The 56,001-nt window shown below is 63.1% G+C and carries 55 protein-coding genes and 1 tRNA gene (1 of these 56 running past the window's edge); 21 read left to right on the top strand and 35 right to left on the bottom strand.

The window, feature by feature from the left end:
* The 5 genes from leuA to CTR53_RS08195 all read left to right on the top strand — a co-directional run.
* Positions 1–1,417: the 3' portion of a 2-isopropylmalate synthase gene (gene leuA / locus CTR53_RS08215; RefSeq protein WP_290811140.1), read on the top strand. 293 nt of this gene lie to the left of the window's left edge; only the last 1,417 of its 1,710 coding nucleotides appear in the window; the start codon falls outside the window, past its left edge; it ends in the stop codon at positions 1,415–1,417.
* Between the two features lie 158 nt (positions 1,418–1,575).
* A complete protein-coding gene (locus CTR53_RS08210) occupies positions 1,576–2,115 on the top strand; it encodes an SCP2 sterol-binding domain-containing protein (RefSeq protein WP_290811137.1) in 540 nt (179 codons plus the stop codon).
* Positions 2,112–3,122, top strand: a complete 1,011-nt coding sequence (locus CTR53_RS08205; protein WP_290811134.1) for a peptidase U32 family protein — start codon at positions 2,112–2,114, stop codon at positions 3,120–3,122. The genes CTR53_RS08210 and CTR53_RS08205 overlap by 4 nt, the downstream gene beginning before the upstream one ends.
* Positions 3,119–4,072 (top strand): U32 family peptidase, encoded by a 954-nt coding sequence (locus CTR53_RS08200; protein WP_290811131.1) that lies wholly within the window; start codon positions 3,119–3,121, stop codon positions 4,070–4,072. Before CTR53_RS08205 ends, CTR53_RS08200 begins: the two co-directional genes overlap by 4 nt.
* Before the next feature lie 194 nt (positions 4,073–4,266).
* Positions 4,267–4,605, top strand: coding sequence for a P-II family nitrogen regulator (locus tag CTR53_RS08195; RefSeq protein WP_290811128.1), 339 nt, complete (start codon positions 4,267–4,269; stop codon positions 4,603–4,605).
* 193 nt (positions 4,606–4,798) lie between these two features.
* On the opposite strand, the gene CTR53_RS08190 is transcribed toward CTR53_RS08195, so the two are convergent.
* The 5 genes from CTR53_RS08190 to CTR53_RS08170 form a co-directional block, all read right to left on the bottom strand.
* Positions 4,799–4,951 carry a hypothetical protein gene (locus tag CTR53_RS08190; protein WP_290811125.1) on the bottom strand — a complete coding sequence of 51 codons (153 nt, stop codon included), beginning with the start codon at positions 4,949–4,951 and terminating at the stop codon, positions 4,799–4,801.
* A 232-nt stretch (positions 4,952–5,183) separates the two neighbouring features.
* On the bottom strand, positions 5,184–6,113 hold the full coding sequence (locus CTR53_RS08185; RefSeq protein WP_290811121.1) for a zinc ABC transporter substrate-binding protein: 930 nt from the start codon (positions 6,111–6,113) through the stop codon (positions 5,184–5,186).
* A gap of 1 nt (position 6,114) precedes the next feature.
* A complete protein-coding gene (locus CTR53_RS08180) occupies positions 6,115–6,990 on the bottom strand; it encodes a metal ABC transporter permease (protein ID WP_290811118.1) in 876 nt (291 codons plus the stop codon).
* A 5-nt stretch (positions 6,991–6,995) separates the two neighbouring features.
* Positions 6,996–7,817: an ABC transporter ATP-binding protein gene (locus tag CTR53_RS08175; protein WP_290811115.1), complete on the bottom strand. Its 822-nt coding sequence runs from the start codon at positions 7,815–7,817 to the stop codon at positions 6,996–6,998.
* Positions 7,814–7,966: a hypothetical protein gene (locus tag CTR53_RS08170; RefSeq protein WP_290811112.1), complete on the bottom strand. Its 153-nt coding sequence runs from the start codon at positions 7,964–7,966 to the stop codon at positions 7,814–7,816. Before CTR53_RS08170 ends, CTR53_RS08175 begins: the two co-directional genes overlap by 4 nt.
* Positions 7,967–8,110: 144 nt before the next feature.
* Here CTR53_RS08170 and CTR53_RS08165 point away from each other — a divergent pair, with 144 nt between their 5' ends.
* Both CTR53_RS08165 and CTR53_RS08160 read left to right on the top strand, forming a co-directional pair.
* The gene (locus CTR53_RS08165; protein WP_290811109.1) at positions 8,111–10,237 is read left to right on the top strand and encodes a transglycosylase domain-containing protein; all 2,127 of its coding nucleotides are present in this window, start codon (positions 8,111–8,113) and stop codon (positions 10,235–10,237) included.
* Between the two features lie 10 nt (positions 10,238–10,247).
* A complete protein-coding gene (locus tag CTR53_RS08160; RefSeq protein WP_290811106.1) occupies positions 10,248–11,279 on the top strand; it encodes an alpha/beta fold hydrolase in 1,032 nt (343 codons plus the stop codon).
* 5 nt (positions 11,280–11,284) lie between these two features.
* On the opposite strand, the gene CTR53_RS08155 is transcribed toward CTR53_RS08160, so the two are convergent.
* On the bottom strand, positions 11,285–12,502 hold the full coding sequence (locus CTR53_RS08155; protein WP_290811103.1) for a multidrug effflux MFS transporter: 1,218 nt from the start codon (positions 12,500–12,502) through the stop codon (positions 11,285–11,287).
* 6 nt (positions 12,503–12,508) lie between these two features.
* Positions 12,509–13,135 carry a M48 family metallopeptidase gene (locus CTR53_RS08150; protein WP_290811100.1) on the bottom strand — a complete coding sequence of 209 codons (627 nt, stop codon included), beginning with the start codon at positions 13,133–13,135 and terminating at the stop codon, positions 12,509–12,511.
* Between the two features lie 232 nt (positions 13,136–13,367).
* Between CTR53_RS08150 and ugpB the strand changes: the two genes are divergently transcribed.
* From ugpB to CTR53_RS08130, 4 genes are all read left to right on the top strand, one after another.
* Positions 13,368–14,711 (top strand): sn-glycerol-3-phosphate ABC transporter substrate-binding protein UgpB, encoded by a 1,344-nt coding sequence (gene ugpB / locus CTR53_RS08145; protein WP_290811097.1) that lies wholly within the window; start codon positions 13,368–13,370, stop codon positions 14,709–14,711.
* Positions 14,712–14,782: 71 nt separating this feature from the next.
* Positions 14,783–15,664 carry a sn-glycerol-3-phosphate ABC transporter permease UgpA gene (ugpA, locus tag CTR53_RS08140; protein WP_290811094.1) on the top strand — a complete coding sequence of 294 codons (882 nt, stop codon included), beginning with the start codon at positions 14,783–14,785 and terminating at the stop codon, positions 15,662–15,664.
* A gap of 460 nt (positions 15,665–16,124) precedes the next feature.
* Positions 16,125–16,472 (top strand): ABC transporter permease subunit, encoded by a 348-nt coding sequence (locus CTR53_RS21245; RefSeq protein ID WP_367158947.1) that lies wholly within the window; start codon positions 16,125–16,127, stop codon positions 16,470–16,472.
* 9 nt (positions 16,473–16,481) lie between these two features.
* On the top strand, positions 16,482–17,549 hold the full coding sequence (locus CTR53_RS08130; protein WP_290811091.1) for a sn-glycerol-3-phosphate import ATP-binding protein UgpC: 1,068 nt from the start codon (positions 16,482–16,484) through the stop codon (positions 17,547–17,549).
* Between the two features lie 29 nt (positions 17,550–17,578).
* Here the strand turns inward: CTR53_RS08130 and CTR53_RS08125 are convergent, their stop codons facing one another.
* Entirely contained in the window at positions 17,579–17,992 is a 414-nt protein-coding gene (locus CTR53_RS08125; RefSeq protein ID WP_290811088.1) for a hypothetical protein, read from the bottom strand.
* 117 nt (positions 17,993–18,109) lie between these two features.
* On the opposite strand from CTR53_RS08125, the gene CTR53_RS08120 reads away from it, so the two are divergent.
* Together CTR53_RS08120 and CTR53_RS08115 are read left to right on the top strand one after the other, a co-directional pair.
* Positions 18,110–19,084: an NAD(P)-dependent oxidoreductase gene (locus CTR53_RS08120; RefSeq protein WP_290811085.1), complete on the top strand. Its 975-nt coding sequence runs from the start codon at positions 18,110–18,112 to the stop codon at positions 19,082–19,084.
* A gap of 10 nt (positions 19,085–19,094) precedes the next feature.
* Complete coding sequence (locus CTR53_RS08115) at positions 19,095–20,213, top strand: DegT/DnrJ/EryC1/StrS aminotransferase family protein (protein WP_290811082.1); 1,119 nt, start codon at positions 19,095–19,097, stop codon at positions 20,211–20,213.
* On the opposite strand, the gene CTR53_RS08110 is transcribed toward CTR53_RS08115, so the two are convergent.
* From CTR53_RS08110 to CTR53_RS08100, 3 genes are read right to left on the bottom strand one after another with little or no spacing between them, the layout of a single operon-like run.
* Positions 20,214–20,519: an EamA family transporter gene (locus CTR53_RS08110; protein ID WP_290811079.1), complete on the bottom strand. Its 306-nt coding sequence runs from the start codon at positions 20,517–20,519 to the stop codon at positions 20,214–20,216. It abuts the gene before it with no gap.
* On the bottom strand, positions 20,485–21,498 hold the full coding sequence (locus CTR53_RS08105) for a glycosyltransferase family 2 protein (protein ID WP_290811076.1): 1,014 nt from the start codon (positions 21,496–21,498) through the stop codon (positions 20,485–20,487). The genes CTR53_RS08110 and CTR53_RS08105 overlap by 35 nt, the downstream gene beginning before the upstream one ends.
* Positions 21,495–22,214, bottom strand: a complete 720-nt coding sequence (locus tag CTR53_RS08100; protein ID WP_290811073.1) for a class I SAM-dependent methyltransferase — start codon at positions 22,212–22,214, stop codon at positions 21,495–21,497. Before CTR53_RS08100 ends, CTR53_RS08105 begins: the two co-directional genes overlap by 4 nt.
* Before the next feature lie 101 nt (positions 22,215–22,315).
* Here CTR53_RS08100 and CTR53_RS08095 point away from each other — a divergent pair, with 101 nt between their 5' ends.
* Entirely contained in the window at positions 22,316–23,920 is a 1,605-nt protein-coding gene (locus CTR53_RS08095; RefSeq protein WP_290811070.1) for a hypothetical protein, read from the top strand.
* On the opposite strand, the gene CTR53_RS08090 is transcribed toward CTR53_RS08095, so the two are convergent.
* The 7 genes from CTR53_RS08090 to CTR53_RS08060 are packed head-to-tail and all read right to left on the bottom strand — an operon-like array spanning position 23,921 to position 29,933.
* Positions 23,921–24,274 carry an iron-sulfur cluster assembly accessory protein gene (locus CTR53_RS08090; RefSeq protein WP_290811067.1) on the bottom strand — a complete coding sequence of 118 codons (354 nt, stop codon included), beginning with the start codon at positions 24,272–24,274 and terminating at the stop codon, positions 23,921–23,923.
* A gap of 7 nt (positions 24,275–24,281) precedes the next feature.
* Positions 24,282–24,641, bottom strand: a complete 360-nt coding sequence (locus tag CTR53_RS08085) for an SUF system Fe-S cluster assembly protein (RefSeq protein ID WP_290811066.1) — start codon at positions 24,639–24,641, stop codon at positions 24,282–24,284.
* The gene (locus CTR53_RS08080; RefSeq protein ID WP_290811063.1) at positions 24,641–25,888 is read right to left on the bottom strand and encodes a cysteine desulfurase; all 1,248 of its coding nucleotides are present in this window, start codon (positions 25,886–25,888) and stop codon (positions 24,641–24,643) included. Before CTR53_RS08080 ends, CTR53_RS08085 begins: the two co-directional genes overlap by 1 nt.
* Positions 25,885–27,201 (bottom strand): Fe-S cluster assembly protein SufD, encoded by a 1,317-nt coding sequence (gene sufD / locus CTR53_RS08075; protein ID WP_290811058.1) that lies wholly within the window; start codon positions 27,199–27,201, stop codon positions 25,885–25,887. The genes CTR53_RS08080 and sufD overlap by 4 nt, the downstream gene beginning before the upstream one ends.
* 13 nt (positions 27,202–27,214) lie before the next feature.
* Entirely contained in the window at positions 27,215–27,964 is a 750-nt protein-coding gene (sufC, locus tag CTR53_RS08070; protein ID WP_290811055.1) for a Fe-S cluster assembly ATPase SufC, read from the bottom strand.
* 23 nt (positions 27,965–27,987) lie between these two features.
* A complete protein-coding gene (gene sufB, locus CTR53_RS08065) occupies positions 27,988–29,448 on the bottom strand; it encodes a Fe-S cluster assembly protein SufB (protein ID WP_290811052.1) in 1,461 nt (486 codons plus the stop codon).
* A gap of 20 nt (positions 29,449–29,468) precedes the next feature.
* Complete coding sequence (locus CTR53_RS08060) at positions 29,469–29,933, bottom strand: SUF system Fe-S cluster assembly regulator (RefSeq protein WP_290811049.1); 465 nt, start codon at positions 29,931–29,933, stop codon at positions 29,469–29,471.
* Positions 29,934–30,190: 257 nt separating this feature from the next.
* Here CTR53_RS08060 and CTR53_RS08055 point away from each other — a divergent pair, with 257 nt between their 5' ends.
* Complete coding sequence (locus CTR53_RS08055; RefSeq protein WP_290811047.1) at positions 30,191–31,822, top strand: tetratricopeptide repeat protein; 1,632 nt, start codon at positions 30,191–30,193, stop codon at positions 31,820–31,822.
* A 14-nt stretch (positions 31,823–31,836) separates the two neighbouring features.
* Positions 31,837–32,334, top strand: a complete 498-nt coding sequence (locus CTR53_RS08050; protein ID WP_290811044.1) for a flavin reductase family protein — start codon at positions 31,837–31,839, stop codon at positions 32,332–32,334.
* A gap of 13 nt (positions 32,335–32,347) precedes the next feature.
* On the opposite strand, the gene CTR53_RS08045 is transcribed toward CTR53_RS08050, so the two are convergent.
* The 7 genes from CTR53_RS08045 to CTR53_RS08015 all read right to left on the bottom strand — a co-directional run bounded on the left by CTR53_RS08045 (position 32,348) and on the right by CTR53_RS08015 (position 41,706).
* Positions 32,348–33,049: a hypothetical protein gene (locus CTR53_RS08045; protein WP_290811041.1), complete on the bottom strand. Its 702-nt coding sequence runs from the start codon at positions 33,047–33,049 to the stop codon at positions 32,348–32,350.
* Between the two features lie 66 nt (positions 33,050–33,115).
* On the bottom strand, positions 33,116–35,350 hold the full coding sequence (locus CTR53_RS08040) for a hypothetical protein (protein ID WP_290811038.1): 2,235 nt from the start codon (positions 35,348–35,350) through the stop codon (positions 33,116–33,118).
* Between the two features lie 92 nt (positions 35,351–35,442).
* Positions 35,443–37,257 carry an SLC13 family permease gene (locus CTR53_RS08035; protein ID WP_290811035.1) on the bottom strand — a complete coding sequence of 605 codons (1,815 nt, stop codon included), beginning with the start codon at positions 37,255–37,257 and terminating at the stop codon, positions 35,443–35,445.
* A gap of 155 nt (positions 37,258–37,412) precedes the next feature.
* Positions 37,413–38,609, bottom strand: coding sequence for an ABC transporter substrate-binding protein (locus CTR53_RS08030; RefSeq protein ID WP_290811032.1), 1,197 nt, complete (start codon positions 38,607–38,609; stop codon positions 37,413–37,415).
* 142 nt (positions 38,610–38,751) lie between these two features.
* The gene (locus tag CTR53_RS08025) at positions 38,752–39,711 is read right to left on the bottom strand and encodes a hypothetical protein (RefSeq protein ID WP_290811029.1); all 960 of its coding nucleotides are present in this window, start codon (positions 39,709–39,711) and stop codon (positions 38,752–38,754) included.
* A 14-nt stretch (positions 39,712–39,725) separates the two neighbouring features.
* Complete coding sequence (locus CTR53_RS08020) at positions 39,726–40,718, bottom strand: zinc-dependent alcohol dehydrogenase family protein (RefSeq protein WP_290811026.1); 993 nt, start codon at positions 40,716–40,718, stop codon at positions 39,726–39,728.
* A gap of 7 nt (positions 40,719–40,725) precedes the next feature.
* A complete protein-coding gene (locus CTR53_RS08015; RefSeq protein WP_290811023.1) occupies positions 40,726–41,706 on the bottom strand; it encodes a tripartite tricarboxylate transporter substrate binding protein in 981 nt (326 codons plus the stop codon).
* Between the two features lie 139 nt (positions 41,707–41,845).
* Here CTR53_RS08015 and CTR53_RS08010 point away from each other — a divergent pair, with 139 nt between their 5' ends.
* Genes CTR53_RS08010 through CTR53_RS08000 form a run of 3 tightly spaced genes read left to right on the top strand, consistent with a single transcriptional unit; the run spans position 41,846 to position 44,055 of the window.
* Complete coding sequence (locus CTR53_RS08010; RefSeq protein WP_290811020.1) at positions 41,846–42,568, top strand: GntR family transcriptional regulator; 723 nt, start codon at positions 41,846–41,848, stop codon at positions 42,566–42,568.
* Between the two features lie 37 nt (positions 42,569–42,605).
* Positions 42,606–43,472 carry a fumarylacetoacetate hydrolase family protein gene (locus tag CTR53_RS08005; RefSeq protein WP_290811017.1) on the top strand — a complete coding sequence of 289 codons (867 nt, stop codon included), beginning with the start codon at positions 42,606–42,608 and terminating at the stop codon, positions 43,470–43,472.
* Between the two features lie 4 nt (positions 43,473–43,476).
* Positions 43,477–44,055 (top strand): amino acid synthesis family protein, encoded by a 579-nt coding sequence (locus tag CTR53_RS08000; RefSeq protein WP_290811014.1) that lies wholly within the window; start codon positions 43,477–43,479, stop codon positions 44,053–44,055.
* 66 nt (positions 44,056–44,121) lie between these two features.
* Here CTR53_RS08000 and CTR53_RS07995 read toward each other — a convergent pair.
* The 5 genes from CTR53_RS07995 to mreC form a co-directional block, all read right to left on the bottom strand.
* Positions 44,122–44,197: transfer RNA gene (locus CTR53_RS07995), tRNA-Lys, on the bottom strand.
* A gap of 120 nt (positions 44,198–44,317) precedes the next feature.
* Complete coding sequence (gene rodA, locus CTR53_RS07990) at positions 44,318–45,457, bottom strand: rod shape-determining protein RodA (protein WP_290811011.1); 1,140 nt, start codon at positions 45,455–45,457, stop codon at positions 44,318–44,320.
* 1 nt (position 45,458) lies between these two features.
* Complete coding sequence (gene mrdA, locus CTR53_RS07985) at positions 45,459–47,372, bottom strand: penicillin-binding protein 2 (RefSeq protein ID WP_290811009.1); 1,914 nt, start codon at positions 47,370–47,372, stop codon at positions 45,459–45,461.
* A gap of 7 nt (positions 47,373–47,379) precedes the next feature.
* Entirely contained in the window at positions 47,380–47,901 is a 522-nt protein-coding gene (gene mreD / locus CTR53_RS07980; protein WP_290811006.1) for a rod shape-determining protein MreD, read from the bottom strand.
* A gap of 11 nt (positions 47,902–47,912) precedes the next feature.
* Positions 47,913–48,464: a rod shape-determining protein MreC gene (mreC, locus tag CTR53_RS07975; protein ID WP_290811003.1), complete on the bottom strand. Its 552-nt coding sequence runs from the start codon at positions 48,462–48,464 to the stop codon at positions 47,913–47,915.
* 79 nt (positions 48,465–48,543) lie between these two features.
* On the opposite strand from mreC, the gene CTR53_RS07970 reads away from it, so the two are divergent.
* Positions 48,544–48,741, top strand: coding sequence for a hypothetical protein (locus CTR53_RS07970; protein ID WP_290811000.1), 198 nt, complete (start codon positions 48,544–48,546; stop codon positions 48,739–48,741).
* A gap of 92 nt (positions 48,742–48,833) precedes the next feature.
* Here the strand turns inward: CTR53_RS07970 and CTR53_RS07965 are convergent, their stop codons facing one another.
* The 3 genes from CTR53_RS07965 to CTR53_RS07955 form a co-directional block, all read right to left on the bottom strand.
* Positions 48,834–49,877 carry a rod shape-determining protein gene (locus CTR53_RS07965; RefSeq protein WP_144066920.1) on the bottom strand — a complete coding sequence of 348 codons (1,044 nt, stop codon included), beginning with the start codon at positions 49,875–49,877 and terminating at the stop codon, positions 48,834–48,836.
* 110 nt (positions 49,878–49,987) lie between these two features.
* Positions 49,988–51,562: a 2-isopropylmalate synthase gene (locus CTR53_RS07960; protein ID WP_290810993.1), complete on the bottom strand. Its 1,575-nt coding sequence runs from the start codon at positions 51,560–51,562 to the stop codon at positions 49,988–49,990.
* Between the two features lie 598 nt (positions 51,563–52,160).
* Entirely contained in the window at positions 52,161–53,342 is a 1,182-nt protein-coding gene (locus CTR53_RS07955) for a lipid-transfer protein (protein ID WP_290810990.1), read from the bottom strand.
* 124 nt (positions 53,343–53,466) lie between these two features.
* On the opposite strand from CTR53_RS07955, the gene CTR53_RS07950 reads away from it, so the two are divergent.
* Positions 53,467–54,000, top strand: a complete 534-nt coding sequence (locus tag CTR53_RS07950) for a methylated-DNA--[protein]-cysteine S-methyltransferase (RefSeq protein WP_290810987.1) — start codon at positions 53,467–53,469, stop codon at positions 53,998–54,000.
* Between the two features lie 37 nt (positions 54,001–54,037).
* Here CTR53_RS07950 and CTR53_RS07945 read toward each other — a convergent pair whose 3' ends face one another.
* Together CTR53_RS07945 and ilvC are read right to left on the bottom strand one after the other, a co-directional pair.
* Positions 54,038–54,910 (bottom strand): sterol desaturase family protein, encoded by an 873-nt coding sequence (locus tag CTR53_RS07945; RefSeq protein ID WP_290810984.1) that lies wholly within the window; start codon positions 54,908–54,910, stop codon positions 54,038–54,040.
* Positions 54,911–54,930: 20 nt separating this feature from the next.
* Positions 54,931–55,953: a ketol-acid reductoisomerase gene (gene ilvC, locus CTR53_RS07940; protein WP_290810982.1), complete on the bottom strand. Its 1,023-nt coding sequence runs from the start codon at positions 55,951–55,953 to the stop codon at positions 54,931–54,933.
* Between the last annotated feature and the right edge of the window lie 48 nt (positions 55,954–56,001).

Below are 56,001 nucleotides of genomic sequence, written 5' to 3'. Positions count from 1 at the left end.
CATCCAGGTGCTGACCCAGTGCCGGCCGGAACTGATCACCCGCACATTTGAGGCGCTGAAGGGCGCGCATCGCGCCATCGTGCATTTCTACAACTCGACCTCGACCCTGCAGCGCCGCGTGGTGTTCGGCCTCGACCAGGCCGGCATTACGAAAATCGCCACCGATGCCGCCGCCCTGGTGAAGGAACTGGCCGACAAGGCGCCGGAGACCGACTGGGTGTTCCAGTATTCGCCGGAAAGCTTCACCGGCACCGAGATCGATTACTCCATCGAGATCTGCGAAGCCGTGGCGGCGGTGATCAAGCCGACACCGCAAAAGCGCATGATCTTCAACCTGCCGGCCACGGTGGAGATGAGTACGGCGAATATCTACGCCGACCAGATCGAGTATTTCCTGCGCAAGGTGAAGAACCGCGATAGCATCATCCTCTCCCTGCATCCGCATAACGACCGCGGCACCGGCGTGGCAGCAGCCGAACTCGGCGTGATGGCCGGCGCCGACCGCGTGGAAGGCACCCTGTTCGGCAACGGCGAGCGCACCGGCAATGTCGATGTGGTGACGCTGGCAATGAACCTGTTCAGCCAGGGCGTCGATCCCGAACTGGATTTCACCGACATCACCTCGGCCGCCCGCACAGCCGAATACTGCAACCAGCTGCCGGTGCATCCGCGCCATCCCTATGTGGGCGAACTGGCCTTCACGGCCTTCTCCGGCTCGCACCAGGATGCGATCAAGAAAGGCATGACGGCACAGGGCCAGCGCAACGATGGCGTCTGGGAAGTGCCCTATCTGCCGATCGATCCGGCCGATGTCGGGCGCGCCTACGAGCCGGTGATCCGCATCAACAGCCAGTCCGGCAAGGGCGGCATCTCTTATGTGCTGGAAACCGATTACGGCCTCGAACTGCCGCGCCGGCTGCAGATCGAGTTCAGCCAGGTGATCCAGCGCATCGCCGACGGCACTGGCAAGGAGATCAGCCCGAAGTTGATCTGGGATACTTTCGAGAGCGAGTATCTGACCCAGCCGCAGGGCCGCTTCAATTTCGGCAGCCACCGTACCCTGCCCGATCCGCATCAGAGCGAACGCCGCAGCCTGACCGCCCAGTTGAAGGACGGCGGTAAGGCGATAGACCTGCAGGGCCAGGGCACCGGGCCGATCGACGCCTATATCGACGCGATCAATCGTCATGCCGGGATCCAGATCAACCTGATCGACTACCGCGAACATGCCATTGTGCCGACCGCCACCCCGTCTTCCGATGGCAAGGGGAGCGGCGCCTCCTCGGAAGCCGTGGCCTATGTGGAGATCAAGCGGGGCGACGGCACCACCCTGTTCGGCGTCGGCCGCGACCGGAATATCGTCGCCGCCTCGCTCAAGGCGGTCACCTCGGCAGCCAATCGCCTGCTCGCGAACTGATCGCGAGTCGCGATCAGCTATCTGCCGAAGATCTAAAGGGAGGCGGGCCTGCAGAGCCCGCCTCTTCACTTAGGTCGATCTTGTTTGACCCACGTCAACGACGGCGAGACGTCGCGATCCTAACCACGCTGGCAGTCGTGTCAGCACAGGAGCGCATCGTGAGTTTTGCCGAACGACCGGTGCGCCTGCTGCTACTGCCGGGTCCGCGCCATCTGGCAGAGGCCGTGCTCAACCGTCTGGCCAGCCTGCTGGCGCGGCGTCACGCCGGTATGCTGGACCGCCTCTCGAATTTCGCCGGCGCCACCTGCCTGATCGTACCGTGCGACCTGCCGGCGGCCTTCCTGCTGACGCTGCAACCGGCGCCACAACCGCCGCGGCTGGAGCTGGTCGATGCGGCAGCAACCGAAGCGCGGGCAACGATCCGCGCCGATCTCGCCACCCTGCTGCAGTTGCTGGAAGGCCGCATCGACGGCGATGCACTGTTCTTTTCCCGCGACCTGACCGTCGAAGGCGACATGGAAGTGGTGGTGGCCCTGCGCAATGCCGTGGACGATGCCAGGATCGACCTGATCGACGATGCTGCCGCCGCCTGCGGACCGCTTGCCACCCCTGTCGAGCGGCTCGGCCGGCGACTGAGCGGCACGGCGGCACGGCTGCACCACCATCTCTCTGCCGCGATCCTGGGGGCGCGCGCATGACCGCACCACTGGAACTGGTCTGCCCCGCCGGCACGCCGGCCGCTTTGCGCGACGCCATCGATGCCGGCGCCGATGTGGTCTATCTGGGTTTCCGCGACGAGACCAACGCGCGCAATTTCCCTGGCCTGAATTTTAGCCGGCCCGAGCTGCGCGACGGCATCGGCTATGCGCATCAGCGCAGTCGCGAGGTGTTCGTGGCCATCAATACCTATGCCGCCGCCGGCAACCAGGCACCCTGGCATCGCGCCATCGACGATGCCGCGGCCCTGGGCGCCGATGCTGTGATCGTCGCCGATATCGGCCTGCTGGATTATGCCGCAGCGAAACATCCCGGCTTACGCCTGCATCTGTCGGTGCAGGCCGCGGCCTCGCATGCCGAAGCGATCCGCTTCTACCACGAGGCCTTCGGCGTGCGCCGCGTGGTGCTGCCGCGCGTGCTGACCGTGGCCGAGATCGCGCAGCTGACCAAACAGATCCCGGTGGAGACTGAGGTATTCGCCTTCGGCGGCATGTGCCCGATGGCGGAGGGCCGCTGCTCGCTGTCATCGTATGTCACCGGCCAGTCGCCGAACCGTCAGGGCGTGTGTTCGCCGGCGAGCCACGTGCGGTATGAGCATCGCGGCGAGGATCTGGTTTCCAGTCTCGGCGGATCGACCATCAACATTTTCGACAAGACCGAAAAGGCCGGCTATCCGACGCTGTGCAAGGGACGGTTCGCGGTCGGCGGCACCTATGCCGACTACCTGTTCGAGGAACCGACCTCGCTCAGCACCGGGGAAATCCTGCACGACCTGGTCAGAGCCGGCGTGAAGGCGCTCAAAATCGAGGGCCGTCAGCGCGGTCGCGCGTATGTCGCAGAGGTGGTGTGCCAGTTCCGCAGCCTGGTGGATGCCATGGCGAGCGGCACGACCGCCAATGCCACGACTGCCAATGCCGTGGCGGCGCTGCGCCAGCTTGCGGAAGGCCAGCAGGAGACCTCCGGCGCCTACAGGAAAGGCTGGCGATGAGCATTCAGACGAATCCCGTACCGAAACTCACCCTGGGTCCGGTGCTGTTCCACTGGCCGGCGGAGCGGATGCAGGATTTCTACGCCCGCATCGCCGACGAGGCTCCGGTCGACATCGTCTATCTCGGCGAGATCGTCTGCTCGAAACGCGCGCCGTTCTTCGATCCCCTGCTGCCCGACATCATCGAGCGGCTGCAGCGCGGCGGGAAAGAGGTGGTGCTGTCGTCGCGCGCGCTGGTGATGACGGCCCGCGAGGCGCGCCTGGCGGCGCAGCAGATCGACGGCGCCGGCGAAACCGGCTTCGCCGTCGAAGCCAACGATCTGGGCGCGGTCCGCCAGCTGGCCGGACAGCCGCATGTGATCGGGCCCTATGTGAATGTCTACAACGAAGGCACGTTGAACTATCTGGTGCGACAGGGCGCGGTCAGGGTCTGCCTGCCGCCGGAACTGCCGGGCGAGACCGTCTCCGCACTGGCAGCCGCCGCGCCGGTACCGCTGGAAGTGCTGGCCTTTGGCCGTATGCCGCTGGCGATTTCAGCGCGCTGCTTCCACGCCCGGGCCGAAGGACTGCATAAGGATTCCTGCCGCTATGCCTGTGGCGCCGATTTGGACGGTCGTACCGTGCATACGCTCGACGGCGAAGCCTTCCTGGCGATCAATGGCACGCAGACCCTGTCGCAGACCTGCCTGAATCTGATCGGCGAGTTGCCCGGACTGATGGCGGCCGGCATCCGGCATTTCCGCCTGTCGCCGCAGGCTCTGGATATGGTGGCGGTCGGCCGGCTGTTCCGCGCCGTGCTGGATGGCGACATGCCAGTGGAGCAGGCCGAGGCCGGACTGGCCGCGCTGGCTGGCGATCTGCGCTTCTCGAACGGCTTCATTCATGGCCGCGAAGGACGGGCCCTGCTCACAGCCCGTCACGGTGGCGCAGCCTCGCAATCCGCTGCCTGATTTTTCAGCAAAGGGGCCGCGTTTCGGGCAGACTCCCGGAATGCGGCCTTTTCTGTCGCTGCCGACGATGGCTAAAGTGGGTCCGGACTCGGGGCCAGCCGACCGGCATGGTTCTTGAAAGGTAACACTGGCGACGCCGTGCCGTGCGGGCATCAGACCCGGCCAGCGGCCAACAACGCTGAGGAGTGAGACACATGAAACTGGTCATGGCAGTCATCAAGCCATTCAAGCTCGACGAAGTGCGCGAGGCGCTGACAAGCCTCGGCGTCGAGGGCCTGACCGTCACTGAGGTAAAGGGGTTCGGCCGGCAGAAGGGCCATACCGAAATCTATCGCGGCGCGGAATACGCCGTCAGCTTCCTGCCGAAGGTCAAGATCGAGGTGGCGGTGAAGTCCGCGCTGGCCGATCGCGTGATCGAGGCCATCCAGAATGCCGCCAAGACCGGCCAGATCGGCGACGGCAAGATCTTCGTGGTCGATCTGGAAAAGGCGCTGCGCATCCGCACCGGCGAGACCGACGACGACGCGCTGTAAGAGATTTCCGTTTTCAACACACGGCCCGGCGGTCGCAGGATCGCCGGGCCGTTCTGTTTTGGAACGAAGCCCCTCACCCTCCCGCTTCGCGGGTCCCTCCCTCTCCCGCTTGCGGGAGAGGCGCGTGGACTGCGAAAGCTCCAGTGGGGCTTTCGCGGGCGCCCACTGCGGGGTGAGGGTCTTTGCTTTCACATCAGCAGTTCGTGCCGCCGCCCGGGCAGGTCTTGTAATGACCCGGCTCGGTGGTTACCGGCACGCGCGGCGGCGGCGGTTCGCCCACATAGCAGGCCGTTAGCAGCGGCGCGGTCATCGAGAGCGTGAAGAGAACCAACATCGTGCGAAGCATGGGGAGGCATCCTTCTTGTTGCATCCTAGCTGAACCGCCATGACAGGCTCCGGTTCCCTGCTCTTACAACCCGACGCCGCCTTAATACTGCGAAAAACAAAGGCGTGGGTGGCCGGGACAAACCCGGCCATGACAATATAATTTTTCATCCAAAGCCCGTCATGCCCGGGCTTGTCCCGGGTATCCACGTCTTGAGTTCAGTCGGCACAGATCGGCTGCGAGTCATCGCGGCTCAGTCCCGCTTCATCGCCTCGACGAGGCGCGTGATGTTCAGGCGATACATCTTTACGAAGCTGTCGGCCTCACCGCCGGGCGGCGACAGCGCATCGGAATAGAGCCTGCCGCCGACCTTCACCTTGGCCTCGCGCGCGATCTGCTCGATCAGGCGCGGATTGGCGATATTCTCAAAGAACAGCGCCTGCACATTCTCGCGCCTGATCTGGCGGATCAGGCGGCCGACTGCTTCGGCCGAGGCCTCGGCTTCGGTGGTGATGCCCTGCGGCGCCATGAAGGCGATCCGGTAGCGCGCGGCGAGATAGCCGAAGGCATCATGCTGCGTGATCACCTTGCGCTGCGCCAACGGCAGCTTGCCGACTTCCGCCTCCGCCCAGGCATCGAGTGCGCGCAGTTCGGCGGCATAGGCAGCGCCACGCGCGCGATATCCCTCGGCATGGGCCGGATCGACCGCCGCCAGGCCCTGCGTGATATTGCCCACATAGGCCTGCATGCGGGTCAGGTCGTGCCACAGATGCGGATCGTCGATCCTGCCTTTGCCGGATTTGCCATGATCGTGCCCATGATCGTGATCGGCGCGCAATGCGAGGGGCGCAATGTCTTCGCTCGCCACGATGCGCCGGCCCCTGAAGCCGGACGCCGCCACCAGGCGGTCGAGCCAGGGTTCGAAATTCAGGCCGCTCGCCACCAGCACATCGGCATGGGCGACGGCGCGTGCATCGCTCGGCGTCGGCTGGAAGACATGCGCGTCCGCCATCGCCGGCACCAGCGTGACGACCGTGATCTGCTCGCCGCCGATCTGCGCGACCATATCGGACAGGATCGAGAAGCTGGCGATCACGCGCAGCTTTGGCTGTGCCCCAGGTTGCGCATGGGCGGGTGCTGCAATCAGGAATCCGAACAGACAGACCGCGATCAGACGCAGCATATCACGCTTCCAGATGGCGACCGCGATGCCAGAGCAGCACCAGGCCATGCCGGCCGAACACCAGCGACAGGACATAGGCCGCGCCGCCGAGCAGCACGACGGAAGGGCCGGACGGCAGATCGGCATGATACGACAGCAGCAGGCCGCAATAGGCCGACAGCATGGCGATCAGCACCGCCACCAGCATGCCGCTGACCAGCGAACGGCACCAGTAACGCGCCGCCAGTGCCGGCAGCATCATCAGGCCGACCGCCATCAGGCTGCCGAGTGCCTGGAAGGCCGCGACCAGATTGACCACGACGAGGCCGAGGAAGATGAAGTGATAGAGCGTGCCGCCGCCGCGCTGCACGCTGCGCAGGAATTCCGGGTCGAAACCGTCGGCCAGCAGCGGACGGTAGATGATCGCGAAAATCAGCAGGGTGAGACTGGCGACCGCGCCGAGCAGCAGCAGCGCCGGGTCATCGACTGCCAGCACCGAGCCGAACAGAATCTGCATCACATCGACCGCCGACCCGCGGGTGGAGATCAGCGTGACACCGAGCGCGAGTGCAATGAGATAGAAGGCCGCGAAACTGGCGTCTTCCCGTTGGTCAGTGGCGCGGGTGGCAGCGCCCGCCAGCAATGCCACGACCAGCCCGGCGATCACGCCGCCGATACTGATGGCGGGCAGCGAGAAGCCGGCGATCAGGAAGCCGACAGCTGCACCCGGCAGGATGGCATGGCTCATCGCCTCGCCGAACAGGCTCATGCGGCGCAGCATCAGCACCACGCCAATCGGCGCGCTGCCGAGCGCGAGCGCGCAGCAGGCCACCAGCGCGCGGCGCATGAAGGCGAATTCGGCAAAAGGCCCGAAGAGAAAGTCCGCGACAGCGGTCATGGATGTCAGGCCGCGTGGGTGTGGTCGTGATCGTGGCCGTGATGATGATGGCCATGATCCGACGATGGATGCTCATGGGGCAGGCAGAGCGCCGCATCCTCATCCCAGGATTCCGCCATCTGGCGCGCGGCCAGCTGGTTTTCCGGCGTCAGCACGTCATCGATCTTGCCCCAGGCGATCAGCCGGCGCGCCAGATAGACGGCGTCGGGGAAATGCTGCCGCACCATCTCGAAATCATGCAGCACAGCGATCACGGTGCGCTTCTCAGCATGCCAGCGGCGCAGCAGCGCCAGCAGGTCAGCAATCGTGCGGGCATCCAGCGCATTGAATGGTTCATCCAGCAGAATCACGCGGGCATCCTGCACCAGCACGCGGGCGAACAGCGCGCGCTGCGCCTGGCCGATAGACAGCGTGCCAAGCGGTCGCTGCTCGAAGCCTTCGAGGCCTACGGCACTGAGGGCTGCGCGGGCCGCTTCGACCCCCTGCTTGCCGATGCGGCCGAAAGCACCGGCACGCTGCCAGTGGCCAAGCAGCACCAGTTCCAGCACCGAAATCGGGAAACTGCGGTCGAGGCTCGACTGCTGCGGCAGGAAGGCGATGTCGCGCTGTCGGAGCGGGCCGCGTTCGATGCTGCCGGCGGACACCGGCAACTGGCCGACAATGGCTTTCAGCAGGGTGGATTTGCCGGCGCCATTCGGGCCGAGAATGGCAGTGAGCGAGCCGGGCGCGAAACGACCGCTGACATGATGCACCGCCGGATGGCGGTCATAGGCGACCGTCACATCCCGTAGAGCGATCTCGCCGGCGACGGCAGCGACGCGGGTCATGGCTCACCACTCCCAAAGGCCCACCAGATGGCGGCCCAGAGCAGCGCCAGCACCGGCAACAAGGCAGCCATGCGTAGACCGATGCCGGCGGTGAGGACGGCAATCGGCAGGTCGAAGGCGGGCTTTGGCTGGCGACTGGGCATGGGCATCGGTTTCGAGATGTTATCTTATAACATACAATCTTCACCTCCCGTCAACCCACCCTGCCCTAAACCGGTCACATTCCGCTGCCAAACCCGCGCCATCAGCCGGCAGGGCCGGAATTTTCGTGTGAAACCCGAGTTTGTACCGCCATGGCCCGTTCGCCACGCCGCAGCACTGCCCCGAAGAAATCCACCTCGTCCCGAGGCAAGGCCGCAACGCGAGGGGGCTGGCTGAGACGCCTGTTTCCGGTCCGCGGTTCGGGCAGCCTGCTTGGCCGCCTCGGCAGCCTGGCCGCCGTGATGGCGATCTGGGGCTTCGTGGTGATCGGCGCGCTGTTCGCCTGGTATGCCTACGACCTGCCGGATTTCGACGAGCTTTATATCGTCGAGCGCAAAAGCTCGGTGACGCTGAAGGCCGCCGACGGCACGGTGCTGGCCACCTATGGCGATCTCTATGGCGAGTGGCAGTCGCTGAAAAGCCTGCCGCCGCAGTTGCCGCAGGCGCTGATCGCCACCGAGGATCGCCGCTTCTATTCGCATTTCGGCATCGACCCGCTCGGCCTCGCCCGTGCCGCCTACGCCAACCTGCGCGCCGGCCGCACCGTGCAGGGCGGCTCGACGCTGACGCAGCAGCTCGCCAAGAACGTCTTCCTCAGCCCGAACCGCACGCTGAAACGCAAAGTGCAGGAGCTGATGCTCGCCTTCCGGCTCGAACATCGTTTCAGCAAGGACCAGATCCTGGAGATGTATCTGAACCGCGTCTATTTCGGCGCCGGCGCCTATGGCGTGGAAGCTGCCGCACAGCGCTTCTTCGACAAGCCGGCCAGCAAACTGTCGCTGGGCGAGTCCGCCATGCTGGTCGGCCTGCTGAAGGCACCGTCGAAACTGGCGCCAACCGGCAACATCAAGTCGGCGCAGCACCGCGCCGCCCAGGTGCTGCGCAACTTGGCCGAGGCCGGCTACATCACGCCGGAAACCGCCGAGACTGCGATCTCGAAACCGACACAGCTGGCACGCTCGCGCCTGCCGCTGCCCAATGCGCGCTACTTTGCCGACTGGGCGGTGGAAGAGGTCTATCAGCTGGTCGGCCGCGACCGGACCGACCTCACCGTCTACACCACGCTCGACAGCCGCCTGCAGGGCACGGCCGAACGCTCGGTCGATACCGTGCTGGATCGCGAGGGCGAGAAACAGGATGTCGGCCAGGCCGCCCTGGTGGCGCTGGCACCCGACGGTGCGGTACGCGCCATGGTCGGCGGCCGCGACTATCTCGACAGCAGCTTCAACCGCGCGACGCAGGCACGGCGGCAGCCCGGCTCGGCCTTCAAGCCGATCGTCTTCCTCACTGCACTGGAACAGGGCATCCGGCCGGATGATCAGTTCGTCGACGGACCGATTGAGATCGGCGGCTGGAAGCCGCGCAATTACGACGGCCAGTACCACGGCACCATGACGCTGCGCGAAGCAGCAGCGCGGTCGATCAACACCGTCGCTGTTCAAATCGATGAAAAGGTCGGCCGCGACAAGGTGATAGAGACCGCCCGTCGCCTGGGGATAACCAGCGACCTGAAGCCGCATCCCTCGCTGGCGCTTGGCTCTTTCGAGGTCGGCGTGCTGGAACTCACCGCGGCATATGCTGCTTTCGTGAACGGCGGTTATGCGGTACAGCCATACGGGGTGATCGAGATTCGCGATGCACAGAACAACGTTCTGTTCCGTCGCCAGAACGGGGGAGCTTACGCGCATATGGTCGGCGGCGAAGCGCTTGGCGATCTCAACGACCTGCTGCGCGGTGTGGTCGAAACCGGCACCGGCCGGGCCGCCCGCATCGGCCGCCCTGCGGCCGGCAAGACCGGTACGACCTCGGATTACCGCGATGCCTGGTTCGTCGGTTATACGCCCGACCTGATCTCCGCCGTCTGGGTCGGCAACGACGACAATTCGCCGACGAAAAAGGTCACCGGCTCCGGGCTGCCGGCGCAAATCTGGCGCGGTTTCATGACCGATGCCCTGAAGGGCCGTCCGGTCAGCGATCTGCCGCAGGCGCCGAGCCGCAATTTCTCCCTGCCGTCGCTGTGGGACCGCATTGTCGGTTCCTTCGGCGGCAGCACGCCGGCCCAGGCGCGGTCGTCCTCGCCGGTACCGCCGCCGCCACGCAGCCACATCGAACCGGCCACGCCGGCGGCGAACGAACCCGCAGCGCGGGTGACGCCGCAAGGCCAGAGCACCGAACCGCAGATGATCTGGCAGGTCGGTCCGCAGCCCGTACGTCAATGAGGCTGCGCCAGTGATACGACTTCGACTGGCCGGCCTGCTGCTCGCCCTGACACTCTGCATACCGAATGCGCATGCAGAGGGCGTGGTGAACCAGCAGATCAGCTTCACCTCGAACGATGGCGCCGTGCTGGCCGGCACGCTGACCATGCCGGGCGGCGTGGTGGAGAAAGTGCCCGCACTTGTGCTGCTGCAGGGCAGTGGCCCGACGGATCGCGACGGGAACCAACCGCCGGTGATGCGCACCGATCTTCTGCGCCAGATCGCCGAAGCACTGGCGCAGAAAGGCATCGCCTCGCTGCGTTACGACAAGCGCGGGATGCATGCCAATGCTGTCGGACTTCCCGCTGATCCGAAAGACTATGCCGCCTATTTCAACTGGCAGCATTTCGTCGACGACGCCTATGCCGCCTATGCCTTTCTGCGTTCACAGTCGAGCGTCGATCTCAACAAGGTCGGCCTCGCCGGCCATTCCGAAGGCGGCATGATCGCGCTCGATCTGGCGCATCGGCTGCAAGACAGGGAAAAGCCGGTTGCACTGCTGCTGCTTTCCACTGCCGGCCGGCCGCTCGACGTGATCGTGCGCGAACAGCTGGAACGCCAGCTCGGATCGCTCAAGCCGGCGCAGAGGCGCGCCTTCCTTGCCGAGAATGACCGCGTGGTGCGCGAAATCCGCGCGACCGGCAAGGTGCCGGAGAAACTGCCGCAGGCACTCAACGGTCTGTATCCTTCCTACAGCGGCCCGTTCTGGCAGGCGCAGCTCAGGCTCAATCCGGCCGAGCTGGCGCAGCGCTATACCGGCCCGGTGATGATCGTGCAGGGCGACGCCGATACGCAGATCTCGGCCGAACGCGATGCTCTGGCACTGGATCGCGCGCTGCAGACACGCAGCATGGACGATCACGCGCTGGTGCTGCTGCCGCGTACCAGTCACAACCTGAAACGCCTTCAGGACGACAAGGATCAGGGTTTCGAGGGCGAGATCGATCCGGCGCTGACCGACCGCATCGCCGTCTGGCTGCTCAGCAAGACCGTGACGCCCTAAAGCGACTAAGCGATCCGCCGCACGATCAGCAGATAACTGAGTAACGTCGCCAGTCCCATGCCGGCCAGCGCGTAACTGAGCGGCAGCGCCGTCTCGTTCAGCGCATGTCCCACACCAATGCCGCCGATGGCGGCGAGCGACATCTGCGTGAAGCCCATCAGCGCCGCCGCCGAACCGGCCATCTGCGGAAACGGTTGCAGCGCGCCGGCCTGGCCCTGCGGCATGGTCAGCCCGACACCCATGGCGAACACCATCATCGGCGCGATCAGGCTGAGCCAGTGCCATTGGGCCTGCAACATCCACATCATCGTCTGCAGCAGCGCTACTGACACGCCGCCGGCCGCACAGGCGGAGACGCCGATCAAAAGCATGCGGTCGATGCCGAGCTGGCGCGTCAGCCGAACACCGAGGAAGCCGCCGGCGATATAGCCGATCACGATCAGCATGAAGCAATAACCGAACACGTATTCATCGACGCCGAACACCGTGCGCAACGTGAAGGACGAGCCGGAGATGAAGGCGAACAATCCGCCATAGGCAAAGGCAACGCAGAGCGCATAGCCGCGGAAACCACGGTTGCGCAGCAGGATGCCGAAATTGCGCAGCATCGGGCCGACGCGAGTGGCGAGCGGATTGCGGTGCCGATTGCTTTCCGGCAGCAGGGTCAGCACGCAAAGCCCGAGCGCCAGACCAGCCGTCGCCATGGCGTAGAAGTTGGCCTGCCAGCCGAACCAGACATGCAGATAGCCGCCAATGATCGGCGCCACCGACGGCGTCAGGCCCAGCACCATCGCCATGATGGACAATGCATGCGCGGCTGCGGCGCCTTCATAGAGATCGCGGGCGATGGCGCGGCCCAGCACCACGCCGGCGCAGGCGCCCAGCGCCTGGATGAAACGCCACAGGATCAGCCATTCGATGCTGCCCGCAAAGGCGCAGCCGATCGAGGCGAGCGCGAATAATGCAATGCCGCCGAGCAGCACCGGACGGCGGCCGAAACGGTCCGACAGCGGACCGTAGACCAGCTGCATCACGGCAAAACCCGCCATGAAGGCACTAAGCGTGAGCTGCACGGTGGCCATGTCGCTGTCATACAGCGTGACCAGTGCCGGCAGCGACGGCAGATACATATCGGTGCTGAGCGGCCCGAGCGCGGTGGCGCAGCCGAGCAGGATCACTAGCGCAGTCGAGTCACGCGCCAGCGGCCGCTGCAGGTTTTTCATGGCCGGTCAGCCGTGCAGGTGCAGGGCGGCGCCATGACGGCGCAGCCAGGCGCGGGCGGTGCGCAGATCCTGCTCGCTGCCAAGCAGTCGCGCACAGAGAGACCAGAAGGAGTCGCTGTGATCCATATGCTTCAGATGCGCCACTTCATGCGCCACCAGATAGCGGCCGATGGCCGGCGGGGCCAGCAGCAGGCGCCAGGAGAAGGACAGGTTGCCATGCGCCGAGCAGCTGCCCCAGCGGCTCTGGGTATCGCGTACGGTGACGCGCCGTACCTCCACGCCGATACTGGCCGCCATATCGCGGGCGGTTGCGGCGAACTCCTCCCGGGCCCGGCGCTTCAGCCAGTCGCGCAGGCGGCGCGGCAGATGCTCGCTGCGGCCGGCGACATGGATTTCGTCCTGCTCAACCCAGACCCCGCCCCGGCCGGCCGGCCGGTGGCGGATGATGTGCGGCGCACCATACAGCGGCAGGACCGCACCATCCTGCCAAGGCTGGCTTTCCGGCCTTTCTTCCTGCCGGGCAAGAATCCAGTCGACCTGCTCGGTGACGAATTGCTGCCCGGACTTCAGGCTGGCCCGAGTCGGCAGCACCAGGATGACCGCACCATCCCTCGGCATTACACGCAACAGCATACGCCGCGCCCGGGAATCACGCTTCACTAGAAACGGAAAGCTCTGCGCGCCGACTTTCAGACTGTCAGAACCAATTTCCACAGCCGAAATGGCAGAATAAGGCTTGGTCAATACCCGCCCCTTGTCATATAACCGTAACAAATCTTACGTGCGAACGTCATCGTAGGAACCATAAAAACGTCGGCCACCCCCCGACTCTGGGCGGATTTTCTTTAGCACTGGAGACTGAACAATGAAATCGACAGGGAAACTCGCGCGTACTGCGCTCGCGCTATTGGGCGGCACTGCCGTAGCCATCAGCGCATCCGGCGCCTGGGCGCAGGACAATCGCATCGAGCTGCAGTGGTGGCATGCGATGAGCGGCGCCCTGAACGAGCGCGTGAATGAAATCGCCGAAGGCTTCAACAAAGGCCAGGACAAATACAAGATCATCGCGGTCAACAAGGGTAGCTATCCAGAAACCCTGACCGCCGCCATGGCCGCTTTCCGCGCCGGCAAGGGCCCGCATATCGTGCAGGTCTTCGAAGTCGGCACCGGCACGATGATGGCCTCGCGCGCCGCCATCAAGCCGGTCTACGAGATCATGTCGCAGAACGGCTTCAAGTTCGATCCAGGTTCGTATCTGAGCGCTGTAACCGGCTATTACAGCACCTCGGACGGCAAGATGCTGTCCTATCCGTTCAATTCCTCGACTCCGGTGATGTATTACAACAAGGACGCCTTCCAGAAGGCCGGCCTTGACCCGAACAAGCCGCCGAAGACCTGGCAGGAATTCGAACCGGTCCTGAAGAAGCTGAAGGCATCGGGCAGCACCTGCCCGTTCCAGACCAACTGGCAGACCTGGATCCAGCTCGAGAATTTCTCGGCGCTGCACAACGTGCCGTTTGCCTCCAAGTCGAATGGCTTCGATGGCTTCGATACCGAGCTGAAGTTCAACAGCCCGCTGCATGTCCGCCACATCACCACTCTGGCCAACTGGATGAAAGAAGGCCTGATGGTGTATGGCGGCCGCAAGAACGAGGCGAATGCCAAGTTCATCTCGGGCGAGTGCGCCATCCACATGGAGAGCTCGGGCGGCTACGCTTCGTTCTCGCGTGGTGCCAAGTTCAAATGGGGCATGCAGATGCTGCCATACTATTCGGACGTTCAGGGCGCTCCGCAGAATTCGATCATCGGCGGCGCGTCTCTGTGGGTACTCGGCAAGCACAAGCCGGCCGAATACAAGGGCGTTGCCCAGTTCTTCGACTACCTGTCGGCGACCGAGAATCAGGTCTGGTGGCACAAGAATACCGGCTACCTGCCGATCACCACGATGGCCTACGAAACCACCAAGGCGCAGGGCTATTACAACGCCCATCCGGGTACGGAAGTCCCGGTGCAGCAGATGACGCTGAAGCCGCCGACGTCCAACTCCAAGGGCCTGCGCCTGGGCAACTTCGTCCAGATCCGCGACGTCATGGACGAGGAGCTGGAAGCGGTCTGGTCGGGCAAGAAGTCGCCCAAGGAAGCGCTTGATACTGCCGTGGACCGCGGCAACCGCCTGCTCCGTCAGTTCGAACGCGACGCCAAGCGGTAATGGGTTAATTCCCCTCTCAATGGAGGCCCGCGCCTTGACTTTACAGGGCGCGGGCTTTTTCTATGGCCCCGATGGAAAAACGAGTCGTCTTTCAGAATAAGTTTCTGCCGTATCTGCTGGTCGCCCCGCAGCTCGCGATCACGATCATCTTTTTCTTCTGGCCCGCCAGTCAGGCCATCGTGCAATCCGTGTTGCGCGAAGACGCCTTCGGCACACGCAGCTATTTCGTCGGACTGGAAAATTTCATCATCCTGTTCGAAGACGATTACTACCTCCATTCCTTCCAGATCACGGCCCTGTTCAGCTCGCTGGTCACCACGATCGGCCTGAGCCTGTCGCTGTTTCTCGCTGTCACCGCCGACCGCCTGGTGCGCGGCACGACCGCATACAAAACCCTGCTGATCTGGCCCTATGCCGTTGCGCCCGCCGTGGCCGGCGCCCTCTGGGGCTTTGTCTTCCTGCCCGGCCCCGGCGTTCTTGCTTATGTCCTTGAGCGGGCCGGCATCGACTGGAATTTCCAGCTCAACGGTGGACAAGCAATGTTCGTTGTCGTCGTCGCCGCAACCTGGAAGCAGATATCCTACAATTTCCTGTTCTTCCTGGCGGGACTCCAGTCAGTGCCGAAATCCCTGATTGAAGCAGCAGCCATCGATGGCGCCGGACCGATCCGCCGGTTCTGGACCATCATTATGCCGCTACTGTCGCCGACACTGTTCTTCCTCATTGTCGTCAATGTGGTCTACGCCTTCTTCGATACGTTCGGCGTGATCCACTCACTGACCCGCGGCGGCCCGGCCAAGGCCACCGAAGTGCTGGTCTACAAGGTCTGGTATGACGGTTTCGAAGCCCAGGATCTCGGCGGCTCGTCGGCTCAGTCGGTCATCCTGATGGTTATCGTGATCGCCCTGACCGTGGTCCAGTTCCGCTATATCGAGCGCAAGGTTCATTACTGATGATCGAGCGCCGCCCCGTCGCCAATGCCTTTGGCCACATCTTCCTGATAACGACGATCCTCATCGTCGCATTCCCGATTTATCTGGCCGTGATCGCTGCCTCGCATACCATCCAGGATGTGTCGCAGACGCCGATGCCGCTGCTGCCTGGCGCGGAATTATTCACCAATACGGCCCGCGCGCTGTTCGATGGGCCGCAGATGATTGGCGTCAGCGGCGCCACACCGGCCCTGGTGCTGATGAAGAACAGCCTGATCATGGCGATCGCGATTGCCGTGGGCAAAATCATCATCTCGCTGCTCTCGGCTTTCGCGATCGTCTATTTCCGCTTCCCGCTGAAGAATTTCTTCTTCTGGATGATCTTCATCACCCTGATGCTGCCCGTCGAAGTGCGCATCATTCCGACCTACAAGATTGTCGCGGACCTCGGTNNGCCACTTTCCTGTTCCGTCAGTTCTTCATGACGGTACCTGACGAACTGGTGGAGGCCGCCCGCATCGACGGTGCCGGCCCGATGCGGTTCTTCTGTGACGTGCTGGTTCCCTTAAGCCGGACCAGCATTGCGGCCATGTTCGTCATCCAGTTCATCTATGGCTGGAACCAGTATCTCTGGCCGCTACTGATTGCATCGGACTACCAGTACCAGACCATTGTGCTCGCGATCGGCCGCCTGATGCGCGCGCCCGACGCCTTCTATGAATGGCCCGTCGTGATGGGCATGGCCGTGCTGGCCTTGCTGCCTCCGGTTCTGGTGGTCGTGCTGATGCAGCGCTGGTTCGTCAAAGGCCTTGTTGAAACCGAAAAGTGAGCGCCCCTCATGGCGAAAGTCACGCTGAAAGGCGTTAAGAAGAACTATGGCCCGGTAAAGGCCATCCACGGCGTCGACATGGAGATCAAGGATGGCGAGTTTATCGTCATCGTCGGTCCGTCCGGTTGCGGCAAATCTACGCTGCTGCGCATGGTTGCCGGGCTGGAAGCCATTACTGAAGGCCAGATCCTGATCGGCGACCGCGTCGTCAATGATGTCGAACCGGCCGACCGAGACATCGCCATGGTGTTTCAGAATTATGCGCTCTATCCGCATATGAGCGTGTATCAGAATATGTCCTACGGCCTGCGCATCCGCGGCATGGACAAGGGCGATATCGAGAAGCGCGTGCAACGCGCCGCCGAGATCCTGCAGCTGCAACCCTATCTGCAGCGCAAGCCGCGCGAACTCTCAGGCGGTCAGCGCCAGCGCGTCGCCATGGGCCGCGCCATCGTGCGTGAGCCCAGCGTATTCCTGTTCGACGAACCGTTGTCGAACCTGGATGCCAAGCTGCGCGTGCAGATGCGCCTGGAAATCAAGCGGCTGCACCAGCAGCTCGGCGTCACCTCAATCTACGTGACGCATGACCAGGTCGAAGCGATGACGCTGGCCGACCGGCTGGTGGTGATGAATCTGGGCCGCGCCGACCAGATCGGCACGCCGGGCGACGTCTACAATCAGCCCGCCACCACCTATGTCGGCGGCTTCATCGGTTCGCCGGCGATGAACTTCCTGAAATGCCGCATCGATAGCGCCAAGGCTATCCTGGACGACGGAGTCAGGCTGGCGCTGCCCGGTGGCTGGACCGCGCCGGCGGGCAATTACACGCTCGGCATCCGCCCCGAGACCATGCGCATCGCGCGGCCGGGCGAAACGCCGGATCTGCATCTTGATGTCGACGTGGCCGAGGAGTTGGGCGCCGACACGCTGCTGCACGGCAAGATCGGCGGCCAGGACATCGTCGCCCGCGTGCCGAGCCATGCCGGCTATCACGATCATTCCAGGCCGGGCCTGATGGTGGATATCGCCCGCGCCCATCTGTTCGATGGCGACAGCGGCCTGCGCGTGGCGGTGTAAGCCACCGTTACGGCGCCAGATTGCAGCACCTAATACAGCTGGATAGTTCCGAGATAAGAACCGGAGACGTTCAGATTCGGGCGCGCTTCTTCGGCTGTGCGGCTTAATGCCGAGCAGCTGTAGGTCGCCCGCACCGGCGCCGAGAGCGAGCAGGAATACAGATCGGTGGAGTTATAGAAGAGCTGCGGGTCGCCGCAATGTTTCTGTACGAAGGCGAGAATCTGCTCGGGCTTATGACTCAGCCGGCTGTAGCAGAGCGAGAAATAAGGCCGGCCAGTCATCGAGTTGTTGGCCGTTGGCAGCAAGCCGACTTCGTAATTGCTGCCGTCGCCTGGCAGCCGACGACCCAGCATATAGGGCTCGTCCGCCACCACGCCGCAACCGGTCAGCCCCAGCAGGAGGGCGACCGCAAGGCGGCGCTGCCATTTCCGTTTCAGCATCATTGCGCCACTTTGCCGCGATGGCCCGTTGACAGCAAGCCTGCCTCCTGTCAAATCCGCCTCATTTCAGGCATAATCCGAGGCAATCGTCTGGCATTGCCAACACAACTGGGTGACTTGATGTCGTGGCGCGGCAAACCGGTGATTGTCACCGGCGGTATGGGATTTATCGGCTCGAATCTGGTGCGTCGCCTGCTTGAAGCAGGGGCGGAGGTCACTGTGATCGACCGCATGCTGGCGCAATATGGCGCCAACCCGTTCAATCTGTCGGGCCTGGGCCTGACCGAGCTGATCGAGGCCGATATCGGCGCCGAGACGGCGATCTTCGAAGCCATCGGCAAGGCTGCGGTGATCTTCAATTTCGCCGGCCAGACGTCGCATATGGATTCGATGAAGCAGCCGCTCGAGGATCTGCGGCTGAACCAAGAGGCCAATCTGCGGTTCCTGGAACTGATCCGCCGTATCAATCCGCAGGCCCGCTTGATCTTCAGTTCGACCCGGCAATTCTATGGTCCGCCACACTACCTGCCGGTCGATGAAAAGCATCCGATCGCGGCGCCCGATATCAACGGCATCCACAAATATGCCGCCGAATCCTACCACATGCTCTATGCCCGCGTGCATGGCATGCGCACGACCGCCTTACGATTGACCAACGTATTCGGCCCCCGTATGCGCATCCGCGACGCCAAGCAGACCTTCCTGGGAATCTGGATCCGCCATGTGCTCGAGAATACCCGCTTCGAGGTCTGGAGCGGCGAGCAGAAGCGCGACTTCACCTATGTCGACGACCTGATCGATGCCGTGTTGCTGGCCGCCGAGACCGACAGCACAATCGGGCAAATCTACAATATCGGCGGCTGCCCGCCGATGTCGCTGCTCGAACTGGCCGAACTGCTGATCAAGGTGGGCGGCAGCGGCGGTTTCGATCGCAAGGAATTCCCGGCCGAACGCAAGAAGATCGACATCGGCGACTACATCGCCGACGATGCCGCTTTCCGTGCCGCTACCGGCTGGGTGCCGAAGACATCCCTGGCCGATGGCCTGAAGCAGACTCTTGAATTCTACCGCGGCAATGCCGCGCATTACCTGTGAGAGCCCTAAGATGATTCCTCAGACCAATCCAAAGGCGGCCTATCTCGCCCAGCGCGACGCCATCGATGCCGCGATCAAACGCGTGCTGGAAAACGGCTGGTACATCCAGGGCGAGGAAGTGGCCGCTTTCGAGAAGGAATTCGCCGCCTATACCGGCGCGAAACATGCGGTGGCCTGCGCCAGCGGCACCGATGCGCTGATCCTGGCGCTGCGCAGCCTCGGCATCGGTTCGGGCGATGCCGTGGTTACCGTGTCGCATACCGCGGTGGCGACTGTCGCCGCTATCGAGCTGGCGGGAGCAACCGCGGTGCTGGTGGATACCGACGAGCACTGGACCATGTCGGCGCAGGCGCTGGGAGCCACGCTGAAGGCCTGGCCGTCCGGCGCGCCGAAGCCGAAGGCCGTCATCCCTGTGCATCTCTACGGCCAGCCGGCGGCGATGACGGAAATCGCCGCGATTGCCGAACGTTACAATTTGATCCTGCTGGAAGACAACGCCCAGGCGCACGGCGCCGTGCTGAACGGCAGGATGGTCGGCCGCTGGGGCAAGGCAGCAGCCTATAGCCTCTATCCGACCAAGAATCTCGGCGCCATAGGCGACGGCGGCATCGTCACCACCGACGACGATGTTGTGGCCGAAATGCTCCGTGCCCTGCGGGAATACGGCTGGCGCGAGCGCTATATCAGCGCCATTGCCGGCATGAACAGCCGGCTCGATCCGCTGCAAGCGGCGATCCTTCGGGTGAAGCTCACGGCATTGCCTGCAGATACCGCACGCCGCCAGGCGATTGCTGCGCGCTACAGCGCTGGCCTCGCCGGCCTGAACGGTCTCGTTTTGCCGAAGATCCGCGCGGGTGCGGCACCCGTCTATCATCTCTATGTCGTCGATGCCGGCGCGCGCCGCGATGAACTGCAGACAAAGCTGAAGGAAAAAGGCATTGGCACGCTGATCCATTATCCGGTGCCGGTGCATCTGCAGCCGGCCTATCAGGGCAAGATTGCCCTGGGGACCGGTGGCTTGCCGAATACCGAACGAGCAGCGAAAAGCGTGCTCAGCCTGCCGCTTTTCCCGCAACTGCCCGACAGCGATGTCGATACGGTCATTGCCGCGGTGAAAGCCGTCTGGTGATTACGCGGTTCGCGCGATCAGGAAGACGCCGCAGCAGACCAGCGCGATGCCGGCCAGCTTGGACATGGTGATCGGCTCGCCATAGAGCCAGAAGCCGAGCAGCGCCACCAGCACGTAGGACAGCGACACGCTCGGGAAGGCCACCGAGATCGGAATTTTACGCAAAGCATACATGTAGCAAAGCGCCGCAGCGAAATAGAGCGCCAAGCCGATGATCGACTGCGGCGCGAGGAATTGTTGCAGCAGCGTTTCGCCACTNNATAATACAAGGTCATGGCTGGATGCTTCCCTTGTTGGCGCGCTCATTGCGCTGCACGTCGCGCACAATGAATTGCGGTTTCTTGTTCACGGTGAGGAACAGCCGGCCGAGATATTCGCCGACCAGCCCGAGCATGATCAGCTGCACGCCTGCGAGTAGCAGAATTGCCGCCATCACCGAGGCATAGCCCTGCGGCGTGCGGCCGCCCAGTGCTTCGATCAAGATGACCAGGAAAACTAGCAGACCGAGACCTGCCATCACGAAGCCGACCAGCGTGCCGATACGCAGCGGCATTACCGAGAAATTCAGGAACATCGACATGAACAGCCGCACCAGGCGGCGGATCGTGTAGTTGCTGCGTCCTTCCGCGCGCGGCAGGTGCTGCACCTGCAGCCGACCGATCTTCTGCGTCACCTGCATGATCAGGCCGTCCACATAAGGGAACGGCCCGGTATGCTCGAGGATATTGCGGGCGACGAAAGCGCTCATGCAGCGGAAGCTGGAGAGATAGAGCCCCTTCGGCTTGTCGAGCAGCTGGTCGGCGCACCAGTTTGTGAAACGGCTGCCGAGGTTGCGCCAGGCGGCATGCTGCTTGTCGGCATAGTAGGTGTAGACAACGTCGTAAGCGTTATCCTTCGCGTAGCGCCAGAGTCGCAGGACCTCCTCGGGCGGATTCTGCAGATCGTCGTCCATGTTGATGATGTATTCGCCGCGCGCCTGGCTCAGGCCTGCCATCACGGCGTTATGTTCGCCGAAATTGCGTGCCAGGTTGACCACGGTCAGCGCGACCGAATTCTGCCTGCACAGTTCACGGCAGACATCGAGCGAATTGTCAGGGCTGCAATCATTGACCAGCACGATCTCATGCCCGCCGGGCACCTCCAGCTTCGCCAGCGCCTCGACCAGTGTCGGCACGCTGGTGGCGCCGTTGTAGACCGGCACGACGATGGACAGTGCAAAGGCGGGGGTGGCAGCAATGCCAGATTCGCTGGTAACGCCGCTTTGCATGACTGTGTCCTGCTTCATGGTTTCTTCGCCTCGATCCAGACCGAACCACCGAACGGCAGCCGCAAACCGATATCGGCAAGCTGCCGCTCGACCGCCGTGACAGTATAGAACAGGCGATCCTGCCAGGCGGGGAAGGGTTTGACGTCGCTGCCCTCGCCCCCGGATTTGCCGGCGGCCAACCGATGCAGCAGCATTAACGGAAACAGCAGGCTGTTCCAATAGCCACCTGTGATGGCCATAAAGCCGGCAGCCGCTACGCGATTGCGCGCCAGCCGGAACGTATAGCGCCGCTTGTTGTGGACATGGACATCATGCGCCGACGCCATCCACTGATAGGCCGGCAGGTTGAGCAGCAGGATGCCCCCCGGCCGGAGACAGCGATGGAACTCCGTCAGCGCCGCCGTCTCGTCCACGGCGGCATGGCACAATACGTCGGCGCTGACGATGGCATCGAACTGGCCGGATCCGTAGGGCATGGTATTGACGCTGCCGACCTGCAGCTTGTCCGGGTCGCGGCTAGGCGGTAGCTTCGCGCGAGCCAGCGCAGCCGCCTCGGCGTCGTATTCCAGCCCCTGCAGATCGAGATCGGGCCGCAGGGCAGCCAAACGGGCCAGCAGCCCGCCGGTGCCGCAGCCGGCATCCAGGAGGCGTGCCCCGGGCGGCAGGGCAAGCCGGCCCAGCAGATGCGCATGCAGGGCGCGATACCACCACATGGTCGCTTCGAGCACCGCCATCCGGTGGTATTCCACCCGTTCCATTCGCCGTTACCGGTTTTCCATTTGATTTCTATGTAAGTGAATGATTTACCAAGACGACCTAGGTTAAGCCAGTCCCAATGTCCGACCCCGCCACGAACACCAGCCATAATCCCCAGGACGCCGCGCTCCGTCGCGGCTGGGACTGGCCGCGCCTGCTGCACGGCCTGGTTCTTGCCGTATGCGCATTGTGGCTCATCGGCTACTTCTTCCCGCCGATCAACCACGATACCGCCGTCCTGCTCTATATCTCGAAAAACTGGCTGAACGGCGCGCGACTCTATGTCGATGCCATCGACATGAACACGCCGCTGGTCTTCGTCGTCCATCTGCTCCCCGAGCTGATCGCCAAGCTGACCGGGATGCAGGGCACGACTGCGCTGGTCGGCCTGCTGGGCCTAGGGATCGCCGCGTCCTTCATCACTTGCCGTAAGGTGCTGGCGGCCAGCCTCGATCCCGCCCATGCCACCGCCGATGCGCTGCTGCCGCTGCTGCTGCTGTTTCTGCTGATCGTCTATCCGAATGGCATGTTCAGCCAGCGCGAACACATGATGCTGGTGCTGGCCATGCCTTATCTGCTGGTGGCCAGCGGACGGGCGGATGGAGAAAACCTCTCCAACCGCCTGAAGATCGCCACTGGCCTGATGGCTGGCGTCGGCTTTGCCATGAAGCCGTATTTCTTAGGCATACCGCTGTTCATCGAACTCTATATCGTCAGCCAGATTACCCTGCGGCGCAACTTGGCCGATCCGGCTCCTTGGTCGGTCTTCGCCGTCTGCGTCGCCCATGCCCTCTTCGCCATCATCGTCACGCCGGAGTATTTCACTATTGCTCTTCCGCTGGCGCGCGCCTTCTACAGCGAAGTCGGCCAGTGGAGCATGATCGACCTGGCGCTAAGTGCCAACCTCGGCCCGCCGACCTTCATCCTGCCGCTGCTCGGCATCGCTGCCTTCCTGGCAGTACGCTCGCATATGGCCCGGGTGATCTTCCTGGCCGGCATCGGCGGGCTGCTGTCGGGCTATGCGCAGGGCAAGGGCTGGCCCTATCATGCTCTGCCAGCCCAGGCGCTGACCCTGCTGCTTGCCGGCGTCATCATCTCGCATGTGATGGACCATGTCGTCTGGCCCAAACGCAGCGATACCCGGCCAGCCAAGCTGTTTGCCGCCGCCCTGATGCTGCTGATCTTCTATCAGGAAGGCCTGCACAGCCGGCCGTTCTTCAAACAGCTCGATTATCGCGGCTCCGAACTGCAACGGCTCATGCATGTGGTGAAACAGGAGGCGCGTAACAACAAGATCCTCGTCTTGTCGCCCGGCATCTATCCGCATTTCCCCATGCTGAATTACCTCAACATGAAAATGACCATGCGGTTCGAGAGCATGTGGCTGCTGCAGGGTGCCTATTCCGACTGCGAGGAGCTGGCACCGCTGTATAGTCCGCCCGAGGCGATGAGCCGGGCCGAGGAATTCGTCTTCCGCAGCGTGGCGGAGGATTTCTACAAGAAAAAACCGTCGCTGCTGATTGTAGACAACGTGGCCGGCATTCCACGCTGCCAAGGCGAGGCGTTTAACTACCTCGATTACTTCTCGCGCAATCCACTGTTTGCCAAGCGGTTCGAGGATTACGACCGCACGCTCGACCTCGACCGCTACACGATCTATCGCCGCAGGGACGGTCTCAAGTAATCAGACGTGGAAGCTTTCGCCGCAGCCGCAGCGGCCTTTTTCGTTGGGGTTGCGGAAGACAAAGCCGGACTGCAGCTTGTCCTCTTCCCAGTCGATCTCGGTACCGAAGATATACATCTGCGCCTTCGGTTCGATCAGAACCGTGACGCCCTTGTCTTCCACCACCTCGTCGAACTTCTCCTTCTCGGTGGCATACTGGATGTCGTAGGAGAAGCCCGAGCAGCCCTTGGTCTTGATCGCGATACGCAGGCCGATCACCGGCTTGTCCGACTGCGCGATCAGCGTGCGGACCCGCTCGGCTGCCGCATCGGTCAGCGTGACAGGTTTGAATTTCGCGACGGCAGTCATGGCCATTCGTTCCTTACATCACACCCAGTTCAAGCCGGGCCGCCTCGGACATATGCTCCGGGCCCCACGGCGGATCCCATACGACATCGATGGTCACCTCGCCGACCCCGGCGATGGAGCGGGTCTTCTGCTCCACCTCGGCAGGCATCGACTGGGCGGCCGGGCAGTTCGGCGAGGTCAGGGTCATGTCGATCTGGACATCCCGCGCCTCGTTTACCTCGACCTTGTATATAAGGCCCAATTCGTAAATGTTAACCGGAATTTCGGGGTCGAAGACGGTCTTGATCGTCTCGATCACCTGATCGCGCAGTTCCTCATGGCCGGCAGCGCCGCCCGCGGGGGTGTTCAGACCAATTTCCTCAGGCGCCGACATCAGCCAAAAATCTCCCTCACACGCTTCAGGCCGGCGCACAGCGCGTCGATTTCGGCCCGCGTATTGTACATCCCGAAACTGGCCCGCACGGTGGCCTGAACCCCCATCCGCTCCATCAGGGGATGGGCGCAATGCTGGCCGACCCGGACCGCGATACCCTCGCGGTCAAGGATAGTGCCGATATCGTGCGGGTGAATGCCCTCCAGCACAAAAGACATCACGCCGGCCTTGTGTGCGGCCGTGCCGATCAGGCGCAGCGAGTTGACCGCCGACAGCTTCTCGGTGGCATAGGCCGTCAGATCGGCCTCATGGGCGGCAATCGCCTCCAGGCCGATCGAGTTCACATAGTCGATAGCGGCACCCAGCCCCACGGCCTCGACGAAAGCCGGCGTGCCAGCCTCGAAACGGTGCGGGATGTCGTTGTATTCGGTCTTCTCAAAGCTGACCGACAGGATCATGTCGCCGCCGCCCTGCCAGGGGGGCATGGCTTCCAGAAGCTCGGCCCTGGCGTAAAGCACGCCAATACCGGTCGGACCATAGAGCTTGTGGCCGGTGAAGACATAGAAATCGGCATCCAGCGCCTTCACGTCGACCTGCATATGCTGCACGGCCTGGCTGCCGTCGATCAGCACCTTGGCGCCTTTTTCATGGGCAACGTGGATCATCTCTTTAACAGGAAGAATGGTGCCCAGCGTGTTGGAGACATGCGCAACCGCAACCAGCTTGGTGCGCGGCCCGATCATTCCAACGAACTCGTCCCAGACCAGTTCGCCGCTGTCGCTGATCGGCGCGACCTTCAGCTTCACGCCATAGCGTTCGCCCAGAATCTGCCAGGGCACGATATTGGCGTGATGCTCCAGATGCGTGATCAGCACCTCATCGCCGGCCTTCAGATTCTGCCAGCCCCAGCTATGAGCGACCAGATTGACAGCCTCGGTGGCGTTGCGGGTGAACACGATCTCGCGGGTGTCTTGCACACCGATGAAATGCGCGACTTTCTCACGCGCTTTCTCATATTCATCGGTCGCCAGCTGGCTCAGCTGGTAAATGCCGCGATGCACATTGGCATAAGTACGCTCGTACATGCGCGTCATCGCCTCGATCACCTGACGCGGCTTCTGCGCACTGGCACCGCTGTCGAGGAAGACCAGCGGCTTGCCATGGATTTTTTCAGACAGGATCGGGAAATCGGCGCGGATGCGCTCGACATCGAAGACCGGGACCGACTGCTTCGGGAGCGCGCTCATGCAGCACCTCCCTTTTCGCTATTCTTGGCCAGCCAGCCTTCGACAAAGGCCTCGACGTAATCACGCAGCGCACCTTCCGGCACGGCGGTCACGATCTCGTAGGCAAAGCCGCTGAGCAGCAGGCGGCGCGCTTCCGCCGCCGGGATGCCGCGCGCCTGCATGTAGAACATCTGCTGCGCATCGACGTCGCCAATGGATGCGCCATGGCTGCATTTCACATCGTCGGCCAGGATTTCCAGTTCCGGCTTGGTGTCGATCTGCGCCCGGTCGGCCAGCAGCAGGGTGCGGCTCAGCTGCTGCGCATCGGTCTTCTGCGCCTGCGGCGCCACCCGGATACCGCCCTGGAATACCGCATGGCCATGATCGTCGACCACATGCTTGAACAGCTGGTTGCTGCGGCAGTCGGGCACGGCATGATGCAGGAACAGGGTATGGTCGAGATGCGCCGCGCCGCGCGCCAGTACCAGACCCCGAACATCGACCTCGGCATCGCCGCCGGCAAACTCGACATGCAGTTCGTGCCGCGCCAACGCGGCACCAGCCTGCACCGAAGCATGGGCATAGCGCGCACCGGCGCCAATCGACACGCGGCCTAGCGCCGCATGATAGGCCGCATCGTGTTCGGCCTGCAGGCGAATGTGCGTGAGCTTGGCGCCCGTGCCGATGGCGACATGAGCGTAGACATTCGTCCACCCAGCCGACGTACTGCTGCCGCCATCGCGGTAGCTTTCCAGCACGGTGGCGGTGGCTTTCGCTCCGAGACGGATCAGGTGGCGCAGGTTGACCAGCGCCGGCACGCCAAAGCTGACGATCTCGACCGGCTTGTCGAGTTGCACGCCATCGTCGAGCAGCAGCACGACACCGTCGCTGGCCAGCGCGGCATTCAACTCGCTGAGAGAAACGGTGCGGTCATCGCCAGCGGACGCCAGCGCATCCTTCAACGCATCGCCCGCAGCACTCAGCGGCGCCAGCGTGGCACCCTTGGGCAGCGCGCCAATCTTCGAGGCCGCCGCATCGAAACGGCCATTCACAAACACCAATCGATGGCTGTCGATGGTCAGCGTGGCAGCCGTGAGACGCACCGCATCCACGCCGCCATCATTGGCGGGCAGCACCCATTGCTGGCGCTCCAGTGCATTCAGGCCGGTGAATTTCCAGCTTTCCAGCTTGTGGTTCGGCAAACCGTGCCTGCGGAAGGCCTCGATGGCGGCCTTGCGGCGTGTCGCCACGGCAGCATCCCTGGCGCCGGGCAGGCTGCCGGCAGCGGCTTCATAGGCGCCGGCCAGATATTCAGTGAAGGGCAAGGCGGACATGATTCATACGCCTTTACGCTGCATCCGCGACGATATCGGCATAGCCCTTGGCCTCGAGTTCGAGCGCCAGTTCCTTGCCGCCGGTCTTGATGATGCGGCCCTTGGACAGCACATGCACGACATCGGGCACGATATAGTCGAGCAGGCGCTGGTAATGCGTGATCACCATGGCCGAACGTTCGGGACTGCGCAGCGCATTCACGCCTTCGGCCACGATCTTCAGTGCATCGATATCCAGGCCCGAGTCAGTCTCGTCCAGGATCGCCAGCGCCGGTTCCAGCATTGCCATCTGGAACACTTCGTTGCGTTTTTTCTCGCCGCCCGAGAAGCCCTGATTGACGGCGCGCTGCAGGAATTTCTCGTCCATCTGCAACTGCTTCATCTTGGCCTTGGCGGTCTTGAGGAAGGTCATGGCATCCATATCGGCCAGGCCTCTGTGCTTGCGCACGGCATTCACCGCCGAACGCAGGAAAGTGGCATTGGCGACGCCGGGAATTTCGACCGGATACTGGAAGGCGAGAAAGATGCCTTCACGCGCGCGTTCTTCCGGCTCCAGGTTCAGCAGGCTCTGGCCGTTGAAGAGGATATCGCCCTGCGTGACGTTGTAACCATCGCGGCCGGCCAGCACATAGGACAGCGTCGACTTGCCGGAGCCGTTCGGCCCCATGATGGCATGGATTTCGCCGGCCTTTATGGTCAGGTCGATGCCGCGGAGAATGTCCTTACCGTCGACAGTGGCGTGCAGGTTCTTGATCTCAAGCATGGGGCAATCCTTGAACTGGTCTCTTAGCCGACCGAGCCTTCGAGGCTCACACCCAGCAGCTTCTGGGCTTCGACGGCGAATTCCATCGGCAGCTTCTGCAACACTTCCTTGCAGAAACCGTTGACAATCGTCGACACCGCATCCTCCTCGGACAGGCCGCGCTGGCGGCAATAGAACAGCTGGTCGTCGGAAATGCGCGAGGTGGTGGCTTCATGCTCGACCTTTGCCGAGCGGTTCTTCACCTCGATATAGGGCACGGTATGGCCGCCGCAGCGGTCGCCAATGAGCAGGCTGTCGCACTGCGAATAGTTGCGCGCGCCGGCAGCGCCGGGCATCACACGCACCAGACCGCGATAGGTATTCTGCGCCTTGCCGGCTGAAATGCCCTTCGAGATGATCGTGGACTTCGAATTCTTGCCCATATGGATCATCTTGGTGCCGGTATCGGCCTGCTGCGCATTGTTGGCCACCGCGACCGAGTAGAACTCGCCCACGCTGTCGTCGCCCTGCAGAATCACGCTGGGATATTTCCAGGTGATCGCCGAGCCGGTTTCCACCTGTGTCCAGCTGATCTTCGACCGCGCACCGCGGCAGGCGCCGCGCTTGGTGACGAAATTGTAGATGCCGCCCTTGCCGTTCTTGTCGCCCGGATACCAGTTCTGCACCGTGGCGTAGCGGATTTCGGCATCTTCCATCGCCACCAATTCGACCACAGCGGCGTGCAGCTGGTTCTCGTCGCGCATCGGCGCGGTGCAGCCTTCGAGGTAGGAGACGTAGGCGCCCTTGTCGACGACAATCAGCGTGCGCTCGAACTGGCCGGTCTTGGCCTCGTTGATGCGGAAATAAGTGCTGAGTTCCATTGGGCAGCGCACGCCCGGCGGCACGTAGACGAAAGAGCCGTCGGAGAAGACCGCCGAATTGAGCGTAGCGTAGAAATTATCGGTCACCGGCACGACCGAGCCGAGATACTTCTGCACCAGCTCGGGATGCTCGCGCACCGCTTCCGACATCGAGCAGAAGATGATGCCGAGATCCTTCAGCTTGCCCTTGAAAGTGGTCGCGACCGAAACGCTGTCGAACACGGCATCGACCGCGACGCCAGCGAGAATCTCGCGCTCCTTCAGCGGGATGCCGAGCTTCTCGTAGGTCGCCAGCAGTTCGGGATCGACCTCGTCGAGGCTCTTCAGCGTCTTCTTCTTGGGCGCAGAATAGTAATGGATGTCCTGGAAGTCGATTTCCGGATAGCTGACCTTGGCCCAGCCCGGCTCGCCCTTTTCCTTGGCCATGCGCAGCCAGGCCTTATAGGCGCGCAGGCGCCAGTCCAGCATCCACTGCGGCTCGCCTTTTTTGGCCGAGATGAAGCGGACGGTGTCTTCGCTCAGGCCCTTGGGCAACAGCTCGGATTCGATGTCGGTGACGAAGCCGTATTTGTATTCGCCGGCCAGGCCTTCGACGGTTTCGATGGTTTGTGCATTGGCAGCCATGGGGCTTGGCTCCGTACTCTTTAAGCGTTGGGCAGCGGCGCAGCCGCACGCGGCGGCAGGGGGTCGAAGAAATCGTAGGCAGGACGCGCCAACTCAGCCAAGGTCACGCCTTCCAGCGCGCTCCGGATGGCGGTGTTGATGCGGTTGATGCCACGGCGCGACACGCAAAGATTCTCGCGGTCGCAGGCGCTGGGCTGGTGGTGATCGGAGCATTGGGTCAACGCGATCGGACCATCCAGCGCCGTAATAATCGCGGCGATCGTGATCTCCTCCGGCGCGGCTGCCAGACGATAACCACCGTGGGCGCCGCGCTGTGAGGCCAGCAGACCGCTCTTGGCCAGCTTGGCCATGATCTTGGCCACAGTCGGACCCGGCAGGCCGGTGGCTTGGGCAGCGTCGGCCGCGTTATGGACGCCGGTGGGTTCCGCGGCGGCATGGGCCATGACCATGACGCCGTAATCGGCCAGGCGGCTCAGGCGCAACATGTTGCAAATCCTTCGCAATTGCAAATCAGACCGATATGGTCTGATTTGTCGGCGGGTAAATAAGACCAGATTGGTATGGATTGCAAGATGATTTCCGAACCAAGGAAGTCAAGCTGGTTAAACCGGGTCTTAAGGGGTTTTCAGGCAATGGTTAATATTGGATCGAATCAGGGGATCAGGGCGTGAATCGGAAGCAGCGGCGGGCACAGGAAAAAGTGGCTGGAAAACAGCCGGCAGGGGCCGCGCAAGCCCCCGCCATGCCGGTGCCGGCCCCGGAGGTGCAGCGCGAGGCCAACCGCTTCAACGACCAGGCCCTGCAGGTCCATGCCGCGGGCCGCAGCGACGAGGCGATAAGCCTGCTGCGCATGGCGATTACGCTTAATCCGGGCCAGCCGCTCTATCATAACAATCTCGGCGAATTGCTGCGGCTGCAAGGCCTGACCGACGTGGCGATGCTCAGCCAGGACGAAGCGATCCGGCTCAATCCGAATTACGCCGAGGCGCACAGCAACCGCGGCAACCTGCTGCGTCAGTTGAACCGCAGCGATGAAGCGATTGCCGAATACCGCACGGCCCTGAAGCTGAAGCCAGACTTCGTCGATGCGCTGAACAATCTCGGTGCAGCCCTGCTCGACACCAAAGATAATACCGGCGCCGTCGAGGTGCTGAAGAAAGCCGTGAAGCTCAATCCCGAAATCGGCATGGCCCAGCGCAATCTGGGCATGGCGCTCTCGGCGCTGGGCGATTTCCAAGGCGCCGAAGCCGCCTACAAGGCCAGTCTGACGGCCCGCATCAAGCCGGTCGATGGCGGTGCCGCCGAAACGCATCTGCTGTTGGGTGATATTGCCCGCGCCAACAACGACCTGGATGGCGCCATGCAGTGGTACAAGCGCAGCTGGCACGAGCGTCCCGGCTATGGCGAAGCGCATAACCGCTACGCCGTGGCACTGATGGTGGATGGCCGCTACCGCGAGGCCTGGCCGCATTTCGAGGCGCGCTGGAGTCTGGCCGAAACCAATGCCGACAAGCGTCCATTCACGTTGCCGTTCTGGACGGGCGAGGCGCTGGCGCCAGGACAAAACCTGTTGCTGTTCACCGAACAGGGCGTCGGTGAGTCGCTGGTGCTATGGAGTGTTCTCCCTGAGTTACTGGCGCGTGGCATAACCCCTGTGATCGAATGCGATCCGCGCATGATCCCGATCCTCGAACGCAGTTTCCCCGGCATCGAGATGCACGGCCGCACCAACCCGCCGCATCCGCGCTTCAACGCGCCGGATTTGGCGATGCAGGCGACCCTGTTCGACGTCGCCCGCGTCTTCCGCAACTCACCGGCCGATTGCACCGGCGCGCTGCCGATCCGTGCCGATCTCGACCGCGCTGCTGCTTTGCGTGCGCAGTATCAGGGCGGCAGCAGTCAACCATTGGTCGGTATCGCCTGGCATAGCGCCAGCCCCAGGCTGGGCGCACCGAAATCCGCTCTGCTGACCGATTTTGCGCCTTTCCTCACTCTGCCCGGCCTGCGTTTCGTCGACCTGCAATACGGTAACCGTGCGGCTGACCGCGCCGCTGTGAAGCAGGCGCATGGCGTCGAGGTGATCGCCGATCCGGCCATCGACCAGATGAAGGACCTGGACTCTTTCGCAGCCCAGGTGGCGGCGGTGGATGTCGTGGTCTCGACCAGCAATACCACCGCGCATATGGCGGCCGCACTGGGCAAGCCGACGCTGATCCTGCTGCATCACGGCATCTCGCCGCACTGGTACTGGACCCGCAACGGCGAGACCACACCATGGTATCCGACCGCGCGCCTGCTGCGTCAGCCGCAAACCGGCGACTGGCACAGCTTGGCGGAAAGCGTGGCGGCGGAATTGAAGCAGCGCGTCTCCTGAACTAGATCCTGGGCATGACCACCGAACTCAACACCGCCTTCAAGGCCGCCATGCGGCGGCTCGCCGCCACTGTCACGGTGATCTCGACCACCGCCGAGAATGGCACTCGGCTTGGCATGACCGCCACGGCGGTGACCTCGGTGTCGGCCGATCCGCCGGCCGTGCTGGCCTGCGTGAACCGGTCCGCCGCGCTGCATGCCCAGCTCGGCCTCGGCCGGCGGCTGTGCATCAACCTGCTGCATTGCAGCCAGCAGCGTCTGTCGGAAGTGTTTGCCGGCGGTCTGGATGGCGAAATCCGCTTCACCGAGGGTGACTGGCAGAGCAATGCCGAAGGCGTGCCCTATCTCGCCGATGCCCAGGCCAACATCTTTTGCGAGATCGAGGCGCTGCATGCCTATGGCAGCCACTCGGTCTGCATCGGGCGCGTGACCCACGCGACCTGTCGTGCCGATGTGGCGCCGCTGGTCTACCAGGATGGCGCCTATATGTGTACGGGGCCCCTCAGCGACTAACCTGGGCGACTGATCAGCTGTAGTGCGAGACCGCCTGGATCAGACGGCGAAACTCGTTCACCACCTGACGTTCCACCGCTTCATTCAGGGCAACCGTGCTTTTCAGCCTGCGCGGTCGCAACGGCACGACCGGTGCCGGTCGCGTCATCTCCGGGGCGACAGGACGTAGCGAGGAGCGCAGCGCCGTTTGCGGCACAGGCGCACGACGCGGCAGGGGCGTGACCTTTGCGGCCGGACGCGGCTGACCGAGCGGCGCCAGCTTCAGCTTCGGGTGTTCCTTGAAACCAGCCGAGGCATAGACCGCGATCTCGCTGCGGCCATCGGGCAGTTCCTCTATCAGCAACAGGGTCGGAAAACGCGCCGCCAGCAGCGCAAAGGTTTCGTCTGGCAGGAAGGAAGGCTCGGGGATGGCGCACCAGCGCCGCTGCGCCTCGAAACCGAGCGGCCGGTTATGCGCCTTGTAGATGCGGCCAAGGTTGTCGGCGAAATTCGGATCCTTGTGGAAGACCAGCACGATCTGGCGATGCAGGTCGTTCGGGCCGTGTCGGCGGCACACCAGCAGTGCAAGTTCATCCGGCCGCGCGCCCAATGCAGCTGCCGCACCGAAGAATCCCAGCACCGTGCCGGCGGCGCGGACATCCTGGGTCAGGAAGCCCAGTCGGTCGGCGTGCCGCAGCGTGCCGATGGGGCTGAAGAAGCGCGGGTTAAGGGTCATAGGCCTGTCTCTGGGCGCATTTTAACGTCCGGACAGCCAAGAGTCTTGCTTCAGACTCGGTAATGGTTAACCGAATAACCGGGCCCACCAGCCATAGCGCCAGCCGGCCAGTGCGACTCCAGCCAGTATGCCGAGGAACAGATACAGGCCCCAGGGCTGACGCTTCTCGGCATAGGGGTCGGTCAGTGCCCGCTCAGAGCCGGGCGGCAACTTGGCCAGCTGAGTCAGGCTGCCGCCGAAGGGAATGTTGATCAGCGCACGGGCATTCACCGCCCAGCCATTGGCATCCAGCAGCGGGCCCAGGTTGCGCTGCCGCAGCTTCATCGCCGCGATGATCATCGACGGACCCGAGATCAGCAGCACTACGCCGATAACGGCCAGCGGAATCTGCCACCAGGCCAGATTGAGGAAGCCCGTCACCACCGAGGCCAGCGCCGTGCCGATGGCACCGATTGCGAGGCCAATGGCGGCGAAGATACCGGCGAATTTGCCGGCATCGAAAGCCGGTGGCGGAGCGGCCTGCGCCGGTGCTGGGGCTGGCTGGCCGGCAATCGCCTGCGTGCCGGTCTGCAGCAGTTGGGTGGTCATCTGCTGCTCGTTGGCCTTGGAGCGTGCCGCGGCGAATTTCTCGACCTGCTCGCCGACGAATTTGCCGACCTTCTTGAACGGCAGCCAGAAGGCCTCACGGATCGAAATCGGGTGGCTGACGATCCGGGTCACCACGGCATCCCAGTCATGGCCGCTGCGATCGTAGAACACCCCGTTGCGCCCCACCATCAACTGGTCGGCGTCGCCAGCCGTGACAGCGGCAGCAATCGTCATCTTTTCGTTGGTCGGCTTGCCATCCATGCCGCGCCGCGTGCAGTCGCAATACAGCAGGTAGATGCGGCTGAGCGCGGCCAGTGTCGCATGCTTGGCCGGATCGTCGACGGCGATACAGAGATCGCAGGAGCGGCCATCGATGAACAGCGTGCCGACCTGGAAGATCGCCTTGCCGCGCCGGGTGTAGAAATCCTTGAAGGCAACAAAGTTGTTGAGCAGCGGCACCAGATCGCGCACATAGAGGGCCAGCGTTTCCACCGACGCAATCGCCTCGAATTCCGGCGCCAGCGCGGCATCCCGCTCGATCAGCGCGACAATCTTCTGCTGCGCGCCGCCCTGCCTGATGGCGCGCAGGCGGGAAACGCCGAGCGGTTCCACCAGCATGCCGGTCTTGCGCTTCAGCCAGTCCATCGCCGGCGCCAGACGCGCCTGCAGGTCACGCCATTCGGCTTCGCTGAGCGTGCCGCGCTCACCCTCCAGCAGCGGGGCAACGGCGGCATCGCGCAGCCGCGCCACGTCGGCGGCCCAGGCCGGATTGACACCCTGGCCTAACGGCAGCGGTCGCTCGGCTTCGATCCGCGCCAGCGGAAACGCGGCGACTGCTGCTGCACCGACCGACAGGTCGTTGTCGGCAATAGCGGCGAAATCCTTGTCATCGGCATTCAGTGCCGTGCCGGCGACAGGATCGTAGGCCGCGAGTCGGCAACGGAAGAAATAATCATCCAGCTTTGCCGACAGCTTCTGCACGGCTTCCACTGCCGGCAGCGTACCCTCGCCCAGCGGCAGGATTTCCGGCTTGGCCAGGGCCTCGTCCCACCAGGCCAGATAGGCATCCAGTGCAGCGAAGAAGGCATCGGCCTCTTCCTTGCCGATGCCGGTTTCGCCACCGCGGTCCGGCTGCTCGCCGAACAGTTTCATGATGTCTTTCATCACCTGAGCGGTGTCGGCATCGTCGCCGGCAGCGGAGGGCGGCACCACGCCATCGCCGTTAAACTGCGTCTTGCCAAAGATGCGTCCGACATCGGCTGCTTCCGCCGGGCTGATCACGCTGGCTTCAGCCTTGCCGATATTGGTCAGGATGCGCCGCGCCGACGCGACGACGCGCGCGCCATCTTCGTGGCTGTCGTCGATGGCATGCAGCGGCAGTTCGCTGTGGCCGGCGAACAGCACATTGGCATCGCGCACCATGTGGCAGGCCCAGTGCACGGCATTCAGCAGCTCCAGCGCACGGATGCGGCCGTCCTTGTCGGCGTCGATCAGTTCCAGCGTGCGGCGGTCGAAATCGATGCCCTTGACCGGGCAGCTCAGCGCCAGCCAGAGCTTCTGGTCGAGACCCGAGAGATGCTTGAGGTCCTCGCCGTTTTCTATACGCAACTGGTCGAAGCCGCCGGCACGGAAGAAGCGCCAGCGATGCGGATTCTCCGGCTGCGGCCGCTCGGCCAGCCGGGTACCGCTCTGATCAGTCTGTGCTTCAGCCATGACAGCCTCCTGAAACCCGAAACAAAACCAAGGATATAGCCGGGATCGCGGGCTGCCAATCGGTTAAGCGGGGACAGTTGGCGGTTGGGGGGTCAGTGCAACGGCCAGAAGACCGGAATGAGCAGGGTACCGACGATCAGGACCAGCCCCGACAATGGCAGGCCGAGCCGCGAATAGTCCCCGAAGCGATAGCCGCCCGGCCCCATCACCAGCGTGTTGCACTGATGCCCGATGGGGGTGAGGAAATCGCAGGCCGCGCCCAGCGCCACCGCCATCAGGAAGGGATCTGGCTGGAGACCAAGCTTCTGCGCCAGACTGGCGCCGATCGGCCCCATGATCAGCACGGTGGCGGCATTGTTGAGGAATGGCGTCAGCAGCATGGCAGCCCCCATCATCATCGCCAGCGCGCCCGTGGGCGGCAGTGCATCCGCCGCCACCGCCAGAATGCCAGCGATCAGCTCCGCACCTCCGGTGCTGCTGATCGAATCGCTGATCGGGATCAGGCAGGCCATGAGTACAATGATCGGGACATCGACCGCTTCGTAAGCCTCCTTCAGCGATAGCACACGGAAGACGACCATCAGCACGGCAGCGCCGAAGAATGCGGTGGTGACCGGTACCACCTTGAACGCCACCAGCAGCATCGCCAGCGCCAGCAGCGCAATCGGCAGATATTCCTGCCGCCTGCGGCCCAGGCCGATGGCGCGATCCAGCAGCGGCAGACAGGCCAGATTGCGCAGCGAGTCCGCCAGCGTCTCGCTCGGCCCCTGCAGCACCAGCACGTCGCCGGTCTGGAAGCGTATCTGGCTCAGGCGCCGGCTGAGCGGCTGGCCCGAACGGCTGATTGCCAACAGGCTAAGCCCCTGATGCTCGCGCAGGCGCAGGGATCGCGCTGAGGCTCCGATCAATGAGGATTCGCCGGTCACCACGGCTTCGATCACCGCCATATCCTTCGGCGGTTCGCCGCGCGTGTCATTTTCCTCCATCTCTTTCGGCGTGCGGGCATCCTGATCGGGATCTGTGGCACGCAGATCGAGCTTGGCCTCGTCGATCAGCTTACGCAAAGCCAGCGCCTCTGCGCGCACCACCAGAATGTCGCCGGCGGAAAGCTGCCAGTGCCAGGCCGGCGTGTAGCGGCGATGCTTCTCGCGGATGATCGCCACCACCTCGACATCGCCCTCGCCGAGTGCTTCCAGATCGCCGACGGTTTTTTCGACCAGCGTCGATTTCTCGCCGACCCGCACTTCGGTCAGGTAGGGATCGGTCTCGAAGGCCTGTTCAGCCGATGACGGTGGTGTTCGATTTGACGGCAACAGACGCCAGCCGACCACCAGAAACAGCAGCCCGGCCACCGCGATGCCGATGCCGACCGGTGCGAAGTCAAACATCGCAAAGGGCTCACCGGTCAGTTCCTGGCGCACGCGCGAGACCAGGATATTCGGCGAGGTGCCAATCAGGGTGACGACACCGCCGATCAGCGAGCCGAAAGCCATCGGCATCAACAGATATGAGACCGAGGTGTTGCTGCGCCGCGCGATCTGGATAGCGACCGGCAGCAGGATGGCCAGCGCGCCGATATTCTTCATGAAGGCCGACATCACCGTGGTGGCGAAGGCGAGCGCGGCGACCTGCAGTGTAATGGTGGTGAGATAAGGTTCGCATTTGCGCACCAGCCGGCCGATCAGGGTGGACTGGCCAACGCCAGCGCTGATCACCAGCGCGGAGGCGACCAGCACCACCACCTGGTCGCTGAAACCGGAAAAGGCCTTCTCGGCTGGCACCACGCCAAGCGCCAGCGCGGCCAGCAGGCCGAACAGGGCGACCAGATCGAAACGGAAGCGGTTCCAGACGAACAGCGCGACGATGACGGCGATCAGGCCGAAAGACAGGGCTTGGGGCAGGGTCACTTGGGTATCCGGGCAAAATAGGAATGGCGTGCCCGGTGTAACGGCTTAGTCCGGCTTCCTGTTCCCCTCTTTTCCGCTCCTGTGGCGGAAGACCGGGAAAAAATACGGCCGGCGAAGTTACCCCTCGCCGGCCGCGCTTGATCATGCAGTCTGGATCAGAGCTTGCAGCCGCTGTCTTCCAGCTTGAAGAAGGCCTGCTCGCCCGGAATGGTGGCGAGCTTCTTGTAATAGTCGAACGGGCGCTTGCTCTCCGAGGGCTTCTTCACCTCGAAGAGATACATGTCATGCACCATTCGACCGTTGGCCAGCACCTTGCCGCCCTGGCCGAAGAAATCGTCGACCGGCAGTTCCTTCAGCTTCCTGGCCACCGCATCGGCATCCTTACTGTTGGCGGCCTTCACCGCCTTGAGATACGACAGCGTTGCCGAATAGGTGCCGGCCTGGATCATGTTCGGCATGCGGCCGGTGCGCTTCATGAAACGCTCGCCGAATTCACGCGACCTGTCGTCGTTGTCCCAGTAGTAACCTTCCGTCACCACCAGGCCCTGGCCGGCCTGCAGGCCGAGGCCATGCACTTCCGCCAGGGTGGTGAGCAGGCCGGCCAGCTTCTGGCCACCGGCGGTGATACCGAATTCGGCGGCCTGCTTGATCGAGTTGATGGTGTCGTTGCCGGCATTGGCCAGACCGACCACCTTGGCTTTCGATGACTGCGCCTGCAGCAGGAAGGAGGCGAAGTCGGTGGCATTGAGCGGGTGCTTCACTGCGCCCAGCACCTTGCCACCAGATGCCGTGACGATCTTCGAGGTGTCTTCTTCCAACTGGTAGCCGAAGGCATAGTCGGCGGTGAGGAAGAACCAGCTGTCGCCGCCGGCCTTGGTCAACGCGCCGCCGGTGCCGACCGCGAGCGCACGGGTATCGTAGGCCCAGTGGAAGCCGTGCGCATGGCAGGAGTCGCCGGTGATGCGCGACGTGGCGGCGCCCACGACGATATCGATCTTGCCCTTGGTCTTGGACAGTTCATGCACCGCCAGCGCCACCGAAGAAGTGGTGAGTTCGGTGATCATGTCGACGCCGTCGGTGTCATACCACTGGCGCGCAATCGACGAACCGAGATCGGGCTTGTTCTGGTGATCGGCCGAAACCAGTTCGATCTTGCCGCCCAGCACGCTGCCGCCGAAATCCTCGATCGCCATTTTGGCGGCCTCGACCGACCACTTGCCGCCGTAGTCGGCATAGACGCCAGACTGATCGTTGAGTACGCCGATCTTCACGCCCTGTGCATAGGCAGGTGCAGCGGCAAACAGCAAAGCTGCGCTGACCGCAGCGCCGATATGAATAGTGGAATTCTGCACGAGATTCCTCCTGACAATTTTTATGGAATGTCAGGGGTAGTGCAGATTCCTGCTGTGGGCGAGTCCGTTTCTGCACACGGCTGCGTGATGGATGCAAGGCACCATCCAGAAACTGACCGCAAGCCTACGTAAAGTTTATACGCTACCGGCTTGCTGCATCGCGAAAAGCCTGTGGCGCCTGCGGGCCCCATTGCGAATGCAGACCAGTGCTCTTCGGATGCTTCCGGTATTCGTGGCTGTTGTTCAGCACATCGGTATCGGTCCAATGCTCGTGCACGCGGCCCCAGGGATCCATCCAGTAGTCAAACACTTGCGCGCCCAGCGTATGGCGGCCCAGACCCCAGAGATGCAGGTCTGGATACTTCTGCATCAGCGTATCGTGCCCGGTGGCAAGGTCGTCGAAATCCTGCACCTCGAAGGACACATGGTTCATGCCCGAATTGGCATGGCGGCCGAACATCATCACATGGTGATCGACATAGTCCGGACCGGCGTCGACGCGGTTGAAGCTGGCCAACAGCGTGTTCGGATCGTCTTCCATATGCACTTCATCGGAGGCGACGATGCCGAGATGGTGCTGCGCCCAGGCGACCGATTTCTCGATCTCCGGCGTGCTGATCACCACATGGCCGATACGCTTGACCAGAGATGGGCGGTGATCGACGCGCAGCAGCTTGCCCGGTCGCGCCAGCTTGTTGTTGCCGAAATTGAATACATTGGCATCGGCCGGCAGCGGCGCGGCGTTTTCGACGCCCCACACCACTTCCAGCTCCATGCCGTTATGCTCTTTGATCCGCACACGCTTGCCGCCGCCGGGCTCGTCGATATCTTCGACAGCCGACGCGCCCTCGCCTTCGTTCGACAGCTTGTGCAGGTCGTCCAGCGAATTGGCCCAGAAGCCGATGCGCAGCACCGCCGGATCGCCCTTCTCGGTGATATGGATATGATGCGACGGATCGGTGCCGCGCATATACAGCCTGTCGCCGCTGCGTTCGGCGCGCACCAGACCGAAAGTGGTGAGATACTCCTCGGCCTTGTCGAGGTCAGGTGAACGCAGCCTGATCCAGGCAATGTCCTTGATGCGAATGATGGGCGTGACCATGCTTGCCTCTACGCTTACGGAACCAGAAGAATCTTGCCGAGCGACTCACCGCGCTCGATGATGCGATGCGCCTCGGCAGCTTCCACCAATGGCAGCTTGACCGAAACAACAGGGCGTATAGCTCCCTTGTCGAGCATGTCGATGACCTCGCCCATGATCTGGCGACGCAGGGCAGGATCGGCATCCAGCGTGTGCATTGAGAAGCAGCGCAGGGTGAGGCTTTTGGTGAGCAGGTTGCGCATCTCGGCAAAGATGTCGCTGGGCGGATTGCCGGCAATGGCATTGAAAGACACCAGCGTGCCCCAGGGCGCCAGCATCTTCAGCGCATCGAACAGCCCGGCACCGCCGACATGGTCGAGCACCAGATCCACGCCGCGGCCGTCGGTCAGCGCCAGCACGCGATCAAGCACTGCCTCGCGCTTGTAGTCGATCACATGGTCGGCGCCCTGCTCTCTGGCAAAGCGATCCTTGTCGGCTGAACTGACGCTGCCGATTACGGTCAGATCGAGATGCCGCGCAATCTGCACGGCGGCCGAACCGACGCCGCCGGCCGCACCGGCGATGAAGATGCTCTTCAGCTTACGCGCCTGCAGCACGTCGCGCAGCATGGCCCAGGCCACCTGGTAATTCGGCAGGCAGGCAGCCCGATCTAGGTCAACGCTGTCGGGCAACGGAAATGGCGCCGCCTCCGGTACCACCAGATACTCGGTGTAGCAGCCGCCACGCTGCGCCAGTTCGCGGGCAGTGACCAGCACCTTCTGCCCGACTGTCAGCTGCGTGACGCCCTCACCCACTGCGGCGATGCGCCCGCTCAGATCGCTGCCCGGACTGGTGGGCAGCGGCGGCATCCATTTGTATTTGCCGGTGCGGATCAGGACATCGGGCCAGCCGACGCCGACGGCTTCGGCCTGGACCAGCACTTCACCTTTACCCGGCGAAGGCGTGGAACTTTCGGCGGGCTCGAGAACCTCGGGCCCGCCGGTCTTATGAATGACGACAGTCTTCACGCGTGACTCATTCCTGCTGCGGAATATTCGCCTTCTTGATCACATCGGTCCAGCGCGCGGCTTCCGAAGCCACCATCTTCTTCATGGCTTCCGGCGTGCTGCCCTGCACCTCGCCGCCGACTACTTCCTCCAGGCGGGCTTTGACTTCCGGCCGCGCAATCGACTGCTGGATCGCGGCATTCAGCTTGGCGACGACCGGCGCCGGCGTGCCCTTCGGCGCAAAGATACCGGCCCAGGTGCGGACATCGAAGCCCGGCAGCGCGCTTTCGGCAATCGTCGGCACATTCGGCATATCGCGGAACCGCGTCGGTGAGCTGACCGCCAGTGCCTTGAGCTTGCCAGCCTTGAGCTGCGGCGCCACCGTCACGGCGGTGGCGATGATGATCGGCAGATCGCCGCTCAGCAGGCCGGTAAAGGCGGCCGCCTCGCCGCGATAGGGCACATGGTTCCACTGAATGCCGGCCACCGAGGCGAGCAGTTCGCCAGTGAGATGATGCGTCGAGCCGACGCCGGCCGAGCCGTAATCCAGCTTGCCCGGATTGGCCTTGGCATAGGCGATCAGCCCCTTCATGTCGTTGGCGGGGAAATCCGGCTTCGCCGCCACGGCGAAGGCGTAGTAGACGATCGTCGAGACCATCTCGAAGCTGTCGACCGGATGGAAAGGCAGGCTCTTGTACAGACCGGCCGAAACGGCGTGGCCGCCGGTAGGAAGCCCGATGGTGTAGCCGTCCGGCGCCGCAGTGGCGACCGCGCGCGACGCGTTGTTGCCGCCAGCACCAGGACGCTGCTCCACGACGATCGGCTGCTTCAGGATCTCACCCATCGGCTGGGCCAGGATACGCGAGATGGCATCTGCGGTGCCGCCGGCGGCAAAGCCGTGGATCAGGGTGATCGGGCGGGACGGGAATTCCTGGGCGACCGCCAGCGGAGCGGCGGCGGCAATGGAGACACCGAGGCTGAGCCCGGCCAGTGCAACGAGTCCACGCATTTCTTTCTTCTCCCTAGACTTTTTCTGCGAATTTCCGCCTCCGCCTGCTATTCAGTCAGGCTGAGGTGAACCTCTAGTATTTGCATTAAGGGGAGTTTTGTGCATAATGTCCAGAAGAATGCATAAAGAATCTTCAGGCATGGACCAGCCAGTCACCGCCGGCACAGACCGCCCCGAAGCCGAAACCACCCTGGTGGCAAAGGCTTATGGCGTGCTGCGCAAGGCCATCGTGCGCGGCGAGCTGCTGCCCGGCGACAAGCTGAAGATCGACGTGCTGCAGAAACAGCATGCGATTTCCAGCAGTCCGCTGCGGGAGGCGCTCAATCGTCTGACCGCCGAAGGGCTGGTGACGTCGGAGGGCAATCGTGGTTTCCGCGTCGCGCCGATCTCACTCGATGACCTTGCTGATATCGTGAACCTGCGCATCGTGTTGGAACGCCAGGCGGTCGAAGCCTCGATTGCCGATGGCGGCGACGACTGGGAAGCCGGCGTGGTGGCGGCCTTCTATCGCCTCGAACGCGAGGAAAAGCGCATCTTCGAGGAACAAGCGGCGCTGAATGAGGAATGGAGCCAGCGCCATCGCGACTTCCATATGGCGATTATGTCAGGCGGTCGTTCCAAACGCCTGATCAACATGGTCGCCAACCTGTTTGACCAGGCCGAACGCTATCGCCGTCTTTCGGCGGTGTACCGCAAGGGGCCGAAGAACAAGAGCAATGAACACAAGCGGCTGATGGACGCCGTGTTGTCGCGCGATCCGGTGCTGGCCGCCGAACGGTTGCGCGAGCATGTCGAGAAGACCGCGCAGAATGTCGTCAACGCCATGAAGGCGAAACAGGCCGAAGCCGAACCGGCCGAATAACCCATCCAGTCCAGGCGTATCCAGGGAGAATGATTTTATGAAGCTGGCATCCTTTACCGTCAAAGGCCGCGAAAGTTATGGCGCCGTGCAGGGCGACAAGGTGGTCGATCTCGGCCAGCATTTCTCCGGCAAATACGCCACGCTGGCCGATTTCATCGGCAGCAGCGAGTTTGCCGACCGCGACCAGATCGTCGCCGGCCTGAAGGCCGACCTGGCGCTGAACGACGTGAAACTGCTGCCGGTGATTCCGAAGCCGGAAAAGATCGTCTGCCTGGTGCGCAACTACATGGACCATCACCAGGAAGTGCTGGCCGCCGGCATGCATCGCGAATTGTCGGAATTCCCGCCGATCTTCCTGCGCGTCTGGCGCTCGCAGGTGGCGCATGGCGACGCGATCATCCGCCCGAAAGTGTCGGAACAGCTCGATTGGGAAGGCGAAATGGCGCTGATCATCGGCAAGGCCGGCCGCCATATTGCCAAGGAAGACGCCTACAAGCACATCGCCGGCTATGCCTGCTACAATGACGCCAGCATCCGCGAGTGGCAGTTCCATGCCAAACAGATCGCGGCAGGCAAGAATTTCCAGAGCACCGGCGCCTTCGGCCCGTGGATGGTCACGGCGGATGAAGTGCCCGAGCCGGAGAACCTGAAACTGGAACTGCGGCTGAACGGCAAGACCGAACAGTCGTCGAATACCAGCAATCTCATCTTTAAGATTCCGACGATTATCAACTACTGCTCCACCATCTTCGATCTGGTGCCGGGCGACGTGATCGTGACCGGCACGCCGGCCGGCGTGGGCTGGAGCCGCAAGCCGCCGCAGTTCATGAAGCATGGCGATACGGTGGAGGTCGAGATCGAGAAACTCGGCATCCTGCGCAATCCGGTCGTCAATGAGGCCTGATGCGATGTGGAAAATTCGAAAATTCGTCACCAATGTTGAGGAAGTGCTGCACGACCGCGGGCCAGACCTGCCGAAGCCTCTGCGCATCGGCACGGCCGCCGTGGTGGTGCAGAATCCCTATGCCGGCAAGTATGCCGAAGACCTGATGCCCGGCATGGAGGCGCTGAACGCGCTTGGTCGCGACGTGGCGCAGCGCCTGCTCAAGGCGCTGGAAGCAAAACCGGCCGAGATCGAGGCTTACGGCAAGGGCGCCATCGTCGGCGCCGATGGCGAGCTGGAACATGGCGCCATGTGGCATCCCTCGGGCGGCTGGGGCATGCGCGCCATCCTGGGCGACACCAAGGCCATCGTGCCGGCCGGCAAGATGGTCGGCCCGGTCGGTGTGCGGCTGATGATGCCGCTCGGTCATGTGAACGCCGCCTATGTGCGCTCGCATTTCCATACCGTCGGCGTCAGCATCGACGATGCACCGCGCGCCGACGAGATCGTCTATGCGCTCGGCATGGCGACCGGCGGCCGCCCGCATGCGCGGCTCGGCGGCCTGGCGGCGAAGGACATCAAGGGCGAAGACGGCCTGCGCTGAAGCAATCCGGACAGCCCCAGCACAAACTAAAACGGCGCCCACTGGGCGCCGTTAGCGTTTTAGAACTGGTGGGCGCACCAGGGCTCGAACCTGGGACCCGCTGATTAAGAGTCAGCTGCTCTACCAACTGAGCTATGCGCCCAGTTCTTAAAACGAGGCCGGAAAATACCCGGATTCGCCGGAATTGCAAGCGCTTCGGTGCAGGGATTTTTCCACAGCCGCCCAAAGGCTTAAAGCGAACCGATTCGGCCGGAAATCGCGCTCAGAGCCCGCTCATGTGACGGGGGATTTCCACGTCGCGGTGCACATAGACGTTCACCAGCAGGCCGATGCCGACCAGCAGGGTCATCATCGCCGTGCCGCCATAGGAAAACAGCGGCAGCGGCACGCCCACCACCGGAACCAGGCCGGACACCATGGCGATGTTGATGAAGACATAGAGGAACAGCATGGTGGTCAGCCCGCCGGCCAGCAGCCGGCCGTACTGACTGCGCGAGCGCAGCGCGATGGCATAGCCATAGGCGATCAGCAGGATATAGAGCGCGATCAGCACCAGTGCGCCGATCAAACCGTGTTCCTCGGCGAACATCGTGAAGATGAAGTCGGTCTGTTTCTCGGGCAGAAAGCTCAGATGGCTCTGGGTCCCCTGCATGAAGCCCTTGCCCGAAAAGCCGCCCGAACCCAGCGCGATCTTGGACTGAAGAATGTGGTAACCCGAGCCGAGCGGATCTTCCTCGGGATTCATGAAGGTGAAAACGCGGCGCTTCTGATAGTCGTGCAGGAAATTCCATGCAATCGGCAATGCGCCGCCGCCACCGGCGATGACCAGCAGGAATTTCCAGGCCCGCACGCCCGTGAAGAAGAACACTGCACCCGACGAGGCCAGCAGCAGCATGGCAGTGCCCAGATCGGGCTGCTTGATCACCAGCCCCACCGGCACGACAACGACGGCGAGCGGTATGACCAGCCAGCGGATGCGGCCGATATCCTCGTAGGACAGGCCATGGAAATAGCGCGCCAGCGTCAAGACCAGGGCGATCTTCATGATTTCTGAAGGCTGGATATGCAGTACGCCGAGATCGAGCCAGCGCTGCGCACCCATGCCGACGCGCCCGACCAGTTCGACCGCTATCAGCAGGATCACGCCCAAGGCATAGACGACATAGGACAACCGCATCCAGACGCGGATGTCGGTCACGGCGATCACCACCATGATCACGATCCCGATGACAAAGCGTGCCATCTGCCGGTCGGCCCAGGGATCGATATCGCCGCCAGCCGCCGAATAGAGTGCGGTAAAGCCCAGGCTCGCAATCACGGTGATCAGCAGCACCAGGCCCCAGTTGATGTCGCGCAGCTTGCGACCGAGCGACATGTCGTTGCGGTTGGACCAGTAGGCCATCTCAGCCTCCATTCCGCGTCGGCGCCTGGCCGGACGCAGTGGTTGGGCCGGGTGCAGTCCGCGGTTTGCGCGACGGATCCAGTTTCTGGCATTCCAGCAGGATGTCGCGGGCAATCGGTGCCGCGGTCGCGGAACCCGACATGCCGTGCTCGACAATCACTGCGCAGGCATAACGCGGTGCGCTGACCGGCGCAAAAGCGACGAACAGCGCGTGGTCGCGCTCTTCCCACGGCTTATCCTGCGGCTTCACCTTCACCTTGGCCTCGCGCTCGGCCTTGCTGATTCGCCGCACCTGGCTGGTTCCTGTTTTGCCAGCCATCGCATATTCTGCCTGGGTGATCCTGGCCCGCTGGGCGGTGCCCCGCGGCGGCGTGGTGACGCGGGTCATCCCTTCCAGCGCCAGATCGATCTGCTCGCGCTTGAAGTTCAGGCTCGGCCAGCGCCGCGATGCCGGTCGTAGATCGGTGGCAGGCCCAAAGGCATCGTCTTTGCGCACAATGCGCGGCGGCACGGCATATCCGCCATTGGCCAGGCGCGCCGCCATCACGGCGAGCTGCAGCGGCGTGGTGGTGACGTAACCTTGCCCAATGCCAATGACCAGATTCTCGCCCGGATGCCAGGGCTGCCCCAGCGCACCCTGTTTCCATGCGCGCGTGGGAATGATGCCGCGCCGTTCGCCGGTCAGGTCGATGCCGGTGAAATCACCCAGTCCCAGCTTCTTGGCGACTTCGGCGATCTTGTCGACACCCGTGCGGCGCGCCGCCTCGTAGAAATAGACGTCGCAGCTTTCCTCCAGCGCCGATACGTAATTCATCGTGCCGTGGCCGCCCTTCTTCCAGCAATGGAAGGTATTGTTGCCAAAATCCATGTGGCCCGGGCAGAAAACGCGCGTGTCGGGCGTCATATTGCCCGATTCCAGCGCCGCGATGCCGACCAGCATCTTGAAGGTGGAGCCCGGCGGATACTGGCCCTGGATCGCCTTGTTGAGCAGCGGCTTGTATTTGTCGTTGTTGAGCTGGCGCCACTGCGGCCCGGTGATACCGACATTGAACCAGTTCGGATCGTAGCCGGGATTCGACACCAACGACAGAATCTCGCCGGTATGGATATCGATCACCACGGCGGCACCGCTATCCTCACCGAAGCGTTCCTGCGTAAAGCGCTGCAGATCGGCGTCAATGGTCAGGACGACATCGTCGCCTTGCTGGCCATTATGCCGCTCAAGCTCGCGGATGGCGCGACCATAGGCGTTCACTTCGATCTGGCTGTGGCCGGCACGGCCGCGCAGCTGTTCGTCGTAAACCTTCTCCACACCGCTCTTGCCGATGCGAAAACCCGGAAGTTCAAGCAGTGGATCGTCGCCCAGTTCATTCTCGGCAACCGCGCCGACATAGCCGACCACATGACTGAAGGTTTGCACATAGGGATAGTCGCGTGTTTCGCCGACATCGAGCTGCACGCCGGGCAGATCGGGCGAGTGCAGGTTGACCTTGGCGAAGTCGTCCCAGGACAGGTTCTCGGCCACCACGACCGGCACGAATTTGCGCCGCCGTTCGATCTCGCGTTTCACGCGCGCACGCTGGGTGTCGTCGACCTGGATCAGCTTCGACAGCGCTTCCAGCGTCGCGTCGACGTTGCGGGTCTGCTCGGCAACGATCATGACGCGGTAATTGCGGCGGTTGGAGGCCAGTTCGACACCGAAACGATCCAGCACCCGGCCGCGCCGCGGCGGCAGCAGGCGCATATTGATACGATTTTCCTCGGCCAGCAGCGTGTATTTATCCGACTCCATCACCTGCAGGTAATACAGCCGGCCGACCAGCGCGCCGAACATGCCCAGCTGCGCGGTACCGAGCAGGAGGGCGCGGCGGGTGAAGACCCGCTGCAGATCGTTATCGCGCCGGTTGATCGCCATCGCCGCCTCAGACCGCCACGGAAGCGCGCAGCCAGCGACGCTCCAGCCGGCTGAGCAGCCAGTAGACTGCAGGATAGAGAGTCAGCGACAGCAGCAGCTGCGCCAGCAGCGGCGCGGTCGGCAGCAGGCGCCAATGCAGCAGCGAAACAATGGCCCATCCGGCCGGCAGCACCGAACCGACCACCAGCGCAAATGCCGCCCAGTTGACCAGGAAAGATGAGCCGAGAAACACCTTGCGCTGCGCCATGCCGAGTTCATGCACCAGCACCAGCGCCAGCGCATTCAGGCCGAGCGGGCCGGCCGACAGCAGATCGAGCATCAGCCCGATCAGGAAGGCGCCCAGCATGGTCATGAGATCGGAGCGGAAGATGCTCCAGTAGAACACCGCCATCAGGGCGAAGGCGGGCGCGACATTGTCGAAATGCGGCAGGCCGACGGGGGCGAGGCCGATCAGGACCAGAACCATGCTGCTGAGGATCGGCAGCAGGGCGCGGATACGGCGGTTGGTCTGGCGGAGCAGCGCCGACATTCCGCCGCTCCTCAGCGCGACTGTTGCGGCCGCACGGCCTGTGGAGGTGCGGTCGAAGGAACTGCCGCCTGAGGCAGCAGCGGCGGCAGCACGGCCGTCGGATCCTCGGCATCGACCCGGGTTTCATCGAACTGCATCACCCGCAGGAAATCGAGACGGCCCAGATCGACCAGCGGACGTACGCGCACGCCGCCATCGATCGACGCGATCTCGGCAACCGGGATGCCGACCGGGAACTGGCCGCCGTCGCCGGACGTGACGATATGCATGCCGACGGCCGGCTTGGCGGCACCGGAGAGATATTCGAGGCGCGGGAACGGCGAGTTGTCGCCAGTCAGCACGGCGCGATGGCCGCCTTCCTGCAGCATCACCGGCAGGCGCGAGTTCAGGTCGGTCAGCAGCAGGATACGCGAGGCGCGATAGCCCACCTCGGCAACGCGGCCGACATAGCCGCCCTCGCCGATCACGGCCTGGCCCTTCTTGACGCCATCCTTGGCACCGATATTGAGGAGCGCGGTGCGTACGAAACTNNCCGGCCGACAGCAGACGCCGCATGCTGGCATTGTCCTGCTCAAGGCGACGCGCCACTTCCTGCCATTGCAGCAAACGGGCATTTTCAGTGCGCAGGCGGAAATTCTCTTCATGCACGAAGAGGATGTCGTCGACCCAGCCGATCGCGGCATTCACGACACCGACGGGCTGCGCCACGGCACTCAGGATCGGTTCGAAGATATCGGCGACCACAGCACGCGTGCGTTCCACCACCGGACGGTCGATGCGGCTGAGCAGGATCAGGCCGACCGCAGAGGCGAGCAGCAGCAGGAACGCAAAACGCTGTAGCAGCGCGCGTATTGGCGCTGCGATCCAGGCACTGCGTCCGGTGCGTCTTGCCATGCGTCCCCGTCAGCCCCTTCCCGGCTGTCCGCCGAAAATCAATACGGCGGGTTGTACAGAACGTGCTTCAGCGTCTTCATCTCTTCGAGCGCACGGCCGGTGCCGAGCGCCACGCAGGAGAGCGGCTCGTCGGCAATCGAGACCGGCAGGCCGGTGGCATGGCGCAGCACGAGATCGAGATTGCCGAGCAGCGCGCCGCCGCCGGTGAGCACGATGCCCTTGTCGACGATGTCGGCGGCCAGTTCCGGCGCGGTGTGTTCCAGCGCGACCTTCACGGCTTCGACGATGGCGCCGACCGGTTCGGCCAGGCTTTCGGCGATCTGGCGCTGGTTGATCACCAGTTCCTTCGGCACGCCGTTCATCAGATCGCGGCCCTTGATCTCCATCGACAGGCCGTTGCCGTCTTCCGGCGGCGCGGCCGAGCCGATCTGCTTCTTGATGCGCTCGGCCGAGGCCTCGCCCACCAGCAGGTTATGGTTGCGGCGGATGTAGGCGATGATCGCCTCGTCCATCTTGTCGCCGCCGACGCGCACGCTGCGCGAATAGACGATGCCGCCGAGCGACAGCACCGCCACTTCCGTGGTGCCGCCGCCGATATCGACAACCATCGAGCCGGTCGGTTCGGTCACCGGCAGGCCGGCGCCGATCGCGGCAGCCATCGGCTCCTCGATCAGGAAGACGCGGCGCGAACCGGCAGACTCGGCCGAGTCCATGATCGCGCGGCGTTCGACCGCGGTGGAGCCCGACGGCACGCAGATGATCACCTGCGGCGAAGCGAAGCTGCGCCGGTTATGAACCTTGCGGATGAAATGCTTGATCATTTCCTCCGCCACTTCGAAATCGGCGATCACGCCGTCGCGCAGCGGGCGGATGGCTTCGATATTGCCCGGGGTACGGCCCAGCATCTGCTTGGCTTCGTCGCCGACGGCCAGAACCTGCTTCTTGCCGCGGTTATTGGCGATTGCCACCACGGACGGTTCATTCAGCACGATTCCTCGGCCCTTGACGTAGACCAGCGTGTTCGCCGTGCCCAGATCAATGGCCATATCGGCCGACATGAAACCCATCAAACGCGAGAACATCGAGAAGTACCCTCACCAGCGTAAAATCGCGCCGTTATCGCCTCTGAGACCGGAACAGCGCAACCCCCAGCCTCCCATAATTTCCCGGCAACCTGCCGGCTTAATTTCCCTCAGGCGCTCAGGGCTGCCGGAGCGGTCTTTTCCCGCTTCACCAGCAGCTTGTTGAGTGCGTGAATATAGGCTCGGCAACTCGCCACCAGCGTGTCTGCATCGGACGCCTGGCCGTTCACCGTCTTGCCGCCCTCTTCCAGCCGCACCGTCACTTCGGCCTGGGCATCCGTGCCGTGGGTCACGGCATGCACCTGGTAAAGCTGCAGGTTGGCGGCATGCGGGAACAGGGTCTTGATCGCATTGAAGGTCGCGTCCACCGGACCGTTGCCGGACGTCCGCGCCGCCTTGACGGCGCCGTCGATCTCCAGCTCCAGCTCGGCGCTCTGCGGCTCCTTCGAGCCGGCGACCACCTGCAGCGAGACAAAGCGGATGCGATGGCTGTCATGCGCCACGGTGTCGTCCACCAGCGCGACGAGATCCTCGTCGAAGACTTCCTTCTTGCGGTCGGCCAGATCCTTGAAGCGGCCGAAGGCATCGTTCAGCTGGTTCTCGGCGAGATTGAAGCCGAGCTCTTCCAGTTTCTTGCGGAAGGCGTGGCGGCCGGAATGCTTGCCCATCACCAGGGTCGAGCGGTTCAGGCCGACCGATTCCGGCGTCATGATCTCGTAGGTGCCGGCATGTTTCAGCATGCCGTCCTGATGGATGCCGCTTTCATGCGCAAACGCATTGGCACCGACGATTGCCTTGTTCGGTTGCACCACGAAGCCCGTCACTGCAGACACAAGCCGCGAGGCCTTCATGATGTCGGTGGTCTTGATGCCGGTTTCGAACTGCATCGCGTCAGGTCGCGTGCGCAGCGCCATCACGATTTCTTCAAGTGCGGCATTGCCAGCGCGTTCACCGAGGCCGTTGATGGTGCATTCCACCTGCCGCGCACCGCCGATCACGGCCGCCAGCGAGTTGGCGACGGCGAGGCCCAGATCGTTGTGGCAATGCGCGGAAAACCTGGCTTTATCGCTGTTCGGGATGTTTTCGATCAGGAAGCGCATCAGCGCCGTATACTCTTCCGGCACCGTGTAACCCACCGTATCGGGCACGTTGATCGTGGTGGCGCCGGCCTTGATCGCGCTCTCGATCACGCGGCAGAGGAAGTCGCGATCCGAGCGCGTGCCGTCCTCGCAGCTCCACTCGACATCGTCGCAGAGATTGCGCGCATGGCTGACGCTGTCGATGATGGCCTGATGCACCGCCTCAGGCTCCATCTGCAGCTTGAACTTCATATGCAGCGGCGAGGTCGAGATGAAGGTGTGGATGCGCGCGCTCTTCGCAGGCTTCAGCGCTTCCCAGGCGCGGTCGATATCTTTCTTGCCGGCGCGGCTCAGGCCGCAGACGGTGGAATTCTTCACGCGTTTGGCGATCTCGTTCACGGCTTCGAAGTCGCCGTTCGACGCAATCGGGAAGCCGGCCTCGATCACATCGACGCCCATGCCTTCCAGCACGGACGCGATCTTCAGCTTCTCTTCCAGATTCATCGAGGCGCCGGGCGATTGCTCGCCGTCGCGCAGCGTGGTGTCGAAAATGATGACGCGGTCGCGCCCACCGCCGGTTTTGGTGCTGCTTGTCGCTGTCGTCATGTCAGACCTCATACCCGGAATCAGGCATCGTTCCCGCGCCGGACCCGAAAAGGCCGGCGTTGCGGGAATTTTGCCGCAGTTTCCATGCTTTAACCATAAGTCTACACGCTCCGGCGGGGTTCCGGCAAAGGCGGAAAAATCCAAGTCTGACATAGACTTGCAGCGACACTCTCCGACAGCATGCTTAAAAAGGGGTGAATGGCCGAGTCCTGCAACCCGAATCTGCTAATGTCCTGAAAACACGGCTGAATTGCGGCGCCACCCCCGCCAAACTACCCCGCAGCAGGATCTGCCCCAATACAGCAGGGCCAGGCCGGCGCCCGTTACAGCCTGTTGCGTCCCATTCAGAGCCCAGTTTCGTCCCGTTCGGGGCCAGTGACATCCCGTTTCGGCCCGTTCTGTCCCGTTTCGGCCTGTTCCATCCCGTTCCGTCCCACGCAAGTTATTGGGATTTTGTGGCAAGTCATTGATTCTATTATCAACGATGTCCAACAACGGCGAGGTCGAGCCCCCAACGGCGCAAATCAGCCACACGAACGAATGTTCTTATATTATAGGAATAGTAGCATAAATTCCGCTAGATCTCAAGGACGCGCCGTCAGGCCTGCCGGTACAGCGTGACGACGCAGGCGCCGCCCAGACCCAGATTGTGCTGCAGCGCCACCCGGGCGCCCTCGACCTGGCGGGCTTCGGCGGTGCCGCGCAGCTGGTGCGTCAGCTCGTAGCACTGCGCGAGGCCGGTGGCGCCGAGCGGATGCCCCTTCGACAGCAATCCGCCGGAGGGATTGGTCACCACGCGGCCGCCATAGCTATTGTCGCCGGCTTCGACAAAGCCTTCGGCCTCGCCGATCCCGCAAAGACCGAGCGCCTCATAGGTGATCAGTTCGTTCTGCGCGAAGCAGTCATGCAACTCCACCACATCGACATCCTGCGGCCCGATGCCGGCCTGTTCGTAAACCTGATCGGCAGCTTTGCGGCTCATATCGGCACCGACCACCTGCATCATGTCACGCGCTTCGAAGGTGGACGGATAATCCGTCGTCATCGCCTGCGCGGCGATCTCCACATCCGTGCGCAGGCCATGCTGCTTGGCGAAAGCCTCCGACACCAGCAAAGCCGCTGCGGCACCACAAGTAGGCGGGCAGGCCATCAGCCGCGTCATCACGCCGGGCCAGATCATCTGCGCGTTCATCACGTCCTCGACGCTGACTTCCTGACGGAACAGTGCCAGCGGGTTGTTCCTGGCATGCCGGCTCGCCTTGGCGCGGATACGGGCGAATGTCTCAAGCTTCGTGCCGTATTTCTTCATATGGCTGAGGCCGGCACCGCCGAAATAGCGCAGGGCCAGCGGGATATCCGGCATGCCGACGATCTCGTCGGTCACCTTGTCGAAGTCTTCAAAGGGACTGACGCGGTCGGTGAAGACCGAGCCCAGCGCACCGGGCTTCATCTGCTCGAAACCGAGCGCCAGCACACAGTCGGCCGCACCGCTGGCGACGGCCTGCCGCGCGAGAAACAGCGCCGTCGATCCGGTCGAACAGTTGTTATTGACGTTGACCACCGGGATGCCGGTCATGCCAAGACGGTAGAGCGCCTTCTGGCCGCAGGTGCTGTCGCCATAGACATAGCCGGCATAGGCCTGCTGCACGCGCGCGTAATCGACGCCGGCGTCCTTCAGGGCAAGGCCGCCCGCCGCAGCGCCCATCTCGTCATAGGGCGCAGAATTGCCCGGCTTGGCGAACGGGATCATGCCGACACCGGCAACCAGCACTTTGGCCATGAGATGTCCTCCTGTTTGGCATGATCCTAGACGGAAACGGCCCACCTACAAAATGAAAGGGGTGACAAATGAAATGCGCAAGCCGCGGATGGCGGGCGGAGATTGTCGGGCGCATGATGCAGCAATGCCGACTCAGCTGTCCAACCACCCGCCTGTCCGACTCAGTCTCTCACGGCTGAAAACGCCGATTGGCACGGCGTTGCTGGTGACGGATGAGCGCGGCCTGCTGCGTGCGCTCGACTGGAGCGACCACGAAGACCGGCTCACTCGTCTGCTGCGGCTCTATTACGGCGCCGGCATCGCGCTGGAGACTGCCAAGGCGCCAGCCGACCTGCGCATCACGCTGGACGGCTATTTCGCTGGCGACCTGAAGCAGATCGACGCCATCGCCTGCGCGGCTGCTGGCACGGACTTCCAGCGCAGCGTCTGGGCCGCGTTACGCAAGATTCCGGCCGGCAAAACGATGAGCTACGGGGCACTGGCGGCCAAACTCGGCAAGCCGGCGGCGATGCGCGCGGTCGGCGCGGCGAATGGCGCCAATCCCTTGAGCGTCGTGGTGCCCTGCCACCGCCTGATTGGCGCCAATGGATCGCTGATCAAATATGGCGGCGGGCTGGAACGCAAACGCTGGCTGCTGACGCATGAAGGCGTCGCATAAACGCAAACGGCCGCCGGATTGCCCCGGCGGCCACGGTTTAGTATCCGGCGGCGCGAATATCTCTGACAGGCCCGCTATGCGGCGGATCGCCATAGACATCCTGGAAGATCAGCATCCGACCCAATTGGCGTTCGTTGTGGTTGGGAAATCCGCATGCAGATGCGAAGCTTTCGGCATCTTTGTAGGTTCCGAAGATGCGATCCCAGACCGGCAGGTCGGCAAAGTTGTACTTATGCACGTCGACCTGGTGATGCACGGAATGCAGCTCCGGCGTCTGGATGAAGTATTTCAACCAGCGCGGCGACTTGAAATTGGCGTGATAGAAAAACTCGCCAGTCGCCGCGAAGAAGTTAAACCACAACGCTCCCTCCAGCGAAATGCCAAGCAGCGGATACAGGATCGCGGCGGCCAGAGCGGCATCCGCCAGGATTTCAAGCGGATGTTTGTAGAACGACGTCAGCGCCTCGATACGGGCCGGTGAATGGTGAATCTGGTGGAATACCCGCCAGAAGCCGTCGAGATGCCGGATGCGGTGCCACCAGTAAAAGAAGAAAGTGCCGACGAACCAGCCGAAAAAGCCTTCAACGATGGCGGCATCAAGCGCCGACAGGTGGAAGAGCGACGAACCGGCAAACAGCTTCAGCCACACTGTATTGGTCGAAAAGGTGATGGCGATCTGGCAGCCGTTGATCAGGGCGGCGCGCCAATACCAGCCTGGGGCGTTGGGCAATTCGCGGCCGGGCGCGACACGCTCCAGCATCAGGAAAATCGCAGCGGACAGGAGAGTAAGCGCGGTAGGAAGCAGAAGACTCATGGCAGAACCCTTCTGTTGCGGTTGATCCGCGTGGGGGTACCAACTCTCAATCCCAGAAAAACAGGACGGCCGCCGCATCGCTGCGGCGGCCGTCACAATTTACTGAAGTCCAGTTCTTAGTTCGAACGCGCCTTGTCGACCAGCTTGTTCTTGGCGATCCAGGGCATCATGGCGCGCAGCTTGCTGCCCACTTCCTCGATCGGGTGCTTGGCCAGCGCCGCACGGGTCGCCTTGAACGAGGTCTGGTTGACCTTGTTTTCCAGCATCCAGTTGCGGGTGAAGCGGCCGGACTGGATGTCTTCCAGCACGCGCTTCATCTCGGCCTTGGTCTCGGCGGTCACGATGCGCGGACCGGTGACATATTCACCGTATTCGGCCGTGTTCGAGATCGAGTAGTTCATGTTGGCGATGCCGCCTTCGTAGATCAGGTCCACGATCAGCTTCACTTCATGCAGGCACTCGAAATAGGCCATTTCCGGGGCGTAGCCGGCTTCGACCAGCGTCTCGTAACCGGCCTTGATCAGTTCGACCAGGCCGCCGCAAAGCACGACCTGCTCGCCGAACAGGTCGGTTTCGCATTCTTCCTGGAAGGTGGTCTCGATAATGCCGGCCTTGCCGCCGCCATTGGCCGAGGCATAGCTGAGCGCGATTTCAAGCGCATTGCCCGAGGCATTCTGATGCACGGCGACCAGCGACGGCACGCCGCCGCCCTTCAGGTATTCCGAACGCACGGTGTGGCCCGGGCCCTTCGGCGCGATCATGAAGACGTCGAGATCCTTGCGCGGCTCGATCAGGTTGAAGTGGATGTTCAGGCCATGCGCGAAGGCCAGGGCAGCGCCTTCCTTCATGTTGTCGCGCAGGTCGTTGTTCCACAGGTCCGACTGGCCTTCATCCGGCGTCAGCACCATCACGACGTCGGCCCACTTGGCGGCTTCGGTCGGGGTCATCACCTTGAAGCCGGCCTCTTCAGCCTTCTTCGTGCCGGCCGAACCCTTGCGCAGCGCAACGGCGATGTTCTTCACGCCGCTGTCCTTCAGGTTCATCGCATGGGCATGGCCCTGGCTGCCGTAGCCGACGATGACAACCTTCTTGCCCTTGATCAGGTTCAGGTCCGCATCGCGGTCGTAGTAAACACGCATTTCAGTCTCTCCTCGGGATTAAGCGTCGTTGTTCGCAGAAAAAAGTTA

This window comes from Ferrovibrio sp., from assembly GCF_002796975.1.
GTDB lineage: Bacteria > Pseudomonadota > Alphaproteobacteria > Ferrovibrionales > Ferrovibrionaceae > Ferrovibrio.
This window is presented reverse-complemented; position numbering and strand designations above follow the sequence as displayed.

Excerpts from the sequence above, each read along its gene's own strand:
- CTR53_RS08150 (WP_290811100.1), bottom strand. The coding sequence starts at position 13,135 with ATGCTGTTGCGTGTAATGCCGAGGGATGGTGCGGTCATCCTGGTGCTG.
- CTR53_RS08175 (WP_290811115.1), bottom strand. The coding sequence starts at position 7,817 with ATGACCCGCGTCGCTGCCGTCGCCGGCGAGATCGCTCTACGGGATGTG.
- CTR53_RS07960 (WP_290810993.1), bottom strand. The coding sequence starts at position 51,562 with ATGACGACAGCGACAAGCAGCACCAAAACCGGCGGTGGGCGCGACCGC.
- CTR53_RS08040 (WP_290811038.1), bottom strand. The coding sequence starts at position 35,350 with ATGGCTGAAGCACAGACTGATCAGAGCGGTACCCGGCTGGCCGAGCGG.
- CTR53_RS08120 (WP_290811085.1), top strand. The coding sequence starts at position 18,110 with ATGTCGTGGCGCGGCAAACCGGTGATTGTCACCGGCGGTATGGGATTT.
- CTR53_RS08055 (WP_290811047.1), top strand. The coding sequence starts at position 30,191 with ATGCCGGTGCCGGCCCCGGAGGTGCAGCGCGAGGCCAACCGCTTCAAC.
- ugpB (WP_290811097.1), top strand. The coding sequence starts at position 13,368 with ATGAAATCGACAGGGAAACTCGCGCGTACTGCGCTCGCGCTATTGGGC.
- ilvC (WP_290810982.1), bottom strand. The coding sequence starts at position 55,953 with ATGCGTGTTTACTACGACCGCGATGCGGACCTGAACCTGATCAAGGGC.
- CTR53_RS08170 (WP_290811112.1), bottom strand. The coding sequence starts at position 7,966 with ATGCCCATGCCCAGTCGCCAGCCAAAGCCCGCCTTCGACCTGCCGATT.
- CTR53_RS07955 (WP_290810990.1), bottom strand. The coding sequence starts at position 53,342 with ATGGCCAAAGTGCTGGTTGCCGGTGTCGGCATGATCCCGTTCGCCAAG.
- CTR53_RS08010 (WP_290811020.1), top strand. The coding sequence starts at position 41,846 with ATGGACCAGCCAGTCACCGCCGGCACAGACCGCCCCGAAGCCGAAACC.
- CTR53_RS08180 (WP_290811118.1), bottom strand. The coding sequence starts at position 6,990 with ATGACCGCTGTCGCGGACTTTCTCTTCGGGCCTTTTGCCGAATTCGCC.
- sufC (WP_290811055.1), bottom strand. The coding sequence starts at position 27,964 with ATGCTTGAGATCAAGAACCTGCACGCCACTGTCGACGGTAAGGACATT.
- CTR53_RS08165 (WP_290811109.1), top strand. The coding sequence starts at position 8,111 with ATGGCCCGTTCGCCACGCCGCAGCACTGCCCCGAAGAAATCCACCTCG.
- CTR53_RS08045 (WP_290811041.1), bottom strand. The coding sequence starts at position 33,049 with ATGACCCTTAACCCGCGCTTCTTCAGCCCCATCGGCACGCTGCGGCAC.
- CTR53_RS08005 (WP_290811017.1), top strand. The coding sequence starts at position 42,606 with ATGAAGCTGGCATCCTTTACCGTCAAAGGCCGCGAAAGTTATGGCGCC.
- CTR53_RS08080 (WP_290811063.1), bottom strand. The coding sequence starts at position 25,888 with ATGAGCGCGCTCCCGAAGCAGTCGGTCCCGGTCTTCGATGTCGAGCGC.
- CTR53_RS08050 (WP_290811044.1), top strand. The coding sequence starts at position 31,837 with ATGACCACCGAACTCAACACCGCCTTCAAGGCCGCCATGCGGCGGCTC.
- CTR53_RS21245 (WP_367158947.1), top strand. The coding sequence starts at position 16,125 with ATGACGGTACCTGACGAACTGGTGGAGGCCGCCCGCATCGACGGTGCC.
- mreD (WP_290811006.1), bottom strand. The coding sequence starts at position 47,901 with ATGTCGGCGCTGCTCCGCCAGACCAACCGCCGTATCCGCGCCCTGCTG.
- CTR53_RS08115 (WP_290811082.1), top strand. The coding sequence starts at position 19,095 with ATGATTCCTCAGACCAATCCAAAGGCGGCCTATCTCGCCCAGCGCGAC.
- CTR53_RS07950 (WP_290810987.1), top strand. The coding sequence starts at position 53,467 with ATGCCGACTCAGCTGTCCAACCACCCGCCTGTCCGACTCAGTCTCTCA.
- sufD (WP_290811058.1), bottom strand. The coding sequence starts at position 27,201 with ATGTCCGCCTTGCCCTTCACTGAATATCTGGCCGGCGCCTATGAAGCC.
- CTR53_RS08185 (WP_290811121.1), bottom strand. The coding sequence starts at position 6,113 with ATGCTGCGTCTGATCGCGGTCTGTCTGTTCGGATTCCTGATTGCAGCA.
- CTR53_RS08100 (WP_290811073.1), bottom strand. The coding sequence starts at position 22,214 with ATGGCGGTGCTCGAAGCGACCATGTGGTGGTATCGCGCCCTGCATGCG.
- CTR53_RS08190 (WP_290811125.1), bottom strand. The coding sequence starts at position 4,951 with ATGCTTCGCACGATGTTGGTTCTCTTCACGCTCTCGATGACCGCGCCG.
- CTR53_RS08085 (WP_290811066.1), bottom strand. The coding sequence starts at position 24,641 with ATGTCGGCGCCTGAGGAAATTGGTCTGAACACCCCCGCGGGCGGCGCT.
- rodA (WP_290811011.1), bottom strand. The coding sequence starts at position 45,457 with ATGGCCTACTGGTCCAACCGCAACGACATGTCGCTCGGTCGCAAGCTG.
- CTR53_RS08195 (WP_290811128.1), top strand. The coding sequence starts at position 4,267 with ATGAAACTGGTCATGGCAGTCATCAAGCCATTCAAGCTCGACGAAGTG.
- CTR53_RS08200 (WP_290811131.1), top strand. The coding sequence starts at position 3,119 with ATGAGCATTCAGACGAATCCCGTACCGAAACTCACCCTGGGTCCGGTG.
- CTR53_RS07970 (WP_290811000.1), top strand. The coding sequence starts at position 48,544 with ATGCACGAAGAGGATGTCGTCGACCCAGCCGATCGCGGCATTCACGAC.
- CTR53_RS08015 (WP_290811023.1), bottom strand. The coding sequence starts at position 41,706 with ATGCGTGGACTCGTTGCACTGGCCGGGCTCAGCCTCGGTGTCTCCATT.
- CTR53_RS08205 (WP_290811134.1), top strand. The coding sequence starts at position 2,112 with ATGACCGCACCACTGGAACTGGTCTGCCCCGCCGGCACGCCGGCCGCT.
- sufB (WP_290811052.1), bottom strand. The coding sequence starts at position 29,448 with ATGGCTGCCAATGCACAAACCATCGAAACCGTCGAAGGCCTGGCCGGC.
- CTR53_RS08025 (WP_290811029.1), bottom strand. The coding sequence starts at position 39,711 with ATGGTCACGCCCATCATTCGCATCAAGGACATTGCCTGGATCAGGCTG.
- CTR53_RS08095 (WP_290811070.1), top strand. The coding sequence starts at position 22,316 with ATGTCCGACCCCGCCACGAACACCAGCCATAATCCCCAGGACGCCGCG.
- CTR53_RS08125 (WP_290811088.1), bottom strand. The coding sequence starts at position 17,992 with ATGATGCTGAAACGGAAATGGCAGCGCCGCCTTGCGGTCGCCCTCCTG.
- CTR53_RS08060 (WP_290811049.1), bottom strand. The coding sequence starts at position 29,933 with ATGTTGCGCCTGAGCCGCCTGGCCGATTACGGCGTCATGGTCATGGCC.
- CTR53_RS08090 (WP_290811067.1), bottom strand. The coding sequence starts at position 24,274 with ATGGCCATGACTGCCGTCGCGAAATTCAAACCTGTCACGCTGACCGAT.
- CTR53_RS08155 (WP_290811103.1), bottom strand. The coding sequence starts at position 12,502 with ATGAAAAACCTGCAGCGGCCGCTGGCGCGTGACTCGACTGCGCTAGTG.
- CTR53_RS08000 (WP_290811014.1), top strand. The coding sequence starts at position 43,477 with ATGTGGAAAATTCGAAAATTCGTCACCAATGTTGAGGAAGTGCTGCAC.
- CTR53_RS08130 (WP_290811091.1), top strand. The coding sequence starts at position 16,482 with ATGGCGAAAGTCACGCTGAAAGGCGTTAAGAAGAACTATGGCCCGGTA.
- mrdA (WP_290811009.1), bottom strand. The coding sequence starts at position 47,372 with ATGGCGATCAACCGGCGCGATAACGATCTGCAGCGGGTCTTCACCCGC.
- ugpA (WP_290811094.1), top strand. The coding sequence starts at position 14,783 with ATGGAAAAACGAGTCGTCTTTCAGAATAAGTTTCTGCCGTATCTGCTG.
- CTR53_RS08105 (WP_290811076.1), bottom strand. The coding sequence starts at position 21,498 with ATGAAGCAGGACACAGTCATGCAAAGCGGCGTTACCAGCGAATCTGGC.
- CTR53_RS07965 (WP_144066920.1), bottom strand. The coding sequence starts at position 49,877 with ATGTTCTCGCGTTTGATGGGTTTCATGTCGGCCGATATGGCCATTGAT.